45 protein-coding genes and 1 riboswitch (1 of these 46 running past the window's edge) are annotated in these 57,671 nt (G+C 75.0%); of the genes, 14 read left to right on the plus strand and 31 right to left on the minus strand.

Annotation, left to right across the window (positions count from 1 at the left end):
- The 3 genes from HH311_RS28785 to HH311_RS28795 all read right to left on the minus strand — a co-directional run.
- Positions 1–1,455 (minus strand): glucose-6-phosphate dehydrogenase (locus HH311_RS28785; RefSeq protein WP_312030477.1); only part of this gene is annotated, 1,455 nt, incomplete at its 3' end.
- Between the two features lie 175 nt (positions 1,456–1,630).
- Positions 1,631–2,032, minus strand: coding sequence for an ACT domain-containing protein (locus tag HH311_RS28790; protein ID WP_169187166.1), 402 nt, complete (start codon positions 2,030–2,032; stop codon positions 1,631–1,633).
- Entirely contained in the window at positions 2,029–3,474 is a 1,446-nt protein-coding gene (locus HH311_RS28795; RefSeq protein WP_248304347.1) for an MFS transporter, read from the minus strand. Before HH311_RS28795 ends, HH311_RS28790 begins: the two co-directional genes overlap by 4 nt.
- Before the next feature lie 49 nt (positions 3,475–3,523).
- On the opposite strand from HH311_RS28795, the gene HH311_RS28800 reads away from it, so the two are divergent.
- Positions 3,524–4,297: a M50 family metallopeptidase gene (locus HH311_RS28800; protein WP_169187168.1), complete on the plus strand. Its 774-nt coding sequence runs from the start codon at positions 3,524–3,526 to the stop codon at positions 4,295–4,297.
- 38 nt (positions 4,298–4,335) lie between these two features.
- Here HH311_RS28800 and HH311_RS28805 read toward each other — a convergent pair whose 3' ends face one another.
- Positions 4,336–5,037 (minus strand): (2Fe-2S)-binding protein, encoded by a 702-nt coding sequence (locus HH311_RS28805; RefSeq protein ID WP_169187169.1) that lies wholly within the window; start codon positions 5,035–5,037, stop codon positions 4,336–4,338.
- A 139-nt stretch (positions 5,038–5,176) separates the two neighbouring features.
- Here HH311_RS28805 and HH311_RS28810 point away from each other — a divergent pair, with 139 nt between their 5' ends.
- A complete protein-coding gene (locus HH311_RS28810; protein WP_169187170.1) occupies positions 5,177–7,102 on the plus strand; it encodes a hypothetical protein in 1,926 nt (641 codons plus the stop codon).
- Here the strand turns inward: HH311_RS28810 and HH311_RS28815 are convergent.
- From HH311_RS28815 to HH311_RS28850, 8 genes are all read right to left on the minus strand, one after another.
- Positions 7,084–7,839 carry an urease accessory protein UreD gene (locus HH311_RS28815; RefSeq protein WP_169187171.1) on the minus strand — a complete coding sequence of 252 codons (756 nt, stop codon included), beginning with the start codon at positions 7,837–7,839 and terminating at the stop codon, positions 7,084–7,086. The genes HH311_RS28810 and HH311_RS28815 overlap by 19 nt on opposite strands.
- Entirely contained in the window at positions 7,836–8,498 is a 663-nt protein-coding gene (ureG, locus tag HH311_RS28820; protein WP_169187172.1) for an urease accessory protein UreG, read from the minus strand. The genes HH311_RS28815 and ureG overlap by 4 nt, the downstream gene beginning before the upstream one ends.
- Positions 8,488–9,321 (minus strand): urease accessory protein UreF, encoded by an 834-nt coding sequence (locus tag HH311_RS28825; RefSeq protein ID WP_169187173.1) that lies wholly within the window; start codon positions 9,319–9,321, stop codon positions 8,488–8,490. Before HH311_RS28825 ends, ureG begins: the two co-directional genes overlap by 11 nt.
- Positions 9,318–9,824, minus strand: a complete 507-nt coding sequence (locus HH311_RS28830; protein ID WP_169187174.1) for a methylated-DNA--[protein]-cysteine S-methyltransferase — start codon at positions 9,822–9,824, stop codon at positions 9,318–9,320. The genes HH311_RS28825 and HH311_RS28830 overlap by 4 nt, the downstream gene beginning before the upstream one ends.
- Before the next feature lie 29 nt (positions 9,825–9,853).
- Positions 9,854–11,929, minus strand: a complete 2,076-nt coding sequence (locus tag HH311_RS28835) for an urease subunit alpha (RefSeq protein ID WP_248304341.1) — start codon at positions 11,927–11,929, stop codon at positions 9,854–9,856.
- Between the two features lie 28 nt (positions 11,930–11,957).
- Positions 11,958–12,260 carry an urease subunit gamma gene (locus tag HH311_RS28840; protein ID WP_169187175.1) on the minus strand — a complete coding sequence of 101 codons (303 nt, stop codon included), beginning with the start codon at positions 12,258–12,260 and terminating at the stop codon, positions 11,958–11,960.
- A gap of 117 nt (positions 12,261–12,377) precedes the next feature.
- Positions 12,378–14,027, minus strand: coding sequence for a cytosine permease (locus tag HH311_RS28845; RefSeq protein WP_169187176.1), 1,650 nt, complete (start codon positions 14,025–14,027; stop codon positions 12,378–12,380).
- Between the two features lie 220 nt (positions 14,028–14,247).
- Positions 14,248–15,240, minus strand: coding sequence for a cation diffusion facilitator family transporter (locus tag HH311_RS28850; RefSeq protein WP_169187177.1), 993 nt, complete (start codon positions 15,238–15,240; stop codon positions 14,248–14,250).
- A 97-nt stretch (positions 15,241–15,337) separates the two neighbouring features.
- Between HH311_RS28850 and HH311_RS28855 the strand changes: the two genes are divergently transcribed.
- Both HH311_RS28855 and HH311_RS28860 read left to right on the plus strand, forming a co-directional pair.
- Entirely contained in the window at positions 15,338–15,874 is a 537-nt protein-coding gene (locus tag HH311_RS28855) for a GNAT family N-acetyltransferase (protein ID WP_312030479.1), read from the plus strand.
- A 9-nt stretch (positions 15,875–15,883) separates the two neighbouring features.
- A complete protein-coding gene (locus tag HH311_RS28860) occupies positions 15,884–16,564 on the plus strand; it encodes a class I SAM-dependent methyltransferase (protein WP_312030481.1) in 681 nt (226 codons plus the stop codon).
- A gap of 26 nt (positions 16,565–16,590) precedes the next feature.
- On the opposite strand, the gene HH311_RS31150 is transcribed toward HH311_RS28860, so the two are convergent.
- The 5 genes from HH311_RS31150 to HH311_RS28885 are packed head-to-tail and all read right to left on the minus strand — an operon-like array spanning position 16,591 to position 26,079.
- Positions 16,591–18,579, minus strand: coding sequence for an Hsp70 family protein (locus HH311_RS31150; RefSeq protein ID WP_211190957.1), 1,989 nt, complete (start codon positions 18,577–18,579; stop codon positions 16,591–16,593).
- A gap of 14 nt (positions 18,580–18,593) precedes the next feature.
- Positions 18,594–20,888, minus strand: a complete 2,295-nt coding sequence (locus HH311_RS28870; RefSeq protein WP_169187178.1) for a hypothetical protein — start codon at positions 20,886–20,888, stop codon at positions 18,594–18,596.
- 31 nt (positions 20,889–20,919) lie between these two features.
- Positions 20,920–22,437 carry a dynamin family protein gene (locus HH311_RS28875; RefSeq protein WP_312030482.1) on the minus strand — a complete coding sequence of 506 codons (1,518 nt, stop codon included), beginning with the start codon at positions 22,435–22,437 and terminating at the stop codon, positions 20,920–20,922.
- Positions 22,434–24,275, minus strand: coding sequence for a dynamin family protein (locus HH311_RS28880; RefSeq protein ID WP_169187179.1), 1,842 nt, complete (start codon positions 24,273–24,275; stop codon positions 22,434–22,436). The genes HH311_RS28875 and HH311_RS28880 overlap by 4 nt, the downstream gene beginning before the upstream one ends.
- Positions 24,276–24,318: 43 nt before the next feature.
- A complete protein-coding gene (locus HH311_RS28885; protein ID WP_169187180.1) occupies positions 24,319–26,079 on the minus strand; it encodes a hypothetical protein in 1,761 nt (586 codons plus the stop codon).
- On the opposite strand from HH311_RS28885, the gene HH311_RS28890 reads away from it, so the two are divergent.
- Entirely contained in the window at positions 26,047–26,871 is an 825-nt protein-coding gene (locus tag HH311_RS28890) for a hypothetical protein (RefSeq protein WP_169187181.1), read from the plus strand. The two genes, HH311_RS28885 and HH311_RS28890, sit on opposite strands and share 33 nt — an antisense overlap.
- A 36-nt stretch (positions 26,872–26,907) precedes the next feature.
- On the opposite strand, the gene HH311_RS32925 is transcribed toward HH311_RS28890, so the two are convergent.
- Positions 26,908–29,562 carry a LuxR family transcriptional regulator gene (locus HH311_RS32925; RefSeq protein ID WP_169187182.1) on the minus strand — a complete coding sequence of 885 codons (2,655 nt, stop codon included), beginning with the start codon at positions 29,560–29,562 and terminating at the stop codon, positions 26,908–26,910.
- A gap of 331 nt (positions 29,563–29,893) precedes the next feature.
- On the opposite strand from HH311_RS32925, the gene HH311_RS28900 reads away from it, so the two are divergent.
- Genes HH311_RS28900 through HH311_RS28910 form a run of 3 tightly spaced genes read left to right on the plus strand, consistent with a single transcriptional unit; the run spans position 29,894 to position 31,586 of the window.
- Entirely contained in the window at positions 29,894–30,538 is a 645-nt protein-coding gene (locus tag HH311_RS28900) for a hypothetical protein (protein WP_169187183.1), read from the plus strand.
- 17 nt (positions 30,539–30,555) lie between these two features.
- A complete protein-coding gene (locus HH311_RS28905) occupies positions 30,556–31,167 on the plus strand; it encodes a DUF6529 family protein (RefSeq protein ID WP_248304342.1) in 612 nt (203 codons plus the stop codon).
- Positions 31,164–31,586 (plus strand): Rieske (2Fe-2S) protein, encoded by a 423-nt coding sequence (locus tag HH311_RS28910; RefSeq protein WP_169187184.1) that lies wholly within the window; start codon positions 31,164–31,166, stop codon positions 31,584–31,586. The genes HH311_RS28905 and HH311_RS28910 overlap by 4 nt, the downstream gene beginning before the upstream one ends.
- Before the next feature lie 4 nt (positions 31,587–31,590).
- On the opposite strand, the gene HH311_RS28915 is transcribed toward HH311_RS28910, so the two are convergent.
- From HH311_RS28915 to HH311_RS28940, 6 genes are all read right to left on the minus strand, one after another.
- Positions 31,591–33,111 carry an amino acid permease gene (locus tag HH311_RS28915; RefSeq protein WP_169187185.1) on the minus strand — a complete coding sequence of 507 codons (1,521 nt, stop codon included), beginning with the start codon at positions 33,109–33,111 and terminating at the stop codon, positions 31,591–31,593.
- Positions 33,108–34,265, minus strand: coding sequence for an agmatinase family protein (locus HH311_RS28920; protein WP_169187186.1), 1,158 nt, complete (start codon positions 34,263–34,265; stop codon positions 33,108–33,110). The genes HH311_RS28915 and HH311_RS28920 overlap by 4 nt, the downstream gene beginning before the upstream one ends.
- Positions 34,266–34,295: 30 nt before the next feature.
- Positions 34,296–34,406: riboswitch (guanidine-I (ykkC/yxkD leader) on the minus strand.
- 88 nt (positions 34,407–34,494) lie between these two features.
- The gene (locus HH311_RS28925; RefSeq protein WP_169187187.1) at positions 34,495–35,337 is read right to left on the minus strand and encodes a class I SAM-dependent methyltransferase; all 843 of its coding nucleotides are present in this window, start codon (positions 35,335–35,337) and stop codon (positions 34,495–34,497) included.
- 2 nt (positions 35,338–35,339) lie between these two features.
- Positions 35,340–35,987 carry a TMEM175 family protein gene (locus tag HH311_RS28930; RefSeq protein WP_169187188.1) on the minus strand — a complete coding sequence of 216 codons (648 nt, stop codon included), beginning with the start codon at positions 35,985–35,987 and terminating at the stop codon, positions 35,340–35,342.
- Entirely contained in the window at positions 35,984–36,592 is a 609-nt protein-coding gene (locus tag HH311_RS28935; RefSeq protein WP_169187189.1) for a histidine phosphatase family protein, read from the minus strand. The genes HH311_RS28930 and HH311_RS28935 overlap by 4 nt, the downstream gene beginning before the upstream one ends.
- A gap of 13 nt (positions 36,593–36,605) precedes the next feature.
- Positions 36,606–37,034 carry an HIT family protein gene (locus HH311_RS28940; protein ID WP_169187190.1) on the minus strand — a complete coding sequence of 143 codons (429 nt, stop codon included), beginning with the start codon at positions 37,032–37,034 and terminating at the stop codon, positions 36,606–36,608.
- 95 nt (positions 37,035–37,129) lie between these two features.
- Here HH311_RS28940 and glgX point away from each other — a divergent pair, with 95 nt between their 5' ends.
- Both glgX and treY read left to right on the plus strand, forming a co-directional pair.
- Positions 37,130–39,349: a glycogen debranching protein GlgX gene (gene glgX, locus HH311_RS28945; protein ID WP_169187191.1), complete on the plus strand. Its 2,220-nt coding sequence runs from the start codon at positions 37,130–37,132 to the stop codon at positions 39,347–39,349.
- 5 nt (positions 39,350–39,354) lie between these two features.
- Positions 39,355–41,760: a malto-oligosyltrehalose synthase gene (gene treY, locus HH311_RS28950; RefSeq protein WP_169187211.1), complete on the plus strand. Its 2,406-nt coding sequence runs from the start codon at positions 39,355–39,357 to the stop codon at positions 41,758–41,760.
- A gap of 226 nt (positions 41,761–41,986) precedes the next feature.
- On the opposite strand, the gene HH311_RS28955 is transcribed toward treY, so the two are convergent.
- The 4 genes from HH311_RS28955 to HH311_RS28970 form a co-directional block, all read right to left on the minus strand.
- Positions 41,987–43,021: a ferric reductase-like transmembrane domain-containing protein gene (locus HH311_RS28955; RefSeq protein WP_169187192.1), complete on the minus strand. Its 1,035-nt coding sequence runs from the start codon at positions 43,019–43,021 to the stop codon at positions 41,987–41,989.
- A gap of 3 nt (positions 43,022–43,024) precedes the next feature.
- On the minus strand, positions 43,025–43,279 hold the full coding sequence (locus HH311_RS28960; RefSeq protein ID WP_169187193.1) for a hypothetical protein: 255 nt from the start codon (positions 43,277–43,279) through the stop codon (positions 43,025–43,027).
- Between the two features lie 227 nt (positions 43,280–43,506).
- On the minus strand, positions 43,507–44,547 hold the full coding sequence (locus HH311_RS28965; RefSeq protein WP_169187194.1) for an aldo/keto reductase: 1,041 nt from the start codon (positions 44,545–44,547) through the stop codon (positions 43,507–43,509).
- A 38-nt stretch (positions 44,548–44,585) separates the two neighbouring features.
- Positions 44,586–49,490 carry a SpoIIE family protein phosphatase gene (locus tag HH311_RS28970; RefSeq protein ID WP_169187195.1) on the minus strand — a complete coding sequence of 1,635 codons (4,905 nt, stop codon included), beginning with the start codon at positions 49,488–49,490 and terminating at the stop codon, positions 44,586–44,588.
- Positions 49,491–49,638: 148 nt separating this feature from the next.
- On the opposite strand from HH311_RS28970, the gene treZ reads away from it, so the two are divergent.
- The 3 genes from treZ to HH311_RS28985 all read left to right on the plus strand — a co-directional run bounded on the left by treZ (position 49,639) and on the right by HH311_RS28985 (position 53,450).
- Positions 49,639–51,417, plus strand: a complete 1,779-nt coding sequence (gene treZ, locus HH311_RS28975) for a malto-oligosyltrehalose trehalohydrolase (RefSeq protein WP_169187196.1) — start codon at positions 49,639–49,641, stop codon at positions 51,415–51,417.
- Positions 51,418–51,422: 5 nt separating this feature from the next.
- A complete protein-coding gene (locus HH311_RS28980) occupies positions 51,423–52,214 on the plus strand; it encodes an SGNH/GDSL hydrolase family protein (protein ID WP_169187197.1) in 792 nt (263 codons plus the stop codon).
- A 168-nt stretch (positions 52,215–52,382) separates the two neighbouring features.
- Positions 52,383–53,450, plus strand: coding sequence for an acyltransferase (locus HH311_RS28985; RefSeq protein ID WP_169187198.1), 1,068 nt, complete (start codon positions 52,383–52,385; stop codon positions 53,448–53,450).
- 70 nt (positions 53,451–53,520) lie between these two features.
- Here the strand turns inward: HH311_RS28985 and HH311_RS28990 are convergent, their stop codons facing one another.
- The 3 genes from HH311_RS28990 to pyk form a co-directional block, all read right to left on the minus strand.
- A complete protein-coding gene (locus HH311_RS28990) occupies positions 53,521–53,730 on the minus strand; it encodes a hypothetical protein (protein ID WP_169187199.1) in 210 nt (69 codons plus the stop codon).
- Positions 53,731–53,811: 81 nt separating this feature from the next.
- Positions 53,812–54,966, minus strand: a complete 1,155-nt coding sequence (locus HH311_RS28995; protein WP_169187200.1) for a MalY/PatB family protein — start codon at positions 54,964–54,966, stop codon at positions 53,812–53,814.
- A 111-nt stretch (positions 54,967–55,077) separates the two neighbouring features.
- On the minus strand, positions 55,078–56,496 hold the full coding sequence (gene pyk, locus HH311_RS29000; protein WP_169187201.1) for a pyruvate kinase: 1,419 nt from the start codon (positions 56,494–56,496) through the stop codon (positions 55,078–55,080).
- A 135-nt stretch (positions 56,497–56,631) separates the two neighbouring features.
- Here pyk and HH311_RS29005 point away from each other — a divergent pair, with 135 nt between their 5' ends.
- Positions 56,632–57,671 carry the 5' portion of an AI-2E family transporter gene (locus HH311_RS29005; RefSeq protein WP_312030483.1) on the plus strand. 244 nt of this gene lie beyond the right edge of the window, so the window shows 1,040 of its 1,284 coding nt (coding positions 1–1,040); it begins with the start codon at positions 56,632–56,634; the stop codon falls past the right edge of the window.

The raw sequence follows: 57,671 nt of genomic DNA on the forward strand, positions 1-57,671 counted from the left end.
CACCTGGTCGCCCAGCTCCCAGCCCACCGGATCGGCCAGGTGCAGCGCCTCGGTCGGCCCCCAGGAGCCGGGGGCGTAGGAGTGCAGCGGGGTCGAGCCGTCGAGCGCGGCGCCGGCCGCGTGCCAGACCTCCTCGAGCCCGTCGGGTCGGGTGAAGAGCGTCCGGTCACCGAGCAGGATGTCGTGGATCAGCCGGACGTACGGGGGCAGCGGGTCGCCCTTGACGTCCTGCAGCACGATCTCGGTGCACTGGGTCTCGAGCTCCGAGCGCGCCCCGGGCACCTCGATGTTCATCGAGATCGCGAGCGCGCCGTTCCCCGCGAGGTCGAACCGCAGCACGTTGCCGCGGACGGGGATGGCGGCGTCGCCCTCGGTCTCGGTCGACGCCCGGTAGGGGCCGCCCTCCGGGTCGCGCATGACGAGGCTGACCTTCTGGGCGCTCTCGGCCATCCGCTTGCCGGTGCGCAGGAGGAACGGGACGTCGCGCCACCGGTCGGTGTCGATCCAGAGGCGGGCGGCGACGAAGGTCTCGGTGTCGGAGTCGTCGGCGACGTGCTCGAGGTCGCGGTAGCCCTCGAACTGGCCGCGGACGACGTCGTCGGGCACCAGCGGCCGGAACGCCTTCACGGCGTCGGCCCGGGCCTGCGCGATCTCGTTCGCCGAGAGGCTCGACGGGGCCTCCATCGCGATCTCGGCCGCCACCTGGAACAGGTGGGTGACGAGCATGTCGAGCACGGCGCCGGTGGCGTCGTAGAACTCGGCCCGGTCGGCGACGTCGAGGACCTCGGGCACGTCGATCTGCACGGCCGCGACGTGGTGGCGATCCCACGAGGACCAGAACAGCCCGTTGGCGAACCGCAGCGCCCGCAGCTGCTGCGTCGCCTCCTTCCCGAGGAAGTGGTCGATCCGGTAGACCACCGACTCGTCGAACACCCGGTGCACGGCCTCGTCGAGCGTGCGGAACGCCTCGAGCGAGGTGCCGAACGGCTTCTCGAACACCACCCGCGAGCGCTCGGCGAGACCGTGGGCGCCCAGGGCGTTGGTGATCGGCTCGAAGGCGGTCGGCGGCACCCCGAGGTAGTGGACGCGCTGGACCGCGTTCCGGTCCCCGTCGCCGAGCTCGTCCTCCCCCGCCGCGACCTCGTCGACGAGCTGACCCGGGTCGTCGACGGTGAACCCGTCCCCCGCGAACCGCAGCCGGGCCGCGAACTCGTCCCACGGCCCCTCCTCGGGCTTCGGCCCGAACCGGTCGAGGACGCCGTGCACGTGGTCGCGGAACTCGTCGTCCGAGAGCCGCCGCCGCCCGCTGCCGATCAGCAGCCACTTCTCCGGGAGCAGCCGTTCCTGCGCCAGCCGGTAGAACGCGGGCAGGACGAGCCGCGCCGCCAGGTCACCGCTCGCGCCGAACAGCACGAAGACGGTCGGCGGCATGTCGGGTGTTCCGGGGTCGCTCACGGTGCTGAGCTTGCCCTGTCGCGCAAGCGATGACACGCGGGTGCGCCCGACCCGGGGGCACCCGCGACGGTGCGCGGCGCGCCCGTCGCGGAGCGTGCCCGTCCCGACCCCGCGCTGGGTCTTTCCATGATCACGAGCAGGCACCCGCGGCACCTGCCCGCTGTGCCCCTCGCCGTCAGGTCGACGACGAGGCCCCCGCCGCCAGTCGTTCCAGGACCGCCACCGCCTCGTGGCGTCGGTCCCACGGGACGAACAGGTGGTCGTGGTGGAACCCGCTCACCGGGTTCGCGCTGATCCCGGCGTCGGCCAACGCCCGGGTCACCGCGGCGAGGAACCCGACGGCCGCCAGCGAGGACCGCACCTCGAGGGTGATCCACCCGCAGGGGTACTCGGCGTCGAGCCCGTCGGTGGCCTCTGCGGGCACGACGACCGTCGTCCCCTCGTCCTCGGCGAGGGTCATCACCGCTCCCGGCACCGCCCGGCCGTCGTCGGGCACCGTCGCGAACACGTACCGGCCCGGCCGCAGCCGCGGCGTCATCCCGGCCAGCAGCGCGCCGGGGTCCGTGAGGCCGCTCACGACCGCGGGTACTGCTGCGGGCTCGAGATCCCGCAGTGCGCGCACTCGGCCAGGGGGATCTCCTCCGCCGGCCGGGGCCGCAGCGCCCGCAGGAGGGTCGCGGAGAGCACGGCCCCGCCGAGCAGCAGGCAGGCGGCGATGACGACGGCGCGGTGGTAGCCGGCCGAGAACGCCGCCGGGTTGGTGTAGTCCGCGCCCGCGATCCCCGCCGCCGCCGGGATGACGGCGACCGCGAGCAGCCCGGCCGCCCGGGCGACCGCGTTGTTGACGCCGGAGGCGACGCCGGCGTGGCGGTCGTCGGCCGCGTCGAGCACCGCCGCGGTCAACGGGGCCACCGTCGCGGAGAGCCCGAGCCCGAAGAGCACGACGGCGGGCAGCACGTCGAGCAGGTAGGACGCCCCGACGCCGACCCGCAGCAGCAGGAGCATCCCGCCGGCCGCCGTGACCAGCCCGACCGTCATGGGCAGCCGCGGCCCGATCCGCGACGCCAGCCGGCCCGCCCGCGCCGAGAGCAGCAGCATGATCACGGTGATCGGCAGCGTCGACACCCCCGCCGCCAGGGGCGAGAACCCGGCGACGATCTGCAGCTGCAGCACCAGCAGCACGAACAGCACCCCGAGCGCCGCGTAGACCAGCAGCGTCACGACGTTGAGTGCGGAGAAGCGGGGGTTCGCGAACAGGTCGGTCGGCACGAGCGGCGCCCGGGAGCGGCGCTCGACGAACACGAACGTCACCAGGGCGGCGACCCCGACCAGACCGGTCACGACGACGCCGGGCGAGGCGCCCGCCGTCCCGGCCTCGGTCAGCGACCACGTCAGGGCGCCGAGACCGAGCAGCGCCAGGACGGTGCCGGGCACGTCGAGATGCGGGACCGCCTCGGTGTCCCGCGACTCCGGCACGTGGCGCAGCGCCGCCGCGATCACGACGGCGGCCAGCGGCAGATTGATCAGGAACACCGCGCGCCAGGTCCACTCGACGAGCCAGCCGCCGACGAACGGCCCCACCGCCCCGGCCACCCCGGCGAGCCCGGACCACGCGCCGATCGCCGCCGCGCGGTCGCTGCCGTGGAAGGACGCCGAGATCAGCGCCAGCGAGCCCGGGGTGAGCAGCGCACCACCCACGCCCTGCAGCGCCCGCGCCCCGATGAGCACCTCGATCGACGGGGCGAACCCGCACAGCGCCGACGCGAGCGCGAACCACGCGACGCCGATGAGGAAGATCCGGCGCCGGCCGAACCGGTCCCCCAGCGACCCGCCGAGCAGGATGAACCCGGCCAGGGTGAGCGTGTAGGCGTTCACGGTCCACTGCAGCCCGGCGAACGACGTCCCGAAGTCCGACCCGATGCGCTCGAGCGCGACGTTGACCACCGTCGAGTCGAGCATCGCGAGCCCCGACCCGAGCACCGTCGTCGCCAGCACCCACCGCCCCGCGGGAGTGCCCATCCGCAGGCCGGCGGCGCTCGCCGGCTCGTCGCTGGTCACACCGCCCAGCATGACGGTCGCCCCACGCCGTCGCGCTACGGTTCGGCGCATCGCCACGATCACCTCGACCGCGCCGTCCCCGCTGCAGCCGATCGGCGAGCTCACCGCCGCGCAGACGCAGGTCGCGCTCGTCGTCGCCGCCGGCCTCGTCGCGCTCGCCGTCGTCGCGGGCGGTGCGACGTGGCGCCTCGCGCGCAACGTCGTGACGATCGCCCACGAGGGCGGGCACGCGCTCGTCGCGATCGCGTCCGGGCGCCAGCTCACCCGCATCCTGCTGCACTCCGACACGTCCGGGGTGACGGTGTCGAAGGGGCGCCGCGACGGCCCGGGGATGGTCGCGACGGCGTTCGCGGGCTACGCGACCCCGCCCCTGCTCGGGCTGGGGGCGGCGGCCCTGGTGGCCGGCGGCGCGGTCCCGACGATGCTCGGCCTGTCGATCATGGTGCTGCTCGGCACGCTGGCGCTGATCCGCAACCTCTACGGCGTCGCGTCGGTGGTGGTCACCGGCGCCGTCGTCGTGGTCGTCATCGCCTACGGGACCACGACGGTGCAGTACGGCTTCGCGTGCTTCGTGACCTGGTTCCTCATCGTGGGCGGGCTGAAGACGGTGCTGGAGGTGCAGCGCAAGCGGGCCGGGCGCCGCGCGGCCGACTCCGATCCCGACCAGCTCGAGCGGCTCACCGGCGTCCCGGCCGGGATCTTCGTGGCGATGTTCGCGCTGATCGGCGTGCTGGCGCTGATCTTCTCCGGGAACCTGCTGCTGTCCTGGCCTCCGCTGTCCTGATCCGGCTGCTGTCCTGATCCGGCGCGCTGTCGTGACGCTCAGGCGTTGAGCACGCAGTCACCGCAGGTGCCGCCGCCGGGGACGCGGTAGAACAGGCAGCAGGTGCGCCGGGCGAACCCGATCCCGGTGGGGTGCGAGGGCTCGTCCACGAACCGCCCCAGTCCCTGCAGCGGCGGGTGCCCGAGGATCCCGACGGCGAGGGCGCGGGCCGCCGGCGACGACCCCGGTCGCTGGGTGAGGAGCATCCGCAGCGCCCCGCCGAGCGACGAGGCGACGTTGCCCCACGTCACCTGCTCGGAGACCGAGGCCTGGGCGCTGGTGGCGTCGAGCACCGGGCGCAGTGTGAGGTCGAGCTCGCGGGCCGCCGTCGCCGCGAGGTCGTCGCCCGGCTCGACCGCCTCGGGGCGCTCGATCCACAGCGGGGCGGGACCACCGGACCACGGGCGCCACCGCAGGCGGTCGTGCAGGCGCGGGACGACGCCGTGCAGCGTCCCGGCCCCGAGGACGAGCGCGGTGACGCGGGCCGAGACCGACAGCGACAGCAGCGAGGCCGCGATCCGCCGCGGCACCCCGCCGAGCTGCGCGGCGACCTGGTCGATGCGCTGGTCGAGGACGTCCCCGGCCAGGGTGTGGAAGGGCCGCCAGGAGGGGTCGACGCCCTCGGCGGGTCCGGTCGCCAGAGCGAAGAAGCCCTCGAGGGCCGCGACGTCCGCCATCTCCCCGGTGAGCTCCGCGGCCATGGCCCCATCGTCCCGGATACGACGGGGTGTCACCGCGCTCACCCGTTCGGCCCTCTCCGGGCGGCCCGTGTGCGGACCGGGTCGTGACGATCGTCGGCATGCGGTCGGCGCCGTCGGGGCGATTCGTTAGGTTCGGCGCATGCTCGACTCGGGTCTGCGCTTCGCCTTCGCCTTCCTACCGGCAGGCGTGGCGATCGTCGTCGGCCTCGTGCTCGCCGTGCAGCGCCGTCGGGTGCAGCCCGAGGTGGCCAGGCCGGCGATCGCGGGCCTCGCCCTGCAACTGGCGGCGGCGCTGCTGTCCGCCTCGACCGTGGTGGTGCTCCCGGCGCTAATCAGCTCGGGGTCCAGCCCCTCGAGCGTGCTGACCGCGTCCAGCCTCATCGGCGTGCTGACGGCGCTGCTGACGGTGCTCGGGTGGGTGCTGCTCCTCATCGCGCTGTTCCGCCGGCTGCCCGCCTCGGCGCCCACGGCCGTGTCCGCGCCCACCCCCGCGGCCGGTCTCCCCGGCGCGCCGGTGCCCCCGGGTCCGCCGCCCTACGGGCAGCCGCCGGCCGACGACGCGCCGACCGGCCGTCACGCCCTGCTCGACGAGCACGGCCAGGTGGTCGTCGCCCAGGAGGGCGTGCGCCTCTCCCCCCGGGCCGCGGCCCTGACCGGGGGCGCCGCCGTGGGCGCCGCGGGAACCGCCGGTGCCGCCGGGGCGGCCGCCGCCGCGGCCTCCCACGACGACGACGCTCCCGCACCGCGGGCCGAGGAGATGCCGACCGAGGCGGTCCCGATCGCCGGGCACCGGGACACGGCCGCGACGTCCGGGGACCACGCGTCGGACGGTGCCGACGCGGACGGGCCCGGGGACGAGGACGCCTCCGACGCCGGCCCGGCCGGGGTCGACGAGGGCGCCGTCGGCGGGATGCCCACCGAGGCGCCCCGCGGCAGGGACGGGGCCTCGGGGTCCGGCGAGCCCGGTTCCGGCGAGCCCGGTTCCGGCGAGTCCGGTTCTCGCGCTCCCGGCTCCGGCGAGTCCGGTTCCGGTGGCGCGGTGGCGCACGAAGCCGCGGTCGGCGGTGTCCCGACCGGGGCCGGTGCGGCAGGTGCGGCCGCGGGCCGGGACCAGCGGCCCGACCGTCCGGACCGGCCCCGCGACGTGGCGGCCCGGCCCGCCGCGGCCGGTGCTGCGGCGGCCGGTGGTGCGGTCGCCGGCGGTGCCGCGGCCGGTGGTGCGGCGGCCGGTGCTGCGGCGGCCGGTGGTGCCGCGGCCGGTGGTGCGGCCGCCAGCGGTGCCGCGGCCGGATCGGGGGACGGCACCGCCGACTCCGCCGACTCGGCCGACGACGCCGTCACCGAGACCCTGCGCGCCCACGGGCCCGGGAGCGGTCGCGGCCCGGCGTCCGCCACCCCCTCCGCTCCCCCCGCGGAGGCCGCGGCCCCCGACCCCGGGACCGCCGGTGTCGACGAGTCGGCGGTCGGCGGTGTCCCCACGGCCGCGGCCGACCCGCCCCCCGACCCCGGTCCCGTCAGGGTCGACGAGAGCGCCGTGGGCGGGGTGCCGACGGATGCCCGGGCCGGCACCCCCGACGACGCGCCCCCGGCCGAGTCGTCCGAGTCGTCCGGGCCGGCCGCCGGTGCCGGGCAGCCGGGCCGGCCGGAGGCCCGGCACCATCCCGGGATCGGGCGCTCCCCCAAGCCCCCGGAACGCCCGGGCAGCGATGGCACCGGCGACGCGGACAGCACGCCGAGGACCGACGAGGGATCCGCCGGCGCCACGCCCGCGCCGCGGCCCGTCGGCGGGAGCGGCGACCTCTTCCGCCCGGTCTCGACCGCGGCGTCGGTGCCGGAGGAGGCGATCGGCGGCACCCCGACCGGCGCGGCCGGCGGGACCCCGGGGTCCCCCGCCGCGGAGGAGGGCGAGGACGAGGCGACACCCCGTCTGGCCCGGGCGGAACGGACGGCGTCGCCGGTGGCGGGGTGGTTCGAGCCCGTCACCGACAGCCAGGAGGGTGGCTTCAGCAGCTCGGGGTCACCGCGGGAGGACCCCGGGACGAACGGTCACCACCAGGGGCGCTGAGCGCCTCCCTCGCGGGCGAGCACCCCGGCGACCGCCCGCGTGCCACCGAGGGCCGTGAGCAGGCTTCCCGGCCCGTCGAGCGGGGTGCGGGCCCAGACGGCGTCGTCGTCCCCGGACTCCTCCCCGGCGGGAGCACCGGGCCCGACGACGAGCACCGTGCCCACCGACCGCGCCCCGCCGGTCCCCCCGAGGCCGGTCAGCACGGGATCGGCGCCGTCGAGCAGCGTCGTGGTCGCCAGCACCGGCGCCCCGGCCACGCCCGCCCGGAGCGTGGCGGCACACCGCCCGCCATCCTGCCCGGTGCGGCCGAGGACCAGCTGCTCGACGACGCGGGCCCGCGCCCCCTCCGCCAGGTCCAGCCGCACCGAGGGCTCCCACGCGGCACCGTCGCAGACGACGGTCGGTTCGGGCCGCCAGTCGAACGCCGACCCGGCGGCCAGCTCGGCCTCGACGGCGCACGACGCCACCGCGCCGGCGTCCCGACCCGGCTGCACGACGGTCGCCGCCGCGCTGTGCACCGCCAACCGTTCTCCCGGGCCGAGCTCCACCCGCAGCCGCAGCCGGTCGCCCCCGAGCGGGCCACCACCGACGGCGACGACGTGCACCCGCCGCGGGCCGGTGCGCCGCAGCACGACCGGCGGCGCCGAGGCCCAGGTGAGCCGGCCGTCGACCAGCCGGAGGCGGGCCGTCGCGTCGACCGCGGACAGCCCGGTGGCGGCACCGGCCGTCAGCGTCACGCGGCCACCGGCACCTGGGCGCGCACCCAGTCGACCACCTGGGTGATCGGCGCGGTCCGGACCGAGGTCAGCGCGGTCGGCTTACCGTCGCGGACCCGTGCCGCGTCGGCCGCCATGCGCTCGGTGTCGGCCCCCACCAGCGGGCCGAGGTCGACCTTGTTGATCACCAGGAGGTCGGCGCCCGCGACGCCCGGGCCGCCCTTGCGGGGGACGTCGTCGCCGCCGGCGGTGTCGACCACGAAGATCTGCCGGTCGACGAGCCCGTAGCTGAAGGTGGCCGTGAGGTTGTCGCCACCGGACTCGACGAGCACGAGGTCGGGGTCGAAGCGCTCGACGAGGTCCTCGACGGCGTCGAGGTTGGCGGTGACGTCGTCCCGGATCGCGGTGTGCGGGCAGCAGCCGGTGCGGACGGCGACGATGCGCTCGGGGTCGAGGACGGCCTCGCGGCGCAGGAAGTCGGCGTCCTCGGTGGTGTAGATGTCGTTGGTGACCACGGCGACCGAGAGCTCGTCGCGCAGCACCCGGCACAGCGCCGCCACCAGCGCGGTCTTCCCGCAACCGACGGGCCCGCCGATGCCGATCCGGACGGCGCGGCCGACCCGCGGCGGGTGGTCGTGGGTGCCGCCGCCGAGGTCGTGGTCGTCGAGTCTATGAAGCAAAGAGGGCTCCTTCGGATCGGGCGTGCACGACGGCGAGCACGTCGGGCAGCGGCGTCGACGGGGTGGGCAGGTGGTCGGGCTCGTCCTCCGCCGCGGCGGCGGCACCGACCCGGGCGGCCCGCACGACGACGTCCGCGTGCTCCTCGAGCGCCCGGGCGTGGACGCCGGCGAGCGCGAGCGGGTCGAGGCCGAGCAGCCGGACGCCCGCCGAGCACACCTGGCCGACGAGGTGGTGGATCGCGAGGGCGGCCGCGTCGGGTGGCGCACCGCCGGCGGCGGCCGTGGCGACGCCGAGCACGAGGGCCTGGTGCGGCCGCGCGCCCAGCCCGTCGACCGCGGCGTGGGGCCAGGCGGCGCGCACCGTGCGCAGCATCGCCCGACCCTGGGCCCGCGACACCTCCCGCAGCGCCGCGACGGGGGTGCGGGCCGACAATGCGGCATCCCAGCGCCCCCAGTCCACCGAGGAGCGCGCCGCCGGTTCCGGCCGTGGGCGCCCTCGGCCCAAAGAGTCGAGCGATGGTGCCCCTCGCTCAGAACCACTGGCCGGGTGGGGTTCCGGCCGTGGGCGCCCCTGGCCCATAGAGTCGAGCGAAGGTGCCCATCGCTCAGAACCGGGGTCGGCCGGACCCACCAGCGCGCACGCCGCCGCCGCGGCCGCCGCGGTGACCAGACCCGCCGTCGGGACCCTGCCGTCCAGCCAGCCCGCCACGTCGGCGGGCGAGCGCACCAGCCCCCGCCGCACCGCCGCCTCGAGCCCGCCGGAGTGCGCGTGGCCGCCGGTGGGCAGGCGGGAGTCGGCGAGGAGCCACAGCGCGCCCGTCACCCGAACAGCACCGGTTCACCGCGCACCACGGCGGCCCCCTCCAGCGTGAGCAGCGCGTGCTTGCGGTCCGTCCCGCCGCCGTACCCGGTGAGCGAGCCGTTCGCCCCGACCACCCGGTGGCACGGGACGATGATGCTCACCGGGTTCTTCCCGTTCGCCAGCCCCGCGGCCCGCACCGCCGTCGGCGAGCCGATCGCCGCCGCCAGCTCGCCGTAGCTGCAGGTCTCGCCGTAGGGGATCTCGCGCAGCGCCGCCCACACCCGCTGCTGGAACGGGGTGCCGCGCAGCACCACCTCGACGTCGAACTCCCGCAGTTCCCCGGCGAAGTAGGCCACGAGCTGCTCCCGGGCGGCCGGCGCCGCGTCGGCCACCCGCTCCCCCAGCGCCTCGGGCGAAGGCCCGTGCCGGTGCTCGACCATGTAGAGCCCGGAGAGCACGCCGTCGTCGGTGCGCAGCGTCAGCGGCCCCACCGGGCTGTCCATCACCGAGTGGGTCGTCGTCATGCCCGCACCATCGCAGAACCCCCCGACACTCAGAACAGGAAGTACCGCTGGGCCATCGGCAGCTCGCGGACGGGGTCGGGGTCGACCACCGAGCCGTCGATGCGGACCGTGAACGTCTCCGGGTCGACCGTGATCTCCGGGGTGGCGTCGTTGTTCGGCATGTCGGCCTTGGCCACCGCCCGCGGCGACCCCACGGGGACGAAGCGCCGGCCCACGGCGACCCGGTCGGCGAGCCCGCCGTCGAGGGCCGCCTGCGTCGCGAAGTACACCGAGGTCGCCTGCGGCGCCGACCCGTACGCCCCGAACATCGGGCGCGAGAGCTCGGGCTGCGGCGTCGGGATGGAGGCGTTGCCGTCGCCCATCCGGCCCTGGACGATGACGCCGCCCTTGACCACCACGTGCGGCCGGACGCCGAAGAACGCCGGGTCCCAGAGCACGAGGTCGGCGAGCTTGCCCACCTCGACCGAGCCCACCTCGCCGTCGAGACCGTGCGCGACCGCCGGGCAGATCGTGTACTTGGCGACGTAGCGCCGTGCCCGCTCGTTGTCGTCGCCGGACGCCTGCACCCCGGAGAGGCCGGTGACGCGGCGCTTGGCGGCGTGGGCGGTCTGCCAGGTCCGCAGCACGACCTCGCCGACCCGCCCCATCGCCTGCGAGTCCGACCCGATCATCGAGATCGCGCCGAGGTCGTGCAGGAGGTCCTCCGCGGCGATCGTCGAGGCCCGGATCCGCGACTCCGCGAACGCCAGGTCCTCGGGGATCGACGGCGAGAGGTGGTGGCAGACCATGAGCATGTCGAGGTGCTCGTCGACGGTGTTCACGGTGTGCGGGCGGGTCGGGTTGGTCGACGACGGGAGCACGTGCGGGTGCCCGGCGACGGTGATGATGTCCGGCGCGTGCCCGCCGCCCGCGCCCTCGGTGTGGTACGCGTGGATGGACCGGCCGGCGATCGCCGCCAGGGTCGAGTCGACGTAGCCGGCCTCGTTCAGCGTGTCGGTGTGCAGCGCGACCTGCACCCCGGTCTCGTCGGCGACCCGCAGCGCGGCGTCGATCGCGGCGGGCGTCGCGCCCCAGTCCTCGTGCACCTTGAACCCCGAGGCACCCGCGAGGACCTGCTCGCGCAGCGCGTCCCCGCCGACGGTGTTGCCCTTGCCGAGCAGCGAGAAGTTGATCGGGGTGGTGTCCAGGGCCTCGAACATCCGCCCGAGCCACCAGGAACCCGGCGTCACCGTCGTCGCCTTCGTGCCCTCCGCGGGCCCGGTGCCGCCGGCGATCATCGTGGTCACCCCCGAGGCGAGCGCCTCGGGGAACTGCGTCGGGCTGATGAGGTGGACGTGGCAGTCCACCCCGCCCGCCGTGAGGACGAGCCCGTTGCCGGCGAGGATCTCCGTCGACGGCCCGATGACCAGCTCGGGCGCGACGCCGTGCATGGTGTCCGGGTTGCCGGCCTTGCCGAGCCCGACGACGCGGCCGTCGCGCACCCCGACGTCGGCCTTCACCACGCCCCAGTGGTCGAGGACGAGCGCCCCGGTGATCACGAGGTCGGCGGCGCCCTCGGCGCGGGTGGCCCGGGACTGGCCCATCGACTCGCGGATGACCTTGCCGCCGCCGAACACCGCCTCGTCGCCGCCCCGCGGCCCGCGGCTGCGGTCCTCCTCGACCCGGATGGTCAGGTCGGTGTCGGCGAGCCGGACGCGGTCACCCGTCGTCGGGCCGAAGAGCTCGGCGTAGGCCTCGCGGCCGACGGTCCACCCGCCGCCCGGCGAGCCGCCGCTGCGCCCGGCGGGGTCGTCGACGTCGAGCCGCAGGCCCGGGACCGTCCCGGTCCCGCCGAGCGCGACCAGCGTGACGTCCTTCTCGACGCCGGGCTCGAACCGCACCGAGGTCCCGGCGTGGACCGCGAGCCGCATGCCGGTCGCGGCCTCGCGGTCGAAGGCGAGCGCCGGGTTGGTCGCCGCGAAGTGGACGTGCGACCCGACCTGGACCGGCCGGTCGCCGGTGTTCGTGACGGTGAGGGTGACGACGGCGGTCCCGTCCCCGGTGACGACGTCGCCGTCACCGGGCAGGAACGCGCCGGGGCCCTGACCGGCGGACCCCCCGCTCATCCGCTTCCCCCGTCGCTGCGCTCGCCCCTCATTGGATCGGCTCGTGCACGGTGACGAGCTTGGTGCCGTCGGGGAAGGTCGCCTCCACCGCGACGCTCGGCAGCATCTCCGGCACGCCCTCCATGACGTCGTCGCGGGTCAGCACGTGCTGGCCGCCGGCCATGAGGTCGGCGACGCTGCGCCCGTCACGGGCGCCCTCGAGGATCCAGCTGCTGAGGATCGCCACCGCCTCGGGATGGTTGAGCCGCAGCCCCCGCCCCCGGCGCTCGTGCGCGAGGTTCGCGGCCACGTGCAGCAGCAGCTTCTCCTGTTCGTGCGGGGAGAGCAGCACTCGGTCGGGCTCCTTCGGCTTCCGCGGCGGTCGACGCCGGCGCACCGCGGCCGGGGAGCACTCACCCAGTGCTCCCCGGCCGCGACCACACGGCCCGCGAACTGTAGGTCCGGAGTGTTACGGGGATGTTGACGACGCCGGGAGGACGTGCGCGCCCGCCCGGTCGGTCGAGAGGCACAGCGAGCAGACGTACCCGGTGCCCGTTCCCGACGCCGTCATGTCGGGACGCTCGAAGTCCTGCGCGCAGGCCTCGCACCGCAGGGTCTCCCCCGAAGGGTTGCCGTGATCGTCGTGCATCGGCGCGGGGATCCCGTCGTCGGTGCGGCGCAGGTAGTACCGGCCCCTCGTCGCCAGCGCGATGATCGGCGGGAGCACGAAGGCCAGCACGATCGCGACCAGCGGCGAGTACGACGCGAGGGTGTCACCGAGCACGCCGAAGAACGCCAGGATCGACACCCCGGCCGCGACGACCATCGAGCCGAACCCGACGGGGTTCACCGCGTAGAGCATCCCGCGGCGGAACTCGGGCTGCTTCGGCGAGATGCCCAGCACGTACTTGTTGATCGCGATGTCGGAGGCCACGACGACGACCCACGCCATGCCGCAGTTCGCGTAGAACCCGAGGATCGTGTTGAGGAAGTCGAACATGTTCGCCTCCATCAGGATCAACGCGATCGCGAGGTTGACCCCCAGGAACACCAGGCGCCCCGGATAGTGCTTCGCGACCCGGGTGAAGGAGTTCGTCCACGCCAGCGAGCCCGAGTAGGCGTTCGTCACGTTGATCTTGATCTGGCTGATGACGACGAGCACCACCGCGAGGGTGAGGGCCAGCCAGGTCGGCATGATGTTCGTGTAGGTCACGAGGAACTGCTGCACCGGCTCGTTCGCGGAGCCCGCACCTCCCGCGACGTTCACGATGAGGTAGACGGCGAGGAAGAGCCCGATCACCTGCTTCGCCGCCCCGAAGATGACCCAGCCCGGCCCGGCGAGCACCACCGCGCTCCACCAGCGCCGCGCGTTCTCCGGGGTCCGCGGCGGCATGAAGCGCAGGTAGTCGATCTGCTCCGCGATCTGGGCGATCAGCGAGAGGCAGACGCCGGCGGCGAGCATCACCGAGCCCAGGCTCGGCGAGCCCTGGCCCTTCTCGCCCTGGTAGGCGAAGAACGCCGTCACCGAGTCCGGGTGGCTGATCAGCAGGTAGACGAACGGCAGCACCATGAGGACGAGCCAGATCGGCGTCGTCCAGAGCTGGAGCTTCGAGAGCAGGCTCATCCCGTAGACCACCAGCGGGAAGATGATGAGCGTCGAGAGCGCGTAGCCGATCCACAGCGGGATGCCGAGCCCCAGCTCGAGGCCCTGCGCCATGATCGAGCCCTCGAGGGCGAAGAAGATGAAGGTGAACGTCGCGAAGATGACGTTCGTGACCACCGAGCCGTAGTAGCCGAAGCCGCTGCCGCGGGTGATGAGGTCGAGGTCGAGGTTGTACCGGGCCGCGTAGTACGCGAGCGGGAAGCCGGACAGGAAGATCACGACCGCGAACACGAGGATGCCCCAGAGGGCGTTGACCGTCCCGTACGAGATGCCGATGTTCGCGCCGATCGCGAAGTCGGCGAGGTAGGCGATCCCGCCCAGCGCCGAGACGGCGACCATCCCCGTCGACCACCGGCGGTAGCTGCGCGGCGCGAACCGCAGGGTGTAGTCCTCGAGGGTCTCGTTGGCCTTGGCCCCGCTCGGCGGCGCCCCGGTGGCTTCCACGTCCTGTGACACGCTGCCGCTCCTCCACGCCCTACCCCGGGTGGCCGGCCCCGATCGGGGCAGCCCACGAGCATCGTGCGTGAGCGGAGGGTGAAGCCGTTTGCGGCGATGTCACCGCTCGGTTAATGCGTCCCGCCGGTGATCGGGACCTCGTGGCTGTTCCCGACCCCGAGCGGTGGCGATGCGGTCCTGATGATCACACTCCGCGTGCGGTCGCGCCGGGGGCGCCCCCTCAGCTCGGCGGGGCCGGGACTCCCCGCGGCGGCGCGCAGTGCTCCTCGTGGTCGGCGTGCTCGGCCGTCTCGATCTGCAGCGTCGAGTGCTCGAGGCCGAAGCGCTCGCGCAGCGCGTCCGCGGCACGGTCGAGCACGCCGCCGCCCTCGGCCCGGCCCTCGCAGTGCGGGGTCGCGTGGTCGGCGACGACGAGGTGGGCCGACGCGGCCGGGACGCGGTCGCTGATGACCCACACGTGCAGGTCGTGCACCTCGTGGACGCCCGGCACCTCGGTGAGCGCGGCCCGGACCTCCTCGACGTCCACGCCGGGGGGAGCGCCCTCGAGCAGCACGTGGGCGGTGGTGCGCAGCAGCGCGAGCGTGCGCGGCACGAGGATGGCGACGATCGCCAGGGACGCGGTGACGTCGGCGTAGTGCCACCCGGTGAGCAGCACGACCCCGGCGGCGATCATGACCGCGACCGAGCCGAGGGCGTCGCCGAGCACGTGCAGCGCGGCGCCCCGGACGTTGAGGTTCTCCCGGTCGCCGCCGGAGAGCACGAGCAGCGAGACCAGGTTCCCGACGAGGCCGACGGCGCCGAAGAGCAGGAGCGCGAGGCCGGGGATCGCGGGGGGCGCGTCGGCGAGCAACCGCTCGACCGCCTCGATCGCGACCCATGCCGTGACGGCGAGCAGCGCGAGCGCGTTGACCGCGGCGGCGAGGACCTCGGAGCGGCCGAGGCCGAAGGTGCGCCGCGCGCTCGGCGGGCGCCGGGCCAGCCGGGCCGCGACGACCGCCATGACCAGCGCCGCCACGTCGGTGACCTGGTGCCCGAGGTCGGCCAGCAGGGAGAGCGAGCCGGTGAACCACGCCCCGACCGCGCCGCTGAGCAGCACCAGGACGGTGATCACGAGGGCGACGGTGAGGCGGCCGCCGTCGGCACCGGCGCCGTGCGCGTGCCCGGCGTGACCGCCGTGCCCGTGACCGTGCGCCTCGTGGCCTCCGTGCCCCATGGGCGCGACCATACATGCACGCATGCGCATGTGGCAGCCGGGCCACGTCGTGTCGAGCGCCACGGCCGACCCCCGCCCCCGCACTAGCGTCCCGTGCGTGGAGGTCACGTTCCGCCCGGTCACCGTCGACGACTTCGGCCTGCTCGCGCGCTGGCTCGCCGAGCCCCACGTGGCCCGCTGGTGGGCCCACGAGACCACCCCGGAGGCGGTCGAGCGCGACTTCGGGCCCACGGCGCGCGGCGAGGAGCCGAACGAGGACCTGATCGCGTCGGTGGACGGCCGGCCCCTCGGGCTCTGCCAGCGCTCGTTCTGGCACGCCTACCCCGACGAGGTCGCCGAGTACGCCCCGTTCGTCCTCGTCCCGCCCGACGCGATGACGATCGACTACCTGGTGGGCGACCCGGCCGACGTCGGGCAGGGTCTGGGCACCGCGATCGTCCGGGCCCTCGCCGCGGACACCCTCGCCGTCCACCAGGACTGCGGGCAGCTGCTGGTCCCGGTGGCCGCCGGCAACGTCGCCTCCCAGCGCGTGCTGCTCCGCGCCGGGTTCGTGTTCACCACCATCGCCCGGACCGCCCCGGACAACCCGGTCGACCCGCCGGAGCACCGGGTCCACCGACGGCTGCGGTCGTAGGGTGCCGCCGTGAGCGCACCGTCGTCGAACCCCTGGCTCGCGGTGACCGGCGGCACCGCCGGGCCGGGCTACGCCGCCCGCTTCGCGGCCCTCGCGGCCGAGGGCGCCGACCTCCACGGCGAGGCCCGCCGGGTCGACGCCCTGCTCGCCGGGCTCGGCCGCCGGCCCGGCGACGTCCTCGACGCCGGGTGCGGCACCGGCCGGGTCGCCGTGCACCTCGCCGAGCTCGGGCACCGCGTGGTCGGCGCCGACCTCGACGCCTCGATGCTCGACCAGGCCCGCGCCGCCCGCCCCGACCTGGACTGGCGGCTCGTCGACCTGGCGCGGCTCGACCTCGGACGCCGGTTCGACGTCGTCGTCGCCGCGGGGAACCTCTTCCCGCTGCTCACCCCGGGCACCCACGCCCGCGTCGTCGCCCGCCTCGCCGCCCACCTGCGCCCCGGCGGCCTGCTGGTGCAGGGCTTCGGGCTCGACGCCGACCACGTGCCCTTCACGCTGCCCGACGGCGTCGCGTTCCCCGACCTGGTCGCCTACGACACCGCCTGCGTCGGCGCCGGGCTGACGCTGCGTGCGCGCACGGCCGACTGGGACGGCGTCGAGCCCTACGACGGCGGCGGCTACGCGGTGAGCGTCCACGCCCTAGGTGGCTTCGGCCTCGTGAGCACTAAAGGCCGGTATAGCGACAGTTAGTGCTCACGAGCGCGGAGCGCACCTAGCTAGGAGTCCGGCTGGTGGGTCGTGGTGGTCGGCCGGGCCGTCGTGGTCGGCGCCGACGCGTGGTGGGTGCTGCCGTGCGAGCCGGAACCCGAGCCCGAGCTCCCCGAGCCGCCCGACCCCGAGCCGCCCGATCCCGAGCTGCCCGAGCCCGAGCCGCCCGACCCCTGCCCCGCCGGGGCCGAGCCCACCGATGCGGCGCCCTGCGGCACCGCCGACGCGGGCGGGGTCGTGCTCGTCGTGGCCACCGGGGAGGGTGGTGACCCGGGTGGGGCGCCGCGGTCGGTGAGCGCGGCCGCCGTCGCCACGCCGCCCGCGCCCAGCACGAGCGCGACCGCGGCGCACAGGATCCCGATGCGGATCCGACGACGCCGGGTCTGCGCGGCCTCCTCGTCCGCCGACTTCCCCAGCGACGGCGGGGCGCTCCCGGCCGCGGACGCGGCCGGGGCCTCGTCACCCAGGAGCGCGGTGCGGTCGTCGTCCTTCCTCGCCGGCGGCCTCCCGCCCGGCGGACCGGGCGGCGGCGCGGCGCGGAAGGATCCCGACGGCGTGCCCGTCGGGCCGCCGGCCGACGGCGGGCGGTTCCCCCGCACCCCGCCCGAGGGCGGGCCGACCGCGGGGAGGCGCCCCGACCGGGGACCGGTGTCGGGGCCGGGCGACCCCGACGGCCGCGTCGGGCGCGCGACCTTGGTCGTCGCGCCGGGGACGATGGCGGTCGCCCCCGCCACGGGCGTCGCCGGGGCGCGTCCCGGACTGCGGTCCGGGGAGCGCTCCGGCGGGCGCTCCGGGGATCGGCCGGCAGCCGCCGGGGACGCCGAGGCGACCGGCGTGCTCGGCCGGGCGGGCGTCTCCCGGCCGCGGCCCGGCGGCGGGGTCGGCGGCGGGGTCGGGGCCCCGCGACGAGGGGCTCCGGGACGGGCGCCCCCGGCGCGACGCCGCTCGGCCAGCAGCGCGGCCCCCAGGGCCACCGCGTGCTTGGGGTGGGTGTCGACCGCGGTCGGCCGGCCGAGCTCGGCGGAGAGCATCTGCGAGACCAGCGGGATCCGGGACGAGCCGCCCACGAGCAGCACGTTGTGCAGGTCCTCCGGGGCGACGTCGGCACCACCGAGCGCGCGGCGCAGCGCGGACACGGTGGCCTCGATGGAGGGCCGGATCATCTCCTCGAACTCGGCGCGGGTCAGCCGCACCTCGGTGTGCAGCCCCGGCAGCATCACGGGCACGGAGGTCTCGGTGTCGGCGGAGAGCGCCTCCTTGGCGAGCACGCAGTCGTGCCGGACCCGGACCAGGCTCGCGGCGGCCTGGGGATCGTCGAGGTCGAGCTCGGACAGGGCGCCGTCGACGCTGCGGTCGACGTGGGCGAAGACCGCCTCGTCGAAGTCGATCCCGCCCAGGCCCTCGATGCCCTCCGGCGGACCGAGGAACTCGAACCCGTGGTCGAGCTGGCGGAGCACCGTGGCGTCGAAGGTGCCGCCGCCGAGGTCGTAGACCGCGACGACCGAGCCCTTCGGGACGCGGGCCGCCGAGGCGTAGTGCGCGGCCGCCGCCTCCGGTTCGGTCACCATCGACACCGCGGTCAGGTCGGCCAGCCGCGGCACCGAGTCGAACAGCTCCCGCTTGTAGGGACCCCAGTTGGCGGGGTGGGTGAGCACGATCCCGCCCGGCCGGCCGCCCTCGCGCTCGGCCGCGGTGTCGACCACCGAGCGCAGCAGCCGCGAGAGGATCTGGGCGACCGAGTGCGGCTCGCCGCCGAGGATGAGCGGTGTGGTGTCGCCCAGGCGCCGTTTCACCTCGCGCGCCACCCGCGTCGGTTGCGCCGCGGCCCGCCGGTGCGCCGCGTCGCCGACCAGCGAGCTGCCGTCCTCGCGGACCAGGACCACCGAGGGGATCGCCGGGGAGCGGTCGCCGAGGGTCACCATCTCGAGGTGGTCGCCCCGGGAGACCGCGGCGGCGGTGAACGTGGTGCCCAGGTCGACGCCGAGGCCGTAGGTCATCGTCTGCTCTCCAGCTACCCGTGGTGCGCGAGGGCGTGGTCGGGGGCGTCGTGGCCCGGGCTGTCGTGGCCGGCGGAGGCGTCGTGGTGACCCTGGTCCTCGTGCCCCTCCCCCGAGCCGTGCTCGTGGGTCGTGTCGTCGTGCGCCGCCGGCGCCGGGTCGGCCGCGGTGTGGGCCGCCGTGTGGTCGGTGGCGTCCGTCGCCGCCTGCTCGTGGTGGACCGGCGTGGTGGGGGTGCCACCCACGGTCGGATGGGCCGGCGGCTGGTCGAACGGGGTGTGCGTGCCGGCGTTCCCCGCCGCCCCGAAGGGCGCGTCCGCTCCGTTCGGCGTCGTCGGCGGGCCCGCCGGCGTGGTCCCGACGCCGGCACCCGGCACACCCGCGCCCGGGAGGCCCGCGCCCGGGAGGCCCGCGCCCGGGACGCCCGCGCCGGGGTTCTGCTCGGCGCCGGCCAGCGGGCCCCGGACGAGCGGCCCGTCGTCGAGACCGGGCGGCGGGGGTGCGTGGAGGGCGTCGGGGGCCGCGTCCGGTCCGCCCGCCGACGGCCCGCCCGACGGGTCGGTCGACGACGTGCCCCCGAGCCCCGCGGCGAGGTCGGTGGTGTGCCCCACGAGCGTCGGGTCGAGCGGGGAGGCCTCGTGGTGAGGGGAGCCGTTCGTGGTGGCGGCCGCGGCGGTCCCGGCCGTCGCGAGCCCCGTGGCCGCCGTCGCCCCCGTCGCGGCGGCACCGGCCGCCCCCGCCGCCGCGCCCGCCGGCAGCCCCGGCGCGCCGGCTCCGGCGCCCTGGTCCTGGGCCACGGTGCGCTGGTCGAGGTCGTGGGTCTGGCGCGTCCCGGCGCCCCCGACCTGGCTCTGGCTCGCCGGGCCGCCGTTGCGGTCGTCGGCGTGCTGTTCCTGCTGCGAGCCGCGTCCCGCCGACTGGCTCTGCGAGACGCCCTGGCCGCCGCGCCCGTCGTCGTTCTGGGTCTGGTGTGAACCCCGGCCGGCGCTCTGCTGCTGGCTGCTCGGGCCGCCACCGCGGCCGTCCTCGTTCTGCGTCTGGGTCGAGCCCTTGCCGGCATGCTGGTTCTGGGTGCTGCCGGCGCCGCCGCGGCCGTCGTGGTTCTGCGTCTGGGTCGAGCCCTTGCCCGCGTTCTGATTCTGGGTGGTGTGCCCGCCGCCGCGGGTGTCGGCGTTCTGGGTCTGGTCGACCCCGTCGCCGCCGTCCTGGTCCTGCGTGACGTCGCCCGCGCCCCGGCCGTCGGCGTCCTGGGTCTGCGACCCGTGCCCGTCGGTGTGCTCGATCTGAGTGACCGTGCCGTGGCCGCCGCCACGGTCGTCGACGCCCTGGTACTGGTCGGTGGACAGGTGCCCGTCGTCGTGCCCGTGCCGCCCGTGGCCGCCGTCGTCGGTGGTGGACTCCTCCTGGGTGACGTTCGCGTCGAAGTGCCCGTCGGTGTCCGGGATGACGTCGACGGTGGTGTGAGCGTCGACCGCGACCGAGTAGCTGCCGTCGGGCTTGTGGTGGACGATCACGTCCTCGTGCTGGTGGACGACCAGGTCGGCGTGCTCGGAGGGGCTGACGGTGTACACGTCGTGCCCGTCGTAGCTGTACTCGTGGCCGCCGTACTGCACGACGACGACGAGGTGGCTGTCGACGACGAAGTTGCCGTTCGCGTCCTCGCGGACCACCACCGTCTCGTACTGCTGGACGGTGATCCCGCCGTCGCCGTGCCCGCCCTGCTGCCCACCCTGCTGCCCGCCGCCCTCGCCGCGGCCCGGTCCGCCGTCGCGCTGACCGGTCCCCGGCGAGCCCCCGCCGCCGTGCCAGGTGCTCGCGGTCGACGCGACCACCGATCCGTCCGGGCCGTGCCCGATCGACCCGCTCACGTGGTCCGGGGTGATCCCGACGCCGCCGACGTGCTGGTCGACCGTGACGTGCCCCCCGGGCCCGCCCGGAACGCCGTCGCCGCCCCCGGGTCCGCCCGGGCCCTGGCCGCCCCCGCCCGGGCCCTGGCCGCCCCCGCCCGGACCCGCGCCGCCCCCGCCCGGACCCGCGCCGCCCCCGTCGGTCGTGCCCAGCGGTGTCTCCTGGGCCGCGAGCTCCGGGGTCGCGCCCTCGGCGCCCGCGGTCCCCTCGGACAGGCCGTACGCCAGGCCCGCGGCATAGGCGGCCACCCCCGCACCGCCCGCGAACCGCAGCGGGGGGACGTGGGCCTGGGCACGCGTCGGCGGCTGACCGCCCCCCTGGGTCGCCGCCTCGACGGCACGTACCGCCTCGACCGCGCGGATGGCGCGATCGACCGGCCCGTTCCCCTCCCGTTCGCTCACGGCACCACCCTCCGAAGCGGGGTCCCCGATGTCATGAGTAGCGGCCTACTCCCCCTCGGGCGGGCCCTGCGGCGGAGTACTCAGCACGGCGGGCGGCGAGGATCCCCTCGCAGGTCCGGACGAGGACGCGGGCCGCCTGGGCCCGCTCGCGGGTGACCGCCGGGCTCTCCGCGCGCCGCTGCCAGCGCTGGTGCTGCTCTGCCGCGGCCCGCCGGATCGCCTCCGGGTCGGCCCGGGGGTCGAGGCCCAGCCGGATCGCGGGGTCCATCCCGTCACCGCCGAGCAGGAGTTCGGCGTCGTGCAGCTCGGACTCCGGGAGCAGCACGCGCCGGCTGCGCAGGTCGTCGATGAGCGCGATCTCGGCGAACTCGTGGGCGCCGGCCTGCACGCGCTCGAGCTCGTGCGCCAGCCCCTGGGCCGCCGGGATCGGGTAGCGGCGCAGCACGGCCTCGAGCGCCGCGAGGGCCGAGCGGGCCTTGAGCACCTCGGCCCGTGCGCCGAACTGGGTGTGTAGGAGGTGCTGCAGCTCCCGCATACCGCTGGCCGTGGTCAGCTCCCGGGCGAGGTCGGTCGCACCCTTCACCTGCCCGTCGCGGACCAGACCGACGGCGGTCCGCACCCCGAAGAGCCCGTAGCGGCGCAGCAGCCCGGCCCGGTCGGCGGTCGACACCGTCCCGTCCATCTCGAGGGTCTCGAAGCGGTCCGCGGTGAGCAGCAGGCGGTCGGTGTCCGACGACGCGGCCAGCGCGGCGAACGCCCGGTACTCGGCCTCCCGCAGCGACGCCGCCGACGAGGCCAGCAGACCCGCGACCGGCACCACCGTCTGACACAGCGACCGCACCCGCGGGTCGAGCCGGTACCGTTCGGCGATCTTGGCCGCCGTCGCGAGGGCGTCGGGGCGGGCGTGCCCGATCTCGTCGCAGCGCGAGAGCACCGCGATGGTGTTGACGGTGCGGCGGTCCACCGCGCCGTCGCGGAACGCCTCGAGGAAGCGGGCGTCGTCGCCGTGGGCGTGGCGCATGAGGTAGACGACGGCGTCGGCCGCGGTCACCTCGTCGCCGTCGGGGGCGAGGACCCGTTCGCTGCGCTCGGAGACCTCGGTGTTCACCGACCCGATGCCCGGCGTGTCGATCAGCATCGTCCGGCGCAGCGTCGGCGAGGGCCAGGTGACGACGAGGCGCTCGACCCGCTCCGCCGGGAGGTCGCCGAGGTCGATCTCGAGGGACCCGTGACGCTGCCGGAACGGCAGCTGGCGGGGTGGCCCGCCGATCGGGTGGACGTCGACCCGGTAGGCCACGCCGTCGACGTACCAGGTCACCAGGCGGGTGCACTCCCCCGCGTCGGTCGCCGCCAGCTCCTGGCCCACGAGCGCGTTGAGCAGCGTCGACTTGCCCGCCTTGACCCGCCCCGCGATGGCGACCCGCAGCGGCTCGCCCATGCGCCCGGCCGCGGCCCGCAGGGTCGGCTCGGCCGGCCCGCCCGCGTACACCCGCATCGCCGCGGCGAGCAGCCCGCGGACGGCCGGCACGACGCCGGCGTCCGGGGTCACCGACGACCCGCCGCGGCCACCGCGGGCCGGTCGGTCGCGTGGCTGAGGACCTCCCGGGCGCGCTCACGCACCATCGCGAACGAGTCCAGGTCGGACTTCAGCCGGGACAGCTCGTCGTTCTCGGCCTCGTCGTTGGTGACGGCCTTCTGAGCCGCGGTGAGCGCCTCCTTGGTGGAGCGCTGCAGCTCCTCGGCGCGCCGCGTGTAGCCGTCGCGCATCTCCCGCTGGATGCGCCGCAGCGCGTCCCGGGAGTCCTTGCCGACCTGCAGGTTGAACTCGTCGACGAAGCGGCGCACCGCGGTCTTCGCTCCCGCCCGGCGCTTCTCGAGCTGGCGCTTGCGCTCCTCGCCCAGCCCGGACTTCCCCATCAGCAGGCCGAGGCCCACCCCGACGGGGCCGGGCAGCGCGATGGCCGCCATGTGCGTCAGCAGGGTGAACATCATGAAGCCGCCGTAGGCCTTCTGGAACGCCGCCATGCCCCCGGCGAGCTTCTTCGGTGTGGCGCTGAACGACGAGTCGATCTCGATCTCCTCGATCACCTCGACCGGGGCCGCGATCCCCGCCGGGGCGACCGCCTGTTGCGCGGCGAGGTCGAACTGCTCGGCGACCCGCTCCGCGAGCTCCCGGGCCCGGCGGGCGAACTGGCCGTAGTTCTCGAGGGCCTCGCCGGCCAGGCGCTGGCGCATCCACTGCTCGAACGCCGGCCAGTCCTTGGCCGGGTCGCCCTCGTCGATGCCCTTCTCCGCGTCGTGCAGCACCTCGCGGGAGCGTTGCCGGAGGTCGTAGTCGATGTCGGAGGTGATGTCGGCGAACCCGTCGAAGAGGATCTGCTGCCAGCCCGAGGAGCGTTCCCGGAGCGAGTCGGCCCGCTGTTGGGCCCGCGTCAGCTCGGCGACGAGGGCCGCGGAGCGCGCGGGGTTGGTGAGGGACGCGGCCCGCGACCGCAGCGCCGGCTCGAGCTGGCCGACGACCGAGAGCACGTGGTTGCCGACCGAGTGGAGCGCGACCCGCTCGGCGTCGCGCACCACGTCCTGCAGTCGCTGGACCAGCGGCGGGAAGCCGGACTCGACGTTGAGCTCCTGGTCGCCGGCGTTGGCGGCGACGTTGCGGAGCTCCGAGGAGACCGCCAGGACGTCGACGTCGAGGCCGGCCCGGCGGAGGTGCCCGAGGTCGATGTCGCGGATGCGCTTCCACTCGGGGTAGAGGTCGATCTTGGTGAGGACGACGACGATCGTCGGGCACAGCTCCTTGACCGTCCGCAGGAACCGGATCTCGGCCGCGGTGAGCTCCTGGGACGCGTCCGAGACGAACACGACCGCGTGCGCCTGCGGCAGCGACCCGATGGTCACGGCGTTGTGCACCGACCCCAGGCCCCCGACGCCGGGCGTGTCGACGAGGGTGAGCCCGGAGGCCAGCAGCGGGCGGTCGAGACCGACGGTCATCGACCGCAGCCGCCGCTGGTTGCCGGGATTGCCGTTCTCGGTGACGTAGGCGGCGAGCTCGCCGACCGGGACGTCCTCGGTCCACGGCGACTCGCCGCCGGTGGCGGACTGGTAGCTCGCCACCGCCCGCACCTGCTGGGAGTAGCCGACCTTGGTCGGGACGGCGGTGGCGATGTCATCGTCCACCGGGCACACCGGCGCGGTGATAAGGCCGTTGATCAGTGAGCTCTTGCCCTGCTTGAACTCGCCGACGACGTACACCGTCACCGACGTGTCCGACAACAGGTGCCGGGCACCGGTCAGTCGTTCGACGAGATCCTCCCGCTCGTAGGCGGTGGCTCCCTTGACCGCGAGGTCGAGGGTCTCGGCGGCGAACTGGTATCCGGTGCCCGACACCTGGTGTCCTTTCTATCGGTCGTGCTTGCCGAGCAGGAGGGACTCAGCCGTGGTGGCCGCCGTGGTCGGCCGCCGCGGCGTGGTCGTGCCCGCCGCCGTCGTGGCCGCCACCGTCGTGGGCCGCCTCGTGCTCGTGGAACACCGGCTCCTCGTGGTGCTGCTCGGCCTGGTGCTGCTCGTGCCCACCGTTGTGCTGGTCGGTGATCCGGTGGTCGACGTTGAGCTGGTGCTCGCCGCCGCCGTCGTGACCGCCGCCCTGGTGCTCCTGGTGCTGCGGACGCGGGCCCTGGAAGTGCCCCTGGCCGCCGCCCTGGTGCTGCGGAGCCGCACGGAAGACGTCGCCGCCCTGGTTGACGTCTCCCCCGCCGCCCTGGCCGCCGTTGTGCTGGTCGGTGATGCGCCCGTCGACGTTCACGCCGCCGCGGCCACCGCCGGCGAACACGTCGCCGCCCTGGTTGATGTCACCGCCGCCGCCACCGAGGCCGCCGTTGTGCTGGTCGGTGATCCGGCCGTCGACGTTGACCGGCCCGCCACCGCCACCGGCGAACACGTCGCCACCCTGGTTGATGTCGCCACCGCCGCCACCGAGGCCGCCGTTGTGCTGGTCGACGATCCGGCCGTCGACGTTGACCGGGCCGCCACCGCCGCCGGCGAAGACGTCGCCGCCCTGGTTGATGTCACCGCCGCCGCCACCGGCGCCGCCGTTGTGCTGGTCGGTGATCCGGCCGTCGACGTTGACCGGGCCGCCACCGCCACCGGCGAAGACGTCGCCGCCCTGGTTGATGTCACCGCCGCCCCCGAGGCCGCCGTTGTGCTGGTCGGTGATGCGCCCGTCGACGTTGACGCCGCCGCGGCCACCGCCGGCGAAGACGTCCCCGCCCTGGTTGATGTCACCGCCGCCGCCACCGGCGCCGCCGTTGTGCTGGTCGGTGATCCGTCCGTCGACGTTCACGCCACCGTGACCACCGCCGGCGAAGACATCGCCGACCTGGTTGATGTCACCGAGGTCGTTGAGCCCGCCGCCGTTGTGCTGGTCGACGATGCGCCCGTCGACGTTGAGGCCGCCGCGGTGCGCCGCGGCCGCGAAGACGTCGCCGCCCTGGTTGATGTCGCCGCCCCGGCCGATGCCGGCGTTGTGCTGGTCGGTGATCCGGTTGTCGACGTTCACCCGGCCGCGCCCGCCGTCGGCGAAGACGTCGCCGCCCTGGTTGATGTCGCCGCCCCCGCCGAGGCCGCCGTTGTGCTGATCGACGATGCGGCCGTCGACGTTGACCGGGCCGCCGCCCTCGCCGGCGAACACGTCGCCGCCCTGGTTGATGTCCCCGCCCCCGCCGACGCCGCCGTTGTGCTGATCGGTGATCCGGCCGTCGACGTTCACGCCACGGCCACCGCCCGCGAAGACGTCGCCGGCCTGGTTGATGTCGCCACCGCCGCCACCGAGGCCGCCGTTGTGCTGGTCGGTGATCCGGCCGTCGACGTTGACGGGGCCGCCACCGCCGCCGGCGAACACGTCCCCGGCCTGGTTGATGTCGCCCCCGCCGCCGCCGAGGCCGCCGTTGTGCTGATCGACGATGCGGCCGTCGACGTTCACGCCGCGCCCGCCCTCACCGGCGAACACGTCCCCGGCCTGATTGACGTCCCCGCCCCCGCCGAGGCCGCCGTTGTGCTGATCGGTGATCCGCCCGTCCACGTTGACCGGCCCGCCACCGCCACCGGCGAACACGTCCCCGGCCTGGTTGATGTCCCCGCCGCCCCCGCCGAGGCCGCCGTTGTGCTGGTCGACGATGCGGCCGTCGACGTTCACGCCGCGCCCACCATCGCCGGCGAACACATCGCCGGCCTGGTTGATGTCGCCACCGCCACCGAGGCCGCCGTTGTGCTGGTCGGTGATCCGGCCATCGACGTTCACGCCGCGCCCACCATCGCCGGCGAACACGTCCCCGGCCTGGTTGATGTCACCACCGCCACCGAGGCCGCCGTTGTGCTGGTCGGTGATGCGGCCATCTACGTTCACGGGCCCGCCACCGCCGCCGGCGAACACATCGCCCGCCTGGTTGATGTCCCCGCCACCCCCGCCGAGACCACCGTTGTGCTGGTCCACGATCCGGCCATCCACGTTCACGGGCCCGCCACCGCCACCGGCGAACACGTCCCCGGCCTGGTTGATGTCCCCGCCACCCCCGCCGAGACCACCGTTGTGCTGGTCCACGATGCGGCCATCGACATTCACCGGGCCGCCGCCGCCACCGGCGAACACATCGCCCGCCTGGTTGATGTCGCCGCCACCACCGGCGCCGCCGTTGTGCTGGTCGGTGATCCGGCCGTCGACGTTCACGTCCCGGCCTCCGCCGGCGAAGACGTCGCCGCCCTGGTTGATGTCGCCGCCGCCACCGCCGCCGCCGTTGTGCTGGTCGGTGATCCGGCCGTCGATGTTGAGGTTGTCCTGCTCGGTCATGTCCGCTCCGTCGTTCTGGATAGGTCGGGGGCACGCCCCGGTGGTCCGCTGGTCCGCCCGGGCCGTGCGCGAAGGCGACGACGCCGTGCCGATGTGTCCGAGGAGAAGTCTTGGCCGAGCGCCCCCGGGAGTCCTGAGTAGCGGACTACTCGGCTTGGCGGTCCCCGGTGACGCGCACTACTCGGAGAGGTACGTCGACCCGCCGATGACGACGGAGCCGAGGTCGCGGCGCCCGCTGATGCCCAACTTGCTGTAGACGACGTGCAGCACGTTGTCGACGGTGCGCACCGAGACCACGAGGTGCTCGGCGATCGCGCGGCTCGTCATCCCGGACGCGGCCAGCGAGGCGATCTCGTGCTCCCGCCGCGTCAGCTCCGAGGAGGAGTCGAGGTCCCCGAGGGCGGGGGTGCGGGCACCCTCGCACTCCTGCGCCCAGGCCCGTGCCCGGAGCGCGCTGGCGTTCCCGCCGCCGCGGACGCCGCGCGCGCGGTGGAGCGCGCTCGCCTGGGCCGCGGCCTCGGCCGCGAAGAGCCGGGCGCCGAGGGCCGCGAAGCCGTCGGCCGCGCGGTCCAGCGCGGCCGCGTCGGCGGCGGCGTGGGCCCGGGCGTGGTCGACGAAGGCGGCGGCGAGCGGACCGTCCGCGCCGGTCGCCGCCGACTCGAGCCGGTCGGCGACCGGCAGCGTCGTCCCCAGCCGCACCGCGGTGTGCAGGGCGACGAGGTGGGCCTGGAGCAGCCCGTCGCGCTCCGCGTGGTCCGCCGCGGCCAGGCACGCCCGCTCGGCCTCCCGCAGGCGGCCGCCCGCCACCGCGGTCCACACCGGCGCCAGCCCGGCCCACGGGGCGTAGGCGTTGCCGCCCTCGCCGAGCACGCGCTGCAGCTGGCGGGACGCGTGGGGGACGCCGTCGAGGTCGCCCGTCACGACGGCGGACTGGATGATCTCCGACCACAGCACGACGAGCAGCGGGAGCCCGTCCGGACGGACCCCCGTCGTGGCGTCGCGCAGCCAGCGCAGCGAGGTGCGCATGGTGCCGCGCAGCCCCGCGGTGACCCCCAGCCACCCCGCGTGGAGCGCCTTGGCCGTCGCGTGGCCGTCCGCCACGGCGCGCTGGTAGCCCTCCCGGGCCAACCGCTCGGCCTCGTCGAGCCGGCCGGTGAACACGTGCGACTCGCAGCAGCCGGTGTCCAGCTGCAGGTGCGCCCACTCCGTCGTGAGCCCGAGCGGCGGCGGGGTCGCCGCGACGGCCTCCCGGGCCTGCACGGCCACGCGCACGGTGACGTCGTGGCGGCCCGTGCGCCGCAGCGCCGCCGACGCCACGGCGAGCGCCTGCAGCCGGGTGGCGTCGACCGCGCCGTCCACGCCCCGCAGGTCCGCGGCCAGCTGGAGCGTCTGCTTGGCGCCGTCGTACGGGGGGAACAGCGCGGCGTCGAGCGCCGCGAGCTCCGGGGCGGCCTGGTCGTCGGGGGGCTCGGGGCTCAGGTCGCGCAGCACGGTGGCGGCCCGCGCCGGGAGGCCGAGGCCCCAATAGAGGTTGGTGACCCGCGTGACCGCGAGCTCGGTCCGGCGCTGCGGGTCCTCGTCGCGGAACCACAGGCCCGCGAACAGGTCCTCCGCCTCCGCGGAACGCCCGAGCCCGATGAGGACCTGCCCGAGCACGACCGAGGCCGCGTAGCCGCCGCCCTGCTCGACGGCGGCGCGGGCCAGCCGCTCCGCCGCGCCGTAGTCGACCTTCATCGTGCTCTCGGCCGCCACCCGCAACATCTCGGCGTCCGTCGGCAGGCCGGCGGCGAGCCGCCACGTCACCGCGCGCAGCCGGTCGCCGGAGCGGCGGACGCCGGCCGCCTCGAGGCTCTCGGCGAGCTGGCGGTACACCGTCTTCTCGCGCCGCGGCGACGTCCGCTGGCGCAGCACCTCGCCGTAGAGGGGATGGGCCAGCCGCAGCTCCACCCGGCGGTCCTGGCGCTCGGAGACGACGAGCCCCTTCCGCTCCACCGCCGACAGGGCGTCGGGTCCCACGACCCGCTCCGGGGTGTCCGCGCCGAGGGGCTCGCCGAAGGCCAGCAGCTCGAGCACGGCCTGCTCGTCGGCCTCGAGCGAGCCCATGCGGGCGTCGATGAGCTCGGTCAGCCGCGGGGACGGCACGAGGGGGCCCTTCCACCGCCAGACGTCGGCGTCGCGCCCCAGCGCACCGCTGGCGAGACCGCCCTCGACGAGCTCGCGGAGGAACAGCATGTTGCCCAGGCTGAGCTCCCACAGGTGGTGCAGCGTGGCCCCGTCCACCTGCCCGTCGAGGACCTGGCGCACCAGCTCGTCGGACTGCGCCCGCGCCAGCCCGTGGATGTCGATCCGCTCGGCGAGCCCTTCCTTCCAGAGCGCGAAGATCGGGTCGGGCACGGTCACCCCGGTGCGGGCCGTGATCACGACGCTCGCGGCCCCGGTGACCGCCAGGTGGTGGATGAGCGCCGCCGAGGTCGCGTCGAGCAGGTGGGCGTCGTCGACCGCGAGGACGAGCCGCCGCCCGGCCGCGCCGTCGACGAGGTGCCGCGCGATGTTGGGCAGGAGGTGGACGGCGTGCGAGCCCGGGCCGTCCCACGCCGCGAGCAGCTGGCCCATCGCGCCGAGCGGGATGCCCGACGCCGAGCGGGTGGCCATCACCCAGCGCACCGCGGCGCCGCCGGACTCGGCGTGCTCGGCCACGGCGCGGGCCAGGCGGGTCTTCCCCACCCCCGGCGGGCCCACGAGGACGACGCCGGTGAGCTGCCCGTCGCCGAGGGCCTTCCGCACGGCCGCGAGCTCGCGCTCGCGTCCGACGAAGGGCCACTGCCGCGCCATGCCCGTCTCCCGGTGCGTGGGCCGGGAGGTCGCCGGTCCCGACCGCGAGGCCGGATCCGGACCGCTCCCAGCGGGTCCGAACGAGTGAGAGGCACACCGTGTCGCATCGCGGGCGTGGTGGTCGACAGTAGTCGACTACGCAAAAAGCGTCATCCGACGAGAATGCGGGCCCGTTTTCCGCCTGTATGCGACCTTTGTCCGTCTCCCGAGGACCGGTCCCGCGGGAAAACGAGTAGTTCCGACCGCCGAACCGAGTACCGGGAACACGGGCCACCCGCGGGGGCGGCCCCGAACAATGGGCGGTCGACCACCGGAGGTCTCGGGAGGGACCATGTTCCGCGCCCCCATCCTCACCCTCGCCGCCGTCGTCGTGCTCGGCCTCGTCCTGATCGGTGTCGACATGGCGGTGCAGCCGCCGGCCGCCCCGCCGACGCCCGCCGCGTCGGCTGCGGCCCCACCCCCGGCCGCGGCCGCGGCCACCGCGGCGGTCCCGCCTCCCGCGGACTTCCCGGCGCAGGTCCGCTACGTCGGGGACGTGACCGCCCAGGGCACGACGATCCCGATCGCGGTGACGGTGGACGGCGGCCGCGCCAAGGCCTACGTCTGCGACGGGCGCCACGTGGAGGCGTGGCTGCAGGGCACCGCCGCGGCGGGTGCGCTCGATGCCTCGGGCCGCCGGGGCAACCACCTCACCGGCCACCTCGACGGCGACCGCCTCACCGGCACCGTCCACGTCGCCGGGCTCCCGGACGCGCCGTTCACGGCCTCCCCGGCGACCGGGACGCGGACCGGGATCTACCGGCAGAGCGTGTCGGGACGCACCTCCGGCTGGATCGTCCGGGGCGACGGCGGGCAGGTCGGGCTCAGCCACGACGGGACCGGGGCGCTCGCCCCCGCGCCCCCGCTGCCGGACGGCCCGCTGCCCGCCGGGGTCGGACCCGTGGACGGCACCACCGACGTGCTCGCCGCGCCGTGACCACCGGAGGAGCCAGCATGAGCAGCCGCGCCGACACCCCGCCCGCCGACGACGACGCCCCGACCGGCCCCGTCGGACCGTTCCCCCGCACGCAGCCCGGGCCACGGGCTCCGGCCCTCCTCGTCCCGGTGCTCGGCGGGATCGCGCTCGCCGTGGTCCTCGGCGTCTACGGACGCCTGCACGAGCCCGGCGCGGTCGCGGTGAACGTCGCCGGCTTCTCCGGGCCCGCGTACGTCAAGGCGTGGCTCACGACGGTGGCCGTGCTGCTCGCCGTCGTGCAGCTCGTCTCGGCCCTGAACATGTACGGACGGATCGGCGCCGGCTCGCCGTCCTGGGTCTCGACGCTCCACCGCTGGTCGGGCCGGTTCGCGGTCCTGGTCACGGTCCCGGTCGTCGTGCACTGCCTCTACGCCTTCGGGTTCGCCTACGACAGCCCGCGGGTGCTGGTGCACTCCGTGGCCGGCTGCCTGTTCTACGGCGCGTTCGCCACCAAGATGCTGGCGCTGCCCCGCCGCGACCTGCCCGCCGTGGCGCTGCCGGTGATCGGCGGCCTCGTCTTCACCGCCCTGGTGGCGCTGTGGCTGACCGCCGCGCTCTGGCTGTTCACGACCCGGGGGCTGCACCTGTGACGCCGGACGTGCCCCACCCCGGCCGGCGCACCGTCCTGCTCGCGGCCTGTGCCGGGCTCGCCGCGTGCGGCGCGGCGGCCTGCGCCGAGTACGGCTCGGGGGCGCCGCCGCCCGCCGCGCCGCCGGCCGCCGGTCCGGCCGGCATCGCGGGCGCCACCGTGCCCGTCGGCGGGGGCGTCGTGCTCGCCGACCGCGGCGTCGTCGTCACCCAGCCCGTCGCCGGGACGTTCGCCGCCTTCGGCACGACGTGCCCCCACCAGGGCTGCTCGGTGGACACCGTCGCGGACGGCACGATCACCTGCCCGTGCCACGGCAGCCGCTTCCGCGTCGCCGACGGCGGCGTCGCGCAGGGGCCCGCCACCCGGGGCCTGACACCGCGGCCGGTGCGGGTGGTCGACGGGCAGGTGATCGTGGGGTGAGGGCTCAGGTCGGGCGGGCGACCTCCTCGGACGCGGCCCGGGGCGACGCGGCGTTCTGGCGTCGCACGAGCGCGTAGGCGGCGAGGCCGAGCACGACGACCACCACGACGGCGAGCGGCGCCGACCACTGCAGCACCCAGCTGCTCCCGTCGGGGTCGTACACGGCCTGGCGGGGCCAGCCGATGTTCACCAGCAGGAAGACGCCGAACACCACCGCGACCACGTTGACCGGCAGCCCCCAGCGGCCCAGCGAGAAGTGCGCCGGGTCGGGCCGGTGGTCCGGCGAGCGCCGCAGCCGGTGCCAGAGGCGGGGCACGGTGACGAACAGGTAGGCCAGGTAGACGATCACCACCGAGATCGACGTGACCGAGGTGAACACCGAGGTCTGTCCCAGGTTGATCAGCAGCACCGCGATGGAGAGCACCCCGACGGCGACCCCGGACCAGATCGGCGTCCTCGTCCGGGGCGAGACGTGGGCCAGGGTCCGGGCGAACGGCAGCCGACCGTCGCGGGCCATGGAGAACATCACGCGGGTCGCGGAGGCCGCGATCGCCAGTGCCGCGGAGAAGATCGACACCGCGACGATCCCGAGCACGATCCGGCCGAGGACGTCCCCGAGCTGCGAGGTCACCACCCACGCGATGCCGGTGCTCGACAGCTCCGGCGCGGCCAGGTCCGGCGCCGCGACGAGCGCGGCGAGGATGAGCAGCAGACCCCCGACCCCGGAGATGAGCATGCAGCGCACGATCGCCTGCGGGGCCGTCCGCCGCGGGTCGCCGGTCTCCTCGGACAGCTCGGCCGCCGAGTCGAACCCGTACATCACGTAGGCGGCCATGAGCATCGAGGCGAGGAACGGCCAGACGTAGGAGCCGTCGCCCTGCACGCCGTTCGTCTCGAACACCACCTCCGGGCCGCGCTGGGCGTGGACGAACAGCAGCACGACGACGACCAGCACCCCGACGATCTCGATGGTCACCCCGGTGCGGGTCACCACCGCCATGCGGGTCACCCCGAACGAGGCGATGACGATGCAGAGCGCGATGCAGATCGAGCCCAGGACGATGGCGTTGAGCGCGCCCGTCGGCGACGTCGGGTCCGGGTCGCCACCGACGAGCTGGAACCCGCTCCACACCTCGGGCAGCACGGCCTGGAGCGCGATCGCGATGGCCGCCACCGACACGATGTAGCCGATCTGCATGAGCCAGCCCGCCATCCAGCCCACCGGGTCGTTGGAGACCCGCCGTGACCACTGGTAGATCGCGCCGGCGATCGGATAGGTCGCGGCCAGCTCGGCGAAGACCAGGCAGACGCAGAACTGGCCGACGAACACGATCGGCCAGGTCCAGATGTAGGCGGGGCCGCCGAAGCCGTAGCCGATGATGAAGAGCTGGAAGACGGTCGTCAGGATCGAGACGAACGAGAACCCGGACGCGAACGAGGCGAAGGGGCCCAGCCCGCGGTGGAGCTGCTGGGCGTAGCCCAGGCCCGTGAGGTCTCCGGCGTCGCGTTCCTCGAGTGCGGTCATGCCCGCGCTCCCTTCGGGAGGTGCCCGGAGCGGACCAGGCAGCCGAGTGCGTCGACGATCACCCGGGTCGCCATGAGCGAGGTGATCTCGGCGTTGTCGTAGGGCGGGGAGCACTCGACGACCTCGATGCCGGCGAGGGGTCTGGCGTCGCAGAGCAGCTGGATGAACTTGAGGACCTCGCGGGGCAGGAAGCCGCCGGGCTCGGGCCACCCGGTGCCGGGGACGAAGGCGGCGTCGAGGCAGTCGATGTCGAAGGACAGCCAGACGGCGTCGGCGCCGTCCCAGGCGACCTCGAGCGCCCGCTCGGCGGCGGCCTCGATCCCCATCTCGACGCAGTCGGTGACCGTCATGATCGTCGTGCCGCGGTCGCGCCCCACGGCGACGCCGGGCCGCGGCGCCTGCCAGCCGCCGATGCCGATCTGGACGAGGTTCTCCGGCGGCACGTTCGGCAGGTCGGTGGCGTGGAACCACGGCGTCGTGTGCATCCGCTCGTCGAGGTCGGTCTCCTGGGTGTCGACGTGGCGGTCGAAGTGGATGATGCCGAGGTTGCCGTCGAGGTTCTCCGCGATCCCGCGGCTCGTCGGGTAGCCGATGGAGTGGTCGCCCCCGAGGACGACCGGGAAGGCGCCGGACGCGTAGACGTGGCTGACGGCCTTGGTGATCTGGTCGAACGTCTTCTCGATGTTCGCCGGGATGGTGAACACGTCCCCGAGGTCGCACATCGTGATCGACTCGCGCAGGTCGACGCCGAGCTCGAACGAGTAGGTGCCGTAGAGCAGGGAGATGTCGCGGATGCCCTTCGGGCCGAAGCGGGTGCCGGGCCGGTAGGTGGTGCCGCCGTCGAACGGGGCGCCGAGGATCGCGACGTCGTACTCCCCGCACTGCCGGACGTCCTCGACGAACGGCGACTTCATGAACGTCGGGATGCCGGCGAAGTGCGGCAGCTCGCCGCGGGAGAACGTCGGGATGGTGCGGTCGACGACCGAGTCGGCCGCTTCCAGCCCCAGCTCGAGGCCGCGGGCGATCTCGGCGTCGCGGGCCGTCGTCGGGAGCGTGCGCTCGATCTCGACGGCGCGGGCGGCCTCCGGGCCGTGGCGCGGGGACTTCCGGGGCGGGCCGCCGTGGGGCGCGGGGTGGTCGGGACGGAACTGCATGGGGTGCTCCCGGGGACGATCCGACTGGTCGTCTCCCGGGCTTTTGTCCCGCCGTGGAACGCGGCGGTGGCCGCGCCTGCCCCTCTCGGTCACGGCCCGGTTCGGCGGAGCGGAACCGGCGGAACCCTAGGGGCGCTCCACCTCGGTGTGGGTCACGGACGAGTGAACGGCGCGGGTGTGACGCTGCCTTTGCGCCGACGTTCCGTCGTCGTCAACGTCGTCGATGTCGTCACGACGCGGCCGGGTTCTCCCAGGTGATCACGTCGACGACCTGGTGGAACCGGTGCTCCTCGCCCCGGACGTGCTGGGCGAGGTAGGTCCCGACGCTGCCCTCGGCCTCCATCCGCTCGAGCGGCACCGAGTCGTCGAAGACGCAGCGCTGCAGGAACCCCTCGACGACCGCGCGGTCGGTGTGCGCGACGTCGTAGTGCAGCGTCGTGACCTCGGGCCCGACCCCGGCCGCCGTGAGGGCCTGCTCCACCTGGGCCGCCGTCGTGAACGGCACCGAGGCCGGGGCGAAGGTGTCGCGGAAGGCCGCGGCGAAGCGCAGGTAGTGCGACGCGGCGGTCGCGTGGACGACCGCGCCGAAGCCGCCCGGGCGCAGCGCGGCGACCATCCGCGCGATCCCGGCGCCGATCTCGTCCGGCGGCACCGCGTAGAGGGCGTGGGTCGCCCAGGCGACGTCGAACCCGCCGACGTCGGCGGGCAGGTCCTGGATGCGGCTGCGGTGCCGGGCGCCCACCGTGAACGGTGCCGCCAGCACCGAGCGGGCCTCGGCGAGCGAGAACGGCGAGGGGTCGAGCAGGGCGATCTCCACCGAGGTGCCGGCCACCGCGTCGGCGAGCCCCCGGCGGATGAGCTCGGCCGGGAACTTCCCGCTGCCGCACGCCACGTCCAGCACCCGGACGCGGCCGTCGACGGCGTGGGCGCGCAGGTCCGCCGCCCAGTCGCGCGCGGCGACCATCCGGCGGTAGTCCTCGAGGGCCAGGGCGTAGAAGGCCTCCATGCCCGCCCGCCCGGCCTCGGCCCAGTGGGCGAGGCTGCGCTGCTCGGTGGAGGGCGGCTCGGACATCGTCAGGTCGTCCGGGACGCCGGCCCGTCGCCCCGCAGGCGCCGGATCACGGGCGTGAACACCGGGTCGGCGACGAGGATGACCAGCGCCCACGGGCCCAGCGCCGGGACGGCGAGGACGACGACGAGGGCGACGACCATCGTCGTGGTGGAGGCGAGGCTGCCGACCACGAAGCTCTCCGGGACGCCCTCGTCGTCCCCGTCCGCCAGGGCGTTGCGACGCATCAGCACGGCCATCGCGGTGAGGGAGCCGCTGCAGACGACCAGGACGGCGAGGTAGAGGTCCACCACGAACCCGCGGACCGGGAGCAGCGCCATCATCTCGGTCGGGAACGGCAGGACGGCGATCGTGAGCACCCAGACGAGGTTGAGCTGGACGAGCGTCCGCGTCAGCCGGTGCCCGTAGCCGAAGAGCCGGTGGTGCGACGCCCAGAAGCGGGCGATCACCACGAAGCTCAGCAGGAAGCTCCCGATCTGCCCGAGGTGCTCGGTGACCGCGGTGACGGGCGGCTCGTGGGTGCGCGCCACCTCCGGGACGATGTCGACCAGCGGCAGCACCAGCAGCGTCAGGGCGATCGCGACGGCGGCGTCGGTGAACGCCACCATCCGGTCGGACGGCGGCAGGTGCTGGTCCCGCCCGGCGCGGGTCACAGGAGCTCCGTGGCGTGGCCGGTCTCGTTCACCGACCGGACCCGAACCCGCCCGCCGCGCGAGACGAGCACCCTCGAGAGCCCGACGTGGTCGAGCGGGAAGTACAGCGGCCGGTCGAGCCCGAGCTCGCCGGTGAGGAACGTGTTGATCACCCCGGCGTGGCAGACGACGAGCACCGACTCGCGCCCGGCGTCGCGGTGTCGCTCCACGATGCGCCCGAACGCCCCGCGCACGCGGGCGGTGAACGCCTCGGCGTCGACGAACGACGGGTAGTGCCCCTCGGTGATCCGCCGCCAGTCCGGGTCGTCCGAGCCCAGCCGCTCGTGGACGGGCTGGTAGGAGGAGCGCCCGACGTCGAACTCGGCCAGGTCGGGATCCACGACGAGGTCCAGCCCGAGGGCCTGCGCCGCGGGCGCGGCGGTCTCCCGCGCGCGGCGCATGCCGGACACCACGACCTCGACGATCTTCTCGCCCGTGGCGCCGGCCGCCCACGCACCGAGCGCGGCGGCCTGCTCGTGGCCCTGGGGAGAGAGCGCCGGGTCCGCACCGCCCTCCTGGCCGCTGACCGCCAGCGGCTCGCCGTGGCGGACGAGGAGGAGCTGCATCGTCGCCCGGCGCTCAGCTCGCCGGGACGGAGTCGCCGTGGCCCGCGGCCGTGAGGCCCTCGCGCAGCCGGCGCGCGGCGTCGTCCATCTCCCCCGGGTCGGGGTCGGTGGCCGCCTGCGAGAAGTCGAAGGCCTCGAGCCCCCAGGCCGGGTGGACGTGGATGTGCAGGTGCGGCACCTCGAAGCCCGCGATCATGAGCGCGACGCGCGGTGGGGACCACACGTCGCGGACGACGCCGGCGATCGTGCGCGCAACGGACATCGCGTGCTCGAACAGCCCGGTTGGCGCGTCGATCCACTGGTCAATCTCCTCGCGCGGCACCACGAGGGTGTGGCCGGGGCCGAGCGGATTGATCGAGAGGAAACCCACCACCTGGTCGTCGGACCACACGAAGCGTCCGGGGATCTCGCCATTGATGATCTTGGTGAAGACCGTCGCCACGGCGCGCAGCCTAACGACCGCGGGCCGTCGGTGTCGGCCGGTAGCGTTGCCCGGGTCGAGGCGGACCCGCGCTCGAGGACATGACAGGAGATGCAATGCAGCCCTGGCCGGGCACGTCGTACCCCCTCGGCGCCACCTACGACGGCGCGGGGACGAACTTCGCGCTGTTCAGCGAGGTGGCGTCCGCCGTCACCCTCTGCCTCTTCGATCCCGACGGCACCGAGCACCGCGTCACGCTCCCCGAGCGCGACGGCTTCGTCTGGCACGGCTACCTCCCCGGCGTGGTGCCCGGGCAGCGCTACGGCTACCGGGTCGACGGTCCGCTGGAGCCCGAGCACGGCCTGCGGTGCAACCCGCACAAGCTGCTCATCGACCCCTACGCCAAGGCCGTCGACGGCACCCTCGGGACCACGTACGCGTGGGACGAGTCGCTGTTCGGCTACCACTTCGCCGACGCCGACGAGGTCAACCACGACGACTCGGCGCTGCACGTGCCCAAGGCCGTCGTCGTGAACCCGTACTTCGACTGGCACGACGACCGCCCGCCCCGCACCCCCTACCACGAGACCGTGGTCTACGAGGCCCACGTCAAGGGCCTGACGTACCTCCACCCGGACATCCCCGAGGAGATGCGCGGGACCTACTCGGCGGTCGCGCACCCGGCGACGATCTCGCACCTGCAGCGGCTCGGGATCACCGCGATCGAGCTGATGCCGGTGCACCAGTTCGTCCACGACGACGCGCTGGTCCAGCGGGGGCTGCGGAACTACTGGGGCTACAACACGATCGCGTTCTTCGCCCCGCACTTCGGCTACGCGGCGGCGGGCTTCTCGGGGTCGCCGCAGCCGGGCGCGCAGGTGCAGGAGTTCAAGGCGATGGTGCGCGACCTCCACGCCGCGGGCATCGAGGTGATCCTCGACGTCGTCTACAACCACACCGCGGAGGGCAACCACCAGGGCCCCACGCTGTCCATGCGCGGGATCGACAACCAGGCCTACTACCGCCTGGTGGAGGACCAGCCGCAGTACTACATGGACTACACCGGCACCGGGAACTCGCTGAACGTCCGCCAGCCCCACACGTTGCAGCTGATCATGGACTCGCTGCGGTACTGGGTGACCGAGATGCACGTCGACGGCTTCCGGTTCGACCTGGCCGCCACGCTGGCGCGGGAGTTCTACGACGTCGACCGGCTGTCCACCTTCTTCGATCTCGTCCAGCAGGACCCGGTGATCTCGCAGGTCAAGCTGATCGCCGAGCCGTGGGACGTCGGGCCGGGCGGCTACCAGGTCGGCAACTTCCCCCCGGGCTGGACCGAGTGGAACGGCAAGTACCGCGACACGGTGCGCGACTTCTGGCGGGGCACGGCCGGCACCCTCGGCGAGTTCGGCTCGCGCCTGACGGGGTCCAGCGACCTCTACCAGGACGACGGCCGGCGTCCCTACGCCTCGGTCAACTTCGTCACCGCGCACGACGGCTTCACCCTGGCCGACCTCGTCTCCTACAACGAGAAGCACAACGAGGCCAACGGCGAGGGCGGCAACGACGGCGCCGACGACAACAACTCCTGGAACTGCGGCGTCGAGGGACCCACCGACGACGACGCCGTGAACACGCTGCGGCAGCGGCAGCGTCGCAACTTCCTCGCCACGCTCTTCCTGTCCCAGGGCGTGCCGATGCTGCTGCACGGCGACGAGATGGGACGCACCCAGTACGGCAACAACAACGGGTACTGCCAGGACTCGGAGATCTCCTGGCTGGAGTGGTCGCCGTCGAAGGCCGACGTCGAGCTGATGGGCTACACCGCCGAGGTGTCGGCCCTGCGGGCGGCCCACCCGGTGTTCCGCCGCCGGCGCTTCTTCAACGGCCGCACGATCCGGCCGGCCGCCCCCACCCAGGATCAGGCCGACGTCGACTACCAGCGCGACATCGCCTGGTTCACCGCCTCCGGCGAGGAGATGGACGACGAGGACTGGGAGGCCGGCGCCGCCGTGCTCACCGTGTTCCTCAACGGCGAGGGCATCGCCGAGGCCGACGAGCGCGGCCAGCGGGTGGTCGACGACTCGTTCCTGTTGATCTTCAACGCGCACTACGAGGACGTCGAGGTGACCCTGCCCGGCGCCGGGCTGCCCGACCGGTGGGCCACCGTGCTCGACACCGTCGACGGCACCGTCGTCGTCGGGACGGCCCGGACCTCCTCGATCACGACGGTCGACGAGCTCCCGGACGACCTCGAGACCCTCGGCGGGGGCGACACCGTCACCATGACCGCGCGCTCGACGCTGCTCCTGCAGCGCACGGACGTGCAGCGGTGAGCCCGGTGGTGCCCTCGTCCACCTACCGGCTCCAGCTCGCGCCGGACCAGGACCTGGCGGCGGCCACCGACCTCGTGGGCTACCTGTCCGACCTGGGCGTCGGCGCGCTCTACTGCTCGCCGCTGCTGCAGCCCGCCCCGGGCTCGACCCACGGGTACGACGTCGTCGACCCGACCCACGCCAACGACGAGCTCGGCGGCGAGCCGGCCCGGGTGGCGCTCGTCGCGGCCCTGCGCGAGGCGGGCCTGCGCGCCCTGCTCGACCTCGTGCCCAACCACATGGGCGTGGCGGTGCCGCCGGCCAACCCGTCGTGGTGGTCGCTGCTGCGCCTGGGCACCGACTCGCCGTACGCGTCCTGGTACGACGTCGACCTCTCCGACCTCGCCGAGCGCCCGATCCTGATCCCGGTGCTCGGGTCCCCCGAGGACGTCTCGGCGCTGGAGCTCTCCGACGACCGCACCGAGCTGCGCTACTACGAGCACCGCTACCCCGTCGCGCCCGGCACCGCCGACGAGGGCTCGCCGCAGGAGGTGCACGAGCGCCAGCACTACCGGCTCGTGCACTGGCGGCGCGGCAACGCGGAGCTGACCTACCGGCGCTTCTTCGACGTGTCCGACCTCGCCGCGGTGCGCGTGGAGGACCCGGAGGTCTTCGAGGCCACCCACGCCGAGGTGCTGCGCTGGATCGCCGCGGACCCCGACGTCCTGAGCGGGCTGCGGATCGACCACCCCGACGGGCTCACCGCCCCGGGCGCCTACCTGCGCCGGCTGCGCGCCCGGCTCACGGAGACCGGCCTCGGCGAGGACGCGTGGCTGCTGGTCGAGAAGATCACCTCGCTGCGGGCCGACGGCACCACCGAGGCGCTGCCGTCGTCGTGGCCCGCCGACGGCACCACCGGCTACGACGCGCTGCGCGAGGTGTGCGGGGTGTTCGTCGACCCTCGCGGGGAGTCGCTGATCGACCAGGTCGCGGCCGAGCACACCGGCGGCCGGGAGCGGTTGTCGGTGGCCGAGCACGCCGCGAAGCGCCTGGTCACCGACGAGATCCTCGTGGCCGAGGTGCGCCGGATCGCCGCGCTCGTGCCCGGCGACGACGAGCCCGGGGTCGTCCGTGATGCCGTGGCCGAGCTGCTCGGCGCGTTCCCGGTGTACCGCTCCTACCTGCCCGAGGGCCGCGCCGACCTGGAGCGGGCGGTCGACACCGCGTGCACGGCGCGCCCCGACCTCGCGGAGGCGGTGCGGCGCATCCGGGCCGGGATGCTCGCCGAGCCCGACGGCGACCTCGCGCGCCGGTTCGAGCAGACCAGCGGCATGGTGACGGCGAAGGGCGTCGAGGACACCACGTTCTACCGGTGGAACCGCTTCGTGGCGCTCAACGAGGTCGGTGGGGCGCCCGACCGCTTCGGCGTGCGGCCCGCCGAGTTCCACGCGGCCAACGCCCACCGCGACGCCGCGACCCCGGCGGCGATGACGACGCTCTCCACCCACGACACCAAGCGCTCCGAGGACGTCCGCGCCCGTCTCGCGGTGCTCTCGGAGCTGACCGCCGAGTGGGGGGCCTTCCTGCGCAAGCTCGCCGCGCGGCACCCGCTCCCCCGCCCGGGCGCGACGTCGCCGTCGCTCGAGCTGCTGGCCTGGCAGTCGCTGGTCGGCGCCTGGCCGATCTCCGCGGAGCGCTTCCGCGGCTACCTCACCAAGGCCTCCAAGGAGGCCAAGCTGGTCACGGCGCACGTCGACGCCGTGCCCGAGGTCGACGAGGCCATCGCCGCGTGGCCCGACGCGGTCCTCGGCTCGGAGGAGTCGGTGGCCGACATCGAGGCGTTCGTCCGGCTGATCGACCGGTTCGGGCGCTCGAACGGGCTCGGACAGAAATTGCTGCAACTCGCCGGACCGGGCGTCCCGGACGTCTACCAGGGCACGGAGCTCTTCGAGTTCTCGCTCGTCGACCCCGACAACCGCCGCCCCGTCGACTTCGCCCGCCGGCGCGAGCTGCTGGCCCGTCTCGACGGAGGGTGGATGCCCGCCCCGGTCGCGGCGACCGACGACCCCGCCTCCGACGACCTCGTGGCCACCAAGCTGGTCGTGACCACGGCCGCGCTGCGGTTGCGGCGCTTCCGGCCCGAGCTGTTCTGGGGCTACGCGCCGGTGCCCGCGTCGGGCCCGGCCGCCGACCACGCGGTGGCGTTCGCCCGCGGCGGACCCGCCGGACGGGAGCGGCTGGTGGCGGTGGCGACCCGGCTGCCGGCCGGCCTCGAGGCCGAGGGAGGGTGGCGCGACACCGTGCTCCCGCTCCCCGGCGGCGCCGAGGACTGGACGGACATGGTCACCGGGACCCCGGTGTCGGGTGCGGCGCCGCGGGTGTCGGAGCTGCTCGCGCGCTACCCGGTCGCCCTGCTGGTCCGCCCCGCCTGAGCCGGGACCGGCCGTGTGCGTGGCGCACACGGTCGGCCCGGGTCGGGCCCTCGGCGATGTCGGGGCCCGCCCACCCGCAGGACCCCATGATCACGAGCACCTCAGGCACCCGAGGAGCTCGCCGCACCTGCCCCACGTGCCCCTCGCCCACCGGGCACCCACCCGCCGCATGATCACGGGCACGTCAGGCATCCGGGGAGCCCGTCAGACCTGCCCCCCGTGCCCCTCAGCGTCCGGAGGAGCGCGGCTCCCGCGGGACGACTCCCTGTCGCGTCCGCTCGACGGGCGGCATCACCTCGGTGGCCGCGTCGAGGGCGTCATCGGCCGGGACGTCCGCGGGCCGGTGGCGGCCCTCGGCGCTCCCGCCGCCGGCCGGCGCCGGGCCGGGGGCTGCCTGGTGACGCGGACCCGGCGCCACGGGCGAGGGACCGGTCGGCGGTCGCGGGGAGCGCGGCCGCGGCGTGGGACGGGGCCGGGGCGACGGCGACGGCGACGGCGACGGCGACGGCGACGGCGAGCGGTCGGGCTCGGCCTCGGTGCCCGGCTCGGGACGCCGCACCGGAGCGGCGGCGGGCACCGTCAGGAGCTCCGTCTCGGCCTCGTCCGCGGCCTCGTCCACCCCGCGCGGTGGCCGAGCCGGGACGTCCTTGCCCGGGATCGGGATCTCGCCGGTGACCTGCTTGATCGCGACCTCGGAGACCTTGCCGCGCTCGGCGACCGGCACCCCCACCCGGCGGCGGTCCCGGCGCCGGTACACCAGCGCCACGACGATCGCGATCATCGAGAGCAGCGGGATGCTCAACGTCCACCAGGTGGTGCCGCGGGGGATCACGTTGAGGACCGCGTGCACCACGGCGACCGGCCAGCACAGGTACGACGTCCAGTGCACCCAGAACCAGATCCGCCGCGACATCCGCCGGCGCAGCACCGACGTCAGGATGATCGCCAGGAACAGGTCGGTGGCGACGGTGCCGAGCGCGGCGGCGATCGGGTTGAACGGTGCGATCCCGGGCACGAAGACGTCGAGGACCCGCAGGTGGACGTAGTCGGTCACGATGACCGTGGCCACGTGCAACGCCACGAAGACGACGGTGAGCAGCGACAGGTTCCGGTGCAGCGCCACGAGCACGAACCGGGGCAGCCCGAGCTCGGCGTTCTTGACCACCGACGTGTTGTGCAGGATCCCGAGGACGATGACGAGGCTGAGCAGCAGCAGTGCCATCGCCCCGAGGGCCCGCGAGAGGAACCAGAGCTGCAGCATGCGTCAGCGGGTGAACGGCTGGTAGAACAGCGGCCCCTGCTGCGGGCGGACGTACTGGTACTCGAGGGGGGTCACGCGCGGGACGTCCGGGGCGGAGGCCGTCGCCGAGATCGCGGCCTGGAGCCCGACCGTGAGGGCTGCCGCGATCGCGGCGATCCACGCGGTCGTCTCGACGACCAACCGCTTGTTGGTCTCGTGTGCCGTCCGCTTCACCGTCGCCCGCTGGGACGCGGCACGCGTCCCGCCGCCGTCGGCCACCACGTCACCTCCCGGAGTCGTCCGACCCAGGATGGCGGATGAGAACGGTGTGACGTCCCGGAGGGTGCGCTCCGCGCGCGTGGCCGCCGATCACCGACCCCGAGTGGACCCCCACGGTCCCCGCACGACCGTGGTGACCCACTCGGTGACAGCCGCTGGCCGAGTGGACCCCCACGGCTCTGCTCACAGCCATGGCAGTCCACTCGACGGCGTCAGAGCGCGGGCGCCTACCCGAGCAGCGTCCGATCGGCGGGCGAGAGGCGGTCGGACGCCGTCTTCTGCTGGTGCCAGTAGGGGTAGAGCAGCGGCGGGGCCGAGACCTCGTCGAGGCGCGCGACCTCGTCGTCGGACAGCGTCAGCTCGGCGGCGGCCAGGTTGTCGGTGAGCTGCTGCTCGGTGCGGGCGCCGACCACGAGCGAGGTCACTCCCGGCTTGGCCAGCAACCACGCCAGCGACACCTGCGCGGCCGACACCCCGTGGGCCTCGCCGATCTCGACGGCCACCTCGACGATGTCGTAGAGCTTCTCGCGGTCCCGCACCGGCGGCTCGTCCCACTCGGTGAGGTGCCGCGAGGTCTCCGGGGCGTCCTTCCCGCGGCGGAACTTGCCCGAGTGCAGCCCGCCCGCCAGCGGCGACCACACCAGGATGCCCAGGCCCTGGTCGACGGTCGCCGGGACGAGCTCGTACTCGGCCTCCCGTGCCTGCAGCGTGTAGTGGATCTGCTGGGAGACGAAGCGCTGCATCCCGGTCCGGTCCGAGACCCCGAGCGCCTTCATGAGGTGCCAGGCCGAGTAGTTCGAGCACCCGATGTAGCGGATCTTGCCCTTGCGCACGAGGGTGTCGAGCGCCTCGAGGGTCTCCTCGAGCGGGGTGACGCCGTCCCAGGCGTGCACCTGGTAGAGGTCGATGTGGTCGACCCCGAGCCGGCGCAGCGAGTCCTCGCAGCCCCGCACGATGTGCTCGCGGGAGAGGCCGGCGTCGTTGGGCCCGTCCCCCATGAGCATGCGCACCTTGGTGGCGAGCAGGACGTCGTCCCGACGGCCCTTCACGGCCTCCCCGACGATCTGCTCCGACGTGCCCTGCGAGTAGACGTCGGCGGTGTCGATCAGGTTGACCCCGCGCTCCAGGCAGACGTCGATGAGCCGGCGGGCCTCGTCGATGTCGGTGTTCCCGACGTTCGCGAAGCCGCCCTCCCCGCCGAAGGTCATCGTGCCCATGGTCATCGTCGAGACCTGCAGTCCCGACCGTCCGAGCTGGCGGTACTCCATGGCACCCGAGTGCCCGCTGCGCGGCGTCCCCGATCGGGTCAGGACGAGCGTCCGGCGAGCCGCGACGGCGCGGTCAGCCCGGACAGCGCCAGGACCCGCGCCGCGGGCCCCTCCTCGGGGAGCACCAGCTCCGCCCCGTGCTCGACCGCCTCGAGCAGGAGGCCGACGCCGGCGCTGGCCAGGTAGCCGACGCCGGTCACGTCCAGCGTCCACGGCCCGTCGTACTCGGCGGGCGCGAGCCGCCGCCGGGCCTCCAGCGAGCCCGCCAGGTCGAGGTCGCCCGACACCCGCACCACCGGACCGCCCGGGCCGCTCTCCATCACCACCCGCACCGGGCGCTCGGCCCGTTGCTCCGCCTCCCCCGCGTCGGCGTGGGCCACCTCGTGCCGGCCCGGCGCGACGGTGAACGTCACCGCGGTGCCGTCGGGCCCGCCCTGGACGACCACGTCGGACGCGACGGCCCGGATGAGCAGCAGGCCCCGCCCCCGGTGGCCGGGGTCGGTCGGGGCCTCCCGCCACGCGCCGTGGTCACGCACGCAGACCCCGACGCCCCCGTCGGCGCGGGCCGTGAGCCGCACGTCCACCCCGGCCCCCTCGGGCGGGACCAGACCGTAGGCGTGCTCGACGGCGTTGGTGGCCGCCTCGCCGAGCGCGAGCTGGAGGTCGTCGAGGACGTCCGCGCCCAGCCCGGCCTGGTCCCCCCACGCGGCGACGGACCGGCGCAGCGGGCCGAGGCGGGCCGGGTCCGCGGCCAGGCGGACCTCCAGCGGGGCGGGAGCGAGGCGGACGACGACGACCGCCACGTCGTCCAGGGCACCGGCCGGCACGAGGCCGCCGAGCAGCGCCGACGCCATCGCCTCGGGCGTGCGGTCCTCGCAGGCCGTGGCGACCTCGACGAGCCGGTCGAGGCCCTCGTCGAGGGACTCGCCGCGGCGCTCGACGAGGCCGTCGGTGTAGAGCACCACCGAGGTGCCGGGGGCGATCGTCGTCGTGCCCTCGGTCCGGGCCCGCTGCCGGGCGTGGGCGAGACCGAGCAGCGGACCGTGGCCGGCGGGGTCGGTGAGCAGGTGGGGCGGGGCACCGTCGGCGGGGGCGAGCAGCGCGGGCAGGTGGCCGGCCCGCGCCCAGCGGACCTCGCCGGTCACGATGTCGACCAGCAGGCACACCGCCGTCGACGCGCGGGCGCCCGGCACCCGGGCGACGAGGCCGTCGAGCAGGTCGAGCGCCGGACCGGGGCCGTGCCCGGCGAGCAGGTAGCCCGACAGCGCCGTCCGCAGCTGCCCCATGACGGCGGCCGCGGCGGTGCCCTGCCCGACGACGTCGCCGACGACGACCGCGACGTGGGTGTCGTCGACCTCGACGACGTCGTACCAGTCACCGCCCGCGGAGGTGCCGACCGCGCCCGGCTGGTAGCGCACCGCGATCGGGAGCCGCGGGACCTCGGGGAGCGCCTGGGGCAGCAGCGACCGCTGGAGGGTCTGCGCGATCTGGTGCTCGGCGCGGTAGAGCCGGGCCCGGTCCAGCGCGACCCCGCACGGCTCGGCGAGGGCCTGCAGCGTCGTCCGCTCGCCGTCGTCGAGCCGGCCGCGCCCGGCGAAGCCGACCTCCAGCGCCCCGACGACGCGGCCCGCGGCGATCAGCGGCAACGTGATCGCCTTGGTCAGGCCGCGCGCCCGCAGCAACGCCACGAGCGTCTGGTCCTGCGCCTCGGGCCCCTCGCCCGGCTCCGGCTCGTGGACCCAGAGCGAGACCTCCTCGCGCACGGCGCGGGTGAGGATGGAGTCGACGTCGACCGCGACGACGTCCGCGGTGGACAGGGCGTCGCGCTCGGCGGGCCGGCGGACGAGGACCGAGAGGCGCCGGGTGACGTCGTCGTACTCGTAGACCCCGCACCGCAGGTCGGGGCCGAGCAGCTGCTCGACGTGGGTGACCGCGATGCGCGCCACCTCGAGCGGGGTCGCCGCGGCCGAGAACGCCGCGGTCGCGCGGTGCACGAGCACGAGCCGGTCGGCGGCGGTGCGCTCCTCGGTGCGCAGCAGCGCGTTCTCCAGGGCGGGCAGCACCCGGGTGACGACCTCGTCGGCCAGCATGCGCTCGTCGGCGGACCAGGGTTCGGAGGACCGGTCGCGGTCGAGCTCGAGGGTGCCGACGGTCCGGCCCCGCACCACGAGGGGGCGGCGGAGGTGGTGGGTGCCGTCCTCCGCGTCGGACGCGGCACCGGGGTCCAGGACGCGCACCCGGTCCCCGAGCTTGGCGCGGTCCAGCACCCGGACGAGCTCCGCGAGCCGTTCGGGGACCGTGTCGGAGGCCTCCATGGCCTCGCCGATCTCGGCGAGCAGGGTGGCGCGGTCGGCGTCGCGCAGCCGGGCGTGCACGTCGACGCAGCTGCCGATCCAGCCCGTGGCGGGCTCGGCGCCCTCGCCGCTCCCGCCCGCGGGCACCGGGACGGCCTGCTCGACGACGCGGTGGTAGGTGCCGTCGGCATGGCGCAGCCGGTAGTCGACCTCCCACCCCTGGCTCGTCGCCCGGCCCCGCTCCGCGGCCGCGCGGTAGGCCGGACGGTCGTCGGGGTGCACGCCCTCGAACCAGCCGTGGCCGAGCTCGGAGGCCGGGTCGAGCCCGGTGAAGCGGGACCAGCCGGCGTTGAGGAACAACCGGGCCTCGTCGGCGCCGGCCACCCAGATCATCACGGGCGCGAGGTCGGCCACCGCGGAGAACCGGGCCTCGGCCTCGCGGCGGGCACGCCCGAGCTGGAGGTGGGCGGCGACCCGGGCCTGCAGCTCGGCGGCCGAGAACGGCTTGACCAGGTAGTCGTCGGCCTGGGCCGCGAGGCCCTCGACGGCGTCCTCCTCCCCCGCACGGGCGGAGAGGAGCAGCACCGGGATCCGGGCGGTGCGCGGGTCGGCCCGCAGCGCGACCAGCAGGTCGAGGCCGCTGCGGCCCGGCATGACGACGTCGGTGACGACCATGTCGGGCGGGTCGGCGAGCGCGGACGCGAGGGCGGCGTCCCCGTCGGCGACCGGCGTCACGGTGCAGCGGGGCGCGAGGAGCCGGGTGACGTAGGCGCGCATGTCGGCGTTGTCGTCGGCGACGAGCACGCGCCCGACCGGCTCGCCCTCCGCGACCGGCCCGGTCGGAACCGTCGACGGGTCGGCCGCGTCGTCGGGGATCCAGCGGGAGGCCTCGTCCATGAGAGCCCGCGCGTGGCCCCCGATCTCGCCGTTCTCGGTGGACGCGTCCGGTTCGGCGGCGGCCAGCGGCAGCGCGACGGTGAACGTGGTGCCGACGCCGAACTCGCTCGCCACCTCGATGTCGCCGCCGTGCCGCGTCGTGATCTCGTGCACCAGCGCGAGCCCGATCCCGCTGCCCTCGGCCGAGCGCGCCCAGGCGCCCTCGACCCGGTGGAAGCGGTCGAACAGCCGCGGCAGCTCGTGCTCGGGGATCCCGACGCCGGTGTCGGCCACCGTGAGCACCGCCCGCTCGTCCTCGCGGCGCAGCCGCACCTCGACCCGGCCCTCGCGGGTGTACTTGAGCGCGTTGGTGACGAGGTTGAGCACGACGCGCTCCCAGCCGTCGCGGCCCACCGCGACCGGGACCGTCCCCGGGGCGACGTCGACCACGTACTCCAGCCCGGCCCGCTCCATCGCCGACGCCACCATCCCGGCGATCTCGGTGGTCAGCCGGGCGACGTCGACCACCTCGCGGTGCCGCTCGCCCTCGCCCGCCTGCAGCCGGGCGACCTCCAGCAGATCGTCCACCACCCGCGCCAGCCGCCGGGTGTTGCGGGCGACGACCTCGAGCTCCGCCCGCCAGCGGGCCGGGTCGACCGTGTCCTCGGCGAGGAGGTCGTCCACCGGCCCGGCGACGAGGGTCAGCGGCGTGCGGAGCTCGTGGCTGGCGTCGGCGAAGAAGCGTCGCCGGGTGCGGTCCAGGTCGGCGAGGGCCTCGGCGCGCTCCCGGTCGGCCTCCGCGGCGCGGGCGTCGAGCACCCCGGAGGTGACCTGCCCGGCCACGAGCTCGACGAAGTCGCGGTAGCGCTCGTCGTAGGCCAGGTGGCGGGAGAGCCCGACCACCAGCACCCCGATCGGGCCGTCGTCGTCGCCGGAGGTGGTGGCGGGGGTGAGGGGGACGACGGCGACGCGGTCGCACTCCGGCGGCGCGGCGGGCACGGCGTCGTCGGTGAGCGGCAGGACCCGGCCGGTCGGGTTGACCGCGGCCGCCGGCCACCCCTGCGCTGGTACCCCGAGCTCGACGACCGCGGGCGCGGCGGGCCCGCCCGCCTCGACCCCGACGGCGGCGACGAGGCGGGCGCGGCGCGAGGCCACCGTCGGGTCGAGCAGGTAGAGCAGCCCGAACGGCAGATCGCGGCGGGCGCCCTCGAGGACCTCGCGGGAGGCGGCGGTGACCTCGCCGATCGAGCGGGCCGAGGTCATGGCGCTGGCGAGGTCGCGCAGGAAGGCCATCCGGCGCTCGGCGAGCACCCGCTCGGTGGTCTCGGCGACGACGCACAGCAGGCCCTGGACGCCGCGGTCGCCGTCGTAGAGCGGGCTGTAGGAGAAGGTGTGGTAGGTCTCCTCGGGCCAGCCGTAGCGCTCGAGGTAGAGCAGCAGGTCCTCGTCCCAGGTGGCCTCGCCGTCCTCGAGCACCGTCCGGATCTGCGGGGTCAGGGTCTCCCGGATCTCGGCCCAGACCTCGTCGAACGGCCGCCCGAGCGCCCAGGGGTGCTTGCGCCGCAGCGTCGCCGCCCGGTAGGCGTCGTTGTAGAACATGGTGAGCTCGGGGCCCCACGCCATCCACATGGCGAAGCGCGAGGTGAGCACGACGCGCACCACGTCCCGCAGCGCCGTGGGCCAGCCGGAGGGTGGGCCGAGCGGAGTCGCCGCCCAGTCGACCGCCGCCATGTCCCGGGCGACGCCCGCCTGGTCCGCGAACAGGGGGTCCATGCTCTCCGGTGTCGGCGCATCACCCGTCTGCGACATCTGCTTCCGTTCGGCTGGTTCCTGGCGCGGGCAGCGCGACCGTGACGGTACCCGCCCGCGGCGCGGGGCCGCGCAGTCGCGGTGGGGCCCGGGCGCCGGGATGATCCGGAGCATGACGGTGCGGGAGGGATCGCGCGGCTCCGGGCCCCGCGGGCTCGGGGTCGACGGACGGTTCGCGGTGTGGGCGCCGGAGGTCGGCTCGGTCGCGGTCGTCGTGGACGGGACCCCGCACGCCATGACGCGCGACGACGACGGCTGGTGGCACGCCCAGGTGCCCGGCGCGGGGCACGGCACCGCCTACGCCTACGCCCTCGACGACGCCGACCCCCTCCCCGACCCCCGCTCGCGGTGGCAGCCCGACGGGGTGCACGCCGCGTCGCGGGTGTGGGACCCGTCGTCGTCCCGGGTGCCCGACGAGGGCTGGACCGGGCGGGCCCTGCCCGGCGCGGTGGTCTACGAGATGCACGTGGGGACGTTCACCCCCGGCGGCACGTTCGACAGCGCCGTCGAGCGCCTCGACCACCTGGCCGACCTCGGGATCACCCACGTCGAGGTCCTGCCGGTCAACGCCTTCGACGGCACCCGCGGCTGGGGCTACGACGGTGTCCTATGGTTCGCCGTCACCGAGAACTACGGCGGGCCCGACGGGTTCCGCCGCTTCGTCGACGCCTGCCACGAGCGCGGGCTCGCCGTCGTGCTCGACGCGGTCTACAACCACCTCGGCCCGTCCGGGGCCTACCTCGACCGCTTCGGGCCCTACTTCAGCGGCGCCAACGACTGGGGCTCGGCCCTCAACCTCGACGGCCCCGGGTCCGACACCGTCCGGGCCTACATCCTCGAGAACGTCGCGATGTGGTTCACCGACTTCGCGGTGGACGGCCTGCGCCTCGACGCGGTGCACGCCCTGCGCGACACCCGCGCCACCCACGTGCTCGAGGAGATGGCGACGACCGCGGACGCGCTCGCCGCGACCCTCGGCCGCCCGTGCGTGCTGATCGGCGAGTCCGACCTCAACGACCCGCGGCTGGTCACCCCGCGCGAGGCCGGCGGCTACGGCCTGGACGCCCAGTGGTGCGACGACATCCACCATGCCCTGCACTCGACGCTGACCGGGGAGACCCAGGGCTACTACGTCGACTTCGGGGAGCTGGACACGCTCGCGCGGGTGCTGCGGGAGGCCTACGTGCACGCCGGCACCTGGTCGACGTTCCGCGGCCGCACCCACGGCCGGCCCGTCGACCTGCTGCGCACCCCCGGGTACCGGTTCCTGGCCTACCTGCAGGACCACGACCAGGTCGGCAACCGCGCCGCGGGCGACCGGCTCTCGGCCTCGCTCTCCCCCGAGCTGCTCGCCTGCGGGGCGGCGCTGGTGTTCTGCTCGCCGTTCACCCCGATGCTGTTCATGGGCGAGGAGTGGGGCGCGTCGACGCCCTGGGCGTTCTTCGTCGGGTTCGACGACCCGTCGCTGCGGGACGCGGTGCGCGAGGGCCGCCGGCGGGAGTTCGCCGAGCACGGGTGGGGCGCGGCCGACGTGCCCGACCCCACCGACGTGGCCACCTTCGAGCGCTCCCGGCTCGACTGGTCCGAGCCCGAGGAGGGGCAGCACGCCTGGCTGCTCGAGGTCTACCGCTCCCTCATCGCGCTGCGGCGCACCGAGCCCGAGCTCGCCGACCCCCGCCTCGACCGCGTGCGCTGCGACGCCGATCCGGGTTCACGCACGCTGGTCCTGCACCGGGGTAGCGTCCGCCTCGTGGTCAACCTCGCAGCCGTGGAGCGCACCGTCGCCGTCGACGGCGCCCACACCTGCCTGGCCGCCCCGCTCGGCGCCGGGGTGTCCGAGGCCGCGGTGACCCTCCCGCCCGAGTCGTTCGCCATCGTGCGCACCGGGTAGCGCCGGTGCCCACCACCCTCACGCGGGCGACCGCCGGCCTGCGCGCCACCCGTCGTCGCGTCGCCGTCGTCGCGGGGGTGGCCGTCGCGGCCGCGATCGCGGTGACCCTGCTCGTCGTCGGGACCCTGACCTCCGCCGCGGAGCCCGCGCCGCCGCCCCTCGCCGCGCCCGGCCCGCCGCCGTCGGACCACCCGATCGTGGTGCTGGGGGCGTCGATCTCCGCTGGCACCGGCAGCACCCCGCAGCAGGCGTGGCCCGTGCTCGTCGGGCGCTGCCTCGGCCGGCGGGTGCTGGTCGGCGCCGTCCCCGGGGCCGGGTACGTCGCCACCGGCCGTGGGGAGCGCGGCCCGGTCGTGCGGCTGCTGCGCGAGGCCGACCTGCCCCGCCTCGACCCGTCGTTCGTCGTGCTCCAGGCCGGCCACAACGACATCGGGACATCGCCCCGCACGCTCGAGGCCGCCGTCACCACCGCCGTCACCACCGTCGGGCGGGAGCTGCCCCACACCCGGCTCGTGCTGATCACGGTCTTCGCCCACGTCGGCGTGCCGACCGCCCAGGCACGGGCCACCGACGCCACGATCGTCGCGGCCGCCCGGCGTGCCGACCCCCGCGTCGTGGTCCTCGACCCGCTCACCGAGGGCTGGTCGTTCCCGCGGGTGGGCGACGGGCTCCATCCCACCCCGGCCGGCCAGCGGGTCCTCGCCGGGCACGTGCTCACCGACCTCGCCCGCGCGGGGGTCACGGGCCCGGGGACCTGCCCGCAGGAGTCGGCGCCGCCACGCTTGACGCCGTCCTGACCCCCGCACAGCTCCCTCCCAGGGAGGGGGAGCACGGTAGGGGTCGTCATGGTGACCGCACAGCGACCCGAACGTGACCGGGAAGCACCGGACGCACCGTCCGCCCCACCGGCACCGTCTGCCCCTCCCGGTCCCGCCCCCGCCTCGGACCGGCGCCACCTCCACGAGGTGGACCTCTTCCGGCTGCTGACCTTCGCGTGCGTCATCGGGGTGCACGTGCTGTCCGCGACGACGACGATCGACAACGTCGGCTCCAACGCGGGCCAGCTGCTGCTGCACTTCACCCGCGAGGCGTTCTTCACCCTGACCGGGTTCGTGCTGACGTTCCAGGCGCTGCGCCGCCCGCAGCGCCCGCTGCCGTTCTGGCGCCGGCGCATCCCGCTCGTCCTGACGCCCTACCTCACCTGGACCGTCCTGTACTCGCTGCTCGCGGTGTGGACCCGCCCGCCCGGGATGCCCGAGCCGACGGTGTCGCAGGAGCTGGTGACGATGGGCTGGAACGCCCTCGAGGGCACCGCCTGGTACCACCTGTACTTCCTGCTGGTCACGCTGCAGCTCTACCTGGTCTTCCCGGCGCTGGTCGCGGGGCTGCGCCGGCTGGGGCGGGTCGGGCACGGCGTCGTGCTCGGGGTGGCGCTGGTGGCGCAGGTCGTGGTGTGCGAGCTCCTGATCGACCCGCCCGCGAACGGGTTCGGGGCGTTCCTCGTCGCGCACGGGTTCGTCCTGCTGCCCGCCTACCTGCTCTACCCGGTGGTCGGCGCGGTCGCGGCCCTGCACCTCGACCAGCTCCAGGCCCTCGTGCTGCGGTTCCGGTGGTGGATCGCGGGCCTCGTCGTCGTGACGATCACCCTCGCCGAGCTGCTCTACGTCCGGGCCGTGGGGACCGGGACGGTGCCGTCCATGGCCGCGGCGGTGTTCCAGCCGACCACGATCGCGTGGTTCCTCGTCGCGGTCCTGGGCCTCTACGCGCTCAGCCTCGTGGTGACCGCCGGGTGGCGGCCGGGCGGGCCCGCACGGCGGGTGCTGGCGTACGCGTCGGACCGGTCGTTCGGGATCTTCCTCGCGCACCCGCTGGTGCTCGCCGGCCTGCTCTCGATCGCCGGCGGGTGGGTGGACGCCGTCGGGTCGGGCCTGACGCTCGTCGCGCTCTACCTCGGGACGGTCGTGGGGTCGGTGCTGGTGGCCGACGTGGCGCGGCGGCTGCCGTGGAGCGCGGCGCTGACCGGTCGTGCCTAGGTGGCCTGCGGCCTCGTGAGCACTAACTGTCGGTATAGCGACACTTTGTGCTCACGAGGCCGGAGGCCACCTACTCGGTGCCGTCGATCAGCTCGTCGAGGGTGACGAACAGCGGCTCGCCGCGTTCGGCCGCCCGCGCGCTGGCCCGCCGCGCCGACGCCGCGATCCGCGCCAGCTCGTCCGCCGCCACCACCCGCGTCTGGAGGACCTCGCCGTCGTCGTTCGTCAGCGTGACCGCGACGAGGCCGGTCTCGGGCTCCTCGGAGAACGACAGCCCCATGGGTCCGACCCTAGCGATCTCCGGCGGACGTCGACGGGGCTTTCCTGCCACTGGATGCAAGCAACGACGCTCGGCTGGCAACTACGGGAGCGCGGCCGCGATCCGCTCCAGCGCGTCGGCCAGCACCGGCCCGGCCATCGCCAGGTTCAGCCGCATCCCGCCCGGGCGCCCGCACGCGGCGCCGTCGGTCATCACCACGCCGGCCTCGCGGCGGAAGAAGTCCGACGGCGGCTCGTCCAGACCGAGCGCGGTCGCGTCCAGCCACGCCAGGTAGGTGCCCTCCGGGACGGTGACGTCGAGGCCCGGCAGGTCGGCACCGGCCAGCAGGGTGCGGTTGCCGTCGAGGTAGGCGAGCACGTCGTCGAGCCACTCGCGCCCGTGGGCGTAGGCGGCCGTCGTCGCGAGCACGCCCGGCGTGGCGGTGCTGTGCTCGGCGAGGTAGCCGACGTCGTCCCACCAGGCGGCGTCCGCGTCGTTGCCGAGGATCACCTGGCCGCACTTCAGTCCCGGGAGGTTCCAGGCCTTCGACGCGGAGGTCGCCGTCACCGCGTGCGCCGCCGCGACCGGTGACGACGCCGCGTAGGGCCGGTGGACCCGCCCGTCGAACGTCAGCGGCGCGTGGATCTCATCGGCGAACACCCGGGCGCCGTGCCGCTCGACGACCGCCGTGACCGCCGCCAGCTCCGCCTCGCCGAGCACGCGGCCCGTCGGGTTGTGAGGGTTGACCAGCACCAGGAGCCCCGCCCCCGAGGCCGCGAAGGCCGCGTCGAGGGCGTCCGGGTCGAGCGTCCAGCCGTCGCGGGCCAGGGGCACCCGCACCAGCTCCCGGTCGAGCATCGCCGGCACCCGCAGGAACGGCATGTAGCCGGGGGTGGGCACCAGCACCGGGCTGCCGGGCGGGGTGAAGTGGCGGATGGTCGTCGTGAGGGCGGTGAGGACGTCGGGCACCGGGCGGATGCGCTCCGGGTCGGGCGCCCAGCCGAAGCGGTCGGACCAGAACGCCGCGCACGCCGCCGCCATGTCGGCGACCCACGCGTCCGCGAGGTAACCGAAGTGGTTGGCGTCGGCGCTCGCCCGCACCGCCTCGGCGACCGCCGGTGCCGGCGGGAAGTCCATCTCGGCGACGAACGCCCCGATGAGGCCCCGCCCCCGGGCGTCGGTGCCGGCCGTGGACCACTTCCAGCTGCCGCCGGCGCGCATGGCGTCGGCGGTCAGCGCGTCGAACGGGTGCGCCATGGCCCCATGATCACCCATCCGGCCGCGCCCCGGAGCGCACGAGCGGCCGGTTCGTGACCATGGAAGGTCACCGACCGGCCGTTCGTACCGTCCAGGGGCGGGCCCACCCCGTCAGCGGGCGTCCTCGCCGAGCTTGTGCACGCGGATCAGGTTCGTCTTCCCGGCGATCCCCGGGGGCGAGCCCGCGACGATGACCACCAGCTCGCCCGGTGCGAACCGGCCGATCTCCAGGATCGACTCGTCGACCCGGCGGATCATCGCGTCGGTGGTCTCCTCCCACGGCACGAGGAACGTCTCCACCCCCCACGACAGCGCCAGCTGCGAGCGGATCTCGGCGACCGGGGTGAAGGCCAGCACCGGGAGCCGGGTGTGCAGCCGCGCCAGCCGCCGCACGGTGTCGCCGGTGCGGGTGAAGGCCACCAGGGCACGGGCGTTGAGCCGCTCCCCGATGTCGCGCGCCGCCGTCGTCACGACGCCCCGCTGGGTGCGCGGCACGTGCTGGATCGCGGGGACCGACGCCGGGCCGGACTCCACCGCCTCGACGATCCGCGACATCGTCTGGACCGTCTCGATCGGGTAGTCGCCGACCGACGTCTCCCCCGAGAGCATCACCGCGTCGGCCCCGTCGAGCACCGCGTTCGCCACGTCGGAGGCCTCGGCGCGGGTCGGCCGGAAGTTGTGGATCATCGACTCGAGCATCTGCGTCGCGACGATCACCGGCTTGGCGTTCTCCCGCGCGATCTGCACCGCGCGCTTCTGCACCAGCGGGACGTCCTCGAGCGCGAGCTCCACCCCGAGGTCGCCGCGGGCCACCATGATCGCGTCGAAGGCCAGCACGATGGCCTCGAGCGCGTCGACCGCCTCGGGCTTCTCGAGCTTGGCGATGACGGGCAGCCGGGCGTCGTACTCGGACATGATCTTGTGGACGAGCTCGGCGTCGGCCGGGGACCGCACGAACGACAGCGCGATCATGTCGACGCGCAGCCCGAGCGCGAACCGCAGGTCGGCCTCGTCCTTCTCGCTCATGGCCGGGACCGAGACGACGGTGCCCGGCAGCGAGATGCCCTTGTGGTCCGAGACCCGGCCGCCCTCGACGACGCGGCACACCACGTCGCGGCCCTCGACGTCGATGACCTCCACCGAGACGTTGCCGTCGTCGATGAGCAGCGACTCCCCGGGGCGGACGTCGTCGGCGAGCCCGGGGTAGGTCGTCGAGACGCGGTCGTGCGTGCCCACGACGTCGTCGGTGGTGATGCGCACGATCTCGCCGGTCGCCCACATCTGCGGACCGTCGGCGAACGACCCGAGCCGGATCTTCGGGCCCTGCAGGTCGGCCAGGATGCCGACGGCGTGCCCCTCGGCGTCCGCGGCCTCGCGCACGAGCCGGTAGATCTCCTGGTGCTGCGCGTGCTCGCCGTGGGAGAAGTTCAGCCGGGCGACGTCCATCCCGGCCCGGACGAGGGCGCGGATCCGCTCCGGGGAGGACGTCGACGGACCCAGCGTGCAGACGATCTTGGCGCGACGGCTCACGCCCGCCATCGTACGGCCGCCTGCACCGATCCAGGAGGCCCGGGACACACCGCCGCGGGCGCACGCCGGCCGCGGACGGGCGACGGCGGGCCGTGCGCACGGCCCGCCGACGCGGCCCCGGCTACCGTGGCGCGGGTGGCGACGTCGCACGGCGAGGCAGACCTGGCCCCCGCACGCCCGCCGCAGGCCGGGCACGACGCCGCCGACGGCTCCGACCCACGGACCACCGAGCCCGGTCCCACCGACACCGTTTCCACCGACCCCGCCGCGCCCGCCCGCTGGCGCGTGCCCCACGGCCTCGACATCGCCGCCGGCCTCGCCTGGCGCACCCTGCTGATCGCCGCCGCGGCCTTCGTCGTCATCTACCTCGCGGCGACGTTCGCGCTCGTCCTGGTCCCCGTCGTGCTGGCCCTGATCGCGGCCTCGCTGCTGGCGCCCGAGGCGCACCTGATGAGCACCCGCATCCGGTGGATGCCGCACGCGGTGGCGACGGCGATCGTCGTCGTGGGCGGCCTCGCCGTCGTCGGCGGGGTCTTCACCGGGGTGGTGTTCGCGTTCATCTCCGGGCTGCCGGAGCTCACCAGCCAGCTGACGAGCAGCCTGTCGGAGATCCAGGCCTGGGTGCGCACCGGTCCGCTGGGCCTCGACAACCAGCAGTTCACCGCGATCGGCGACCAGCTCCTCGCGAGCGTGCGGTCGAGCCAGGCGACGATCGCGTCGAGCGCGCTCTTCGCGGTCAGCACGGTGGGCGAGCTGTTCACCGAGGGCCTGCTCACGCTGTTCACGCTGATCTTCCTCATCCACGACGGCGGGACGATCTGGCGCTTCCTGCTCCGCGGCGTCCCCGGCCGGGTCCGCCGGCGGGCCGACCTCGCCGGCCGCCGCGCCTTCGCGTCGCTCGTCGGCTACACCCGCGCGATCGTCGTGGTCGCGTTCATCGACGCCGTGACGGCCGGCGTGGGGCTCTGGCTGATCGGCGTTCCGCTGGCCGTGCCGCTCGCCGCCCTGATCTTCTTCGGGGCGTTCGTGCCGACGGTCGGCGCCGTCGTCTCCGGCGCGGTCGCCGCGCTAGTCGCGCTGGTCAGCGGCGGCGTGACCGACATGCTGCTCGTCATCGCGCTGCTGCTCGCGGTGCAGAACCTCGAGGGCTACGTCCTCCAGCCGCTCTTCCTCGG

Origin of the sequence: Actinomycetospora sp. TBRC 11914 (assembly GCF_012933465.1) — a bacterium.
Classification (GTDB): Bacteria; Actinomycetota; Actinomycetes; order Mycobacteriales; family Pseudonocardiaceae; genus Actinomycetospora.

Bases quoted from the DNA above. Each gene is read 5' to 3' on its own strand.
- HH311_RS28905 (WP_248304342.1), top strand. From the start codon at position 30,556: ATGAGCAGCCGCGCCGACACCCCGCCCGCCGACGACGACGCCCCGACC.
- HH311_RS28900 (WP_169187183.1), top strand. From the start codon at position 29,894: ATGTTCCGCGCCCCCATCCTCACCCTCGCCGCCGTCGTCGTGCTCGGC.
- HH311_RS28965 (WP_169187194.1), bottom strand. From the start codon at position 44,547: ATGGAGTACCGCCAGCTCGGACGGTCGGGACTGCAGGTCTCGACGATG.
- HH311_RS28830 (WP_169187174.1), bottom strand. From the start codon at position 9,824: ATGACGACGACCCACTCGGTGATGGACAGCCCGGTGGGGCCGCTGACG.
- HH311_RS32925 (WP_169187182.1), bottom strand. From the start codon at position 29,562: ATGGCGCGGCAGTGGCCCTTCGTCGGACGCGAGCGCGAGCTCGCGGCC.
- HH311_RS28835 (WP_248304341.1), bottom strand. From the start codon at position 11,929: ATGAGCGGGGGGTCCGCCGGTCAGGGCCCCGGCGCGTTCCTGCCCGGT.
- HH311_RS31150 (WP_211190957.1), bottom strand. From the start codon at position 18,579: ATGACCTACGGCCTCGGCGTCGACCTGGGCACCACGTTCACCGCCGCC.
- HH311_RS28995 (WP_169187200.1), bottom strand. From the start codon at position 54,966: ATGGCGCACCCGTTCGACGCGCTGACCGCCGACGCCATGCGCGCCGGC.
- glgX (WP_169187191.1), top strand. From the start codon at position 37,130: ATGCAGCCCTGGCCGGGCACGTCGTACCCCCTCGGCGCCACCTACGAC.
- HH311_RS28920 (WP_169187186.1), bottom strand. From the start codon at position 34,265: ATGCAGTTCCGTCCCGACCACCCCGCGCCCCACGGCGGCCCGCCCCGG.
- HH311_RS28955 (WP_169187192.1), bottom strand. From the start codon at position 43,021: ATGCTGCAGCTCTGGTTCCTCTCGCGGGCCCTCGGGGCGATGGCACTG.
- HH311_RS28935 (WP_169187189.1), bottom strand. From the start codon at position 36,592: ATGCAGCTCCTCCTCGTCCGCCACGGCGAGCCGCTGGCGGTCAGCGGC.
- HH311_RS28800 (WP_169187168.1), top strand. From the start codon at position 3,524: ATGACGGTCGCCCCACGCCGTCGCGCTACGGTTCGGCGCATCGCCACG.
- HH311_RS28970 (WP_169187195.1), bottom strand. From the start codon at position 49,490: ATGGACCCCCTGTTCGCGGACCAGGCGGGCGTCGCCCGGGACATGGCG.
- HH311_RS28805 (WP_169187169.1), bottom strand. From the start codon at position 5,037: ATGGCCGCGGAGCTCACCGGGGAGATGGCGGACGTCGCGGCCCTCGAG.
- HH311_RS28990 (WP_169187199.1), bottom strand. From the start codon at position 53,730: ATGGGGCTGTCGTTCTCCGAGGAGCCCGAGACCGGCCTCGTCGCGGTC.
- HH311_RS28850 (WP_169187177.1), bottom strand. From the start codon at position 15,240: ATGGGGCACGGAGGCCACGAGGCGCACGGTCACGGGCACGGCGGTCAC.
- HH311_RS28795 (WP_248304347.1), bottom strand. From the start codon at position 3,474: ATGGGCACTCCCGCGGGGCGGTGGGTGCTGGCGACGACGGTGCTCGGG.
- treZ (WP_169187196.1), top strand. From the start codon at position 49,639: ATGACGGTGCGGGAGGGATCGCGCGGCTCCGGGCCCCGCGGGCTCGGG.
- HH311_RS28915 (WP_169187185.1), bottom strand. From the start codon at position 33,111: ATGACCGCACTCGAGGAACGCGACGCCGGAGACCTCACGGGCCTGGGC.
- HH311_RS28925 (WP_169187187.1), bottom strand. From the start codon at position 35,337: ATGTCCGAGCCGCCCTCCACCGAGCAGCGCAGCCTCGCCCACTGGGCC.
- HH311_RS28810 (WP_169187170.1), top strand. From the start codon at position 5,177: ATGCTCGACTCGGGTCTGCGCTTCGCCTTCGCCTTCCTACCGGCAGGC.